The organism is Pseudomonas sp. GW821-FHT02H06 (genome assembly GCF_059421525.1).
This window is the reverse complement of sequence record NZ_JBWKVD010000003.1, coordinates 157749-213582: the sequence shown is the minus strand read 5'-3', so window position 1 is coordinate 213582 and position 55834 is coordinate 157749. Positions and strand designations below refer to the sequence as shown.

The window sequence follows — 55834 nt, the reverse complement described above, 5'->3', positions numbered from 1 at the left end:
GCAATTCACGTCCATCACTACCGCCACCCAGGAGCAGAGCAACACCGCAACGCTGCTCAGCGCCAACCTGCAAAGCATCGCCCTGGCGAACAGCGAGCAACGCGAAGTCGTGTCCAACCTGGCGATCACGGCTCAAGAGCTGAACGCTGTGGCGGCTGACTTGCAGAAGGAAGTGGATCGGTTTCGGTGAGGCTGGAGCGCTGCTGAGCCGCCAGAGCCAACCAGCGTAGGTGTGAGCAAGCCCAATCTCATCAAGCAACACCGCAGATGTATCTGGCAATACACGAGTTGTGGGAGCGAGCTTGCTCGCGAAGAGGCAAGAACATCCGCCAAATATTCAGCGGTTGAGATGCCGCCTTCGTGAGCAAGGTGGAGCGCCACCCCGGTCACTCCCACAGGTGTTGCACATTCTGCGCGACAGTGCGGTGCTGAACGAAGGGTTATCTCCCGCCGTGGCATGGTGTATGCGGTTTCAATTCGTCGAAGGCCGATACTGCAAAGCCTCGGCGATGTGGCATCGCGCGATGGCGTCCACCTTCTCCAGATCAGCGAGCGTGCGAGCCACTTTCAGCAGGCGGTGGGCAGCGCGTAGCGAGAGATTGAGGCGTTCACACGCATTCTCGAGCCAGGCTTCGTCTTCCGGCAGTAACGCGCAGTGTTGGCGCAGCGCGGGCAGGTCAAGAAATGCGTTGGCGCACCCTTGGCGTCGTTGTTGGCGCTGTCGGGCTTCGGAGACCACCTCCGCTGCGCTGGCGCTTTCACCCTTGCAGTCAGGCGTGGCAGCTAAAGACGTAGTTTCCCGAGCAACGGTCAGGTGCAAATCGATCCGGTCAAGCAATGGGCCCGACAGCTTGTTGCGGTAGCGCTGAATCTGATCGGTTGAGCAGCGGCAGCGCCCGGTCGGTTCGCCGTGATAACCGCACGGGCAGGGGTTCATCGCCGCGACCAGTTGAAAGCGCGCCGGAAAGCGCACCCGATCCCGCGCCCTGGAAATCACGATATGGCCCGATTCGAGGGGTTCGCGCAGCACCTCCAGCACGCGCCGGTCGAATTCCGGAAGCTCGTCCAGAAACAACACGCCGTGGTGCGCGAGGGTGATTTCGCCAGGTTGCGGGCGACTGCCACCTCCGACCAGCGCAGGGCCCGATGCCGAGTGATGGGGCTGGCGGAAGGGGCGCTGGGGCCAGCTCGTCAGCGGGGCGTGACTGGCGACCGACTGAATCGCCGCCACCTCCAGCGCTTCGAGTTCATCCAGTGGTGGCAACAGCCCAGGCAAACGGCTCGCGAGCAGCGTTTTGCCGGTGCCGGGAGGGCCACTGAACAGAAGATTGTGTGCACCGGCGGCGGCCACCAACAGAGCGCGTTTGGCCGCGGTCTGGCCCTGCACTTCACTCAAGTCGGGATAAGGCTGTGTCTGCAGAATCAGGCCATTGGATTTATAAGGCGCGATGACCGTGTGCCCATTCAGGTGGGACACCAGCTCCAGCAGATGACTGACCGCTATCACCTTCAGGCCTGACGCCAGACACGCTTCCTCGGCATTCACCGCCGGCACGATCAACGTGTGGCCCGCCTCCCGCGCAGCAAGTGCCGCCGGGAGCACGCCCTGTACGGGCCGAATCGCACCGGACAGCGCCAACTCCCCCAGACATTCGATACCCTCCAGCGCAAGCGTTGGCACCTGCGCGCTGGCAGCCAGCAAGCCAAGTGCAATGGCGACATCGAAGCGACGTACCACCGGTGAGTGGAGGGGGTATGGACATTTCTTCTGCGCCTTGAAATTCGGGCCTTTGAGGAAGATTTGCCAGTGTCCATACTGGAGCGGTTTATTTTTGCCCTAAGGCGGCATATGTCCTCGGCTCAGCGGATCCTTTTTACATTCGGAGGCAGCTCGGTGCTTCTAAGGCTGTTTAATTCTAGGGTCAGCTCCAAGATTTTCGCGTCTGCCTCCACTAAGCGTGAAGCCACCGCATCTCGCTGTTTAGTGACATCGTTGAGCTGTTCTTTGTAGGTGCGGTTCTTCTTCCTCTCTCTTCGCATGGATTGCCGTTCTGAGAGTGCAGTAGGCGCACTTCTTTGCGATATCCAATGTTGGATTTCAGCGACGAGGGAAGGAAAACGAGCTTTCTTTAGAGCCGTTGGATCAAGCCCGGCCTCCTTCGCTACATTGTTCTGGCTCACGGTACTCCCTTTGGGCAGGACCACCGTAGTTTCCGTCTTAAGTCTTTCGAAAGCCTCTCTGAAAGCCTGCTCTGCGCGCCCCATGTTTACTCTCCGATGGTCTGAAGAACATTGTTTACGGCTCTTTCCTGCATTTTTAGCGAGGAATAATATGGTGAGTCGATAGGTGCATCTTCTAAACGATCAAGTATGATTTCACGCAACTCTATAAGCTGTGGTCTTCGCTCTTGATCGTAGAGTGCGTCTGTGCAAGGTCCCTTCCCGTCACCTCCAGCGCAATGCACAAGTGTGTCTGCACCCCCATACTCGCACATTCCTCGCTTCGCACAGCCGCCCGCTAGGGTTTCGTGCCAATGGACCTGACCTGTAGCTGCTGCACGGGCAAGCTTTTTCGCATCGACAGATGTAACTATATTCAGTATCTGAGCCTTACGACTCTCACCATACGGGCTGATGTAGCGATCACTGAACAACCGGGATATTTCTTTTCCAAGCACTTCGTACATAGTTTTGACATAGGTAGTATAAGCCGCATCGTTGAGTTTTATCCGGGAATAACCGCGCCCGTAGTAAAGACTCATCGCTCTGGACGTATGTTTGAGCTGGAATTGGAGCGATGCATCCGACACTAGGGATGAGGCTTGCATATTCACAGCTCCAGTCCTTCGGAGCTGATGCCACGCAAACGGCCATGGTTTTCCGACCTGGACATCGTCTGATAGTGTTGGAGTTAACAGGCGAGCATATTCTAGATCATGCTCAGTTACCACTAGTTCGGCAGGATCCAATAGATACTTATAACTCTTCAAAATTCCACTATAGCTGGGGTAGGAGGGTCGCACAGAGAAGTCTTCATCTAGACCATGCCCCCTGGCCCAAGGCTCATATTGTCGGATGTTGAACCACGGATCATTTAATTGGTTTTCTGGGACTCTTCCGCCGATTGCGTTTATGGCCGTGCTTATGCGCAGTCTGACAACGTGCGTCATCACATTTACAGCGATTTCCGCTGAATGAGATGTTACCCACCTAGCATCCGCGTCATGCATCTTTTTAGTAGTAATGCCGCCCAGCGTATAGATTTTACCAAACTGAGGGTCGTTTTCTACCATTAGGCAATTTGTACGAAGTTTCCAAACCTCGTCCACTCGCATTAACGATATATTGAGCATGTACGCATTCCCAACTTTGGTGGCTAGCGACATGAAACTACCCAACGTGGAGATTTTAAGATTACGATCAGTTGCATTCGGGCCCAGTATCCACTTCTTCAAAGCCTTATCAATGCCATGCTTCTTCGCATACAGTGAAAAGTGGCCAAAAACCTTTCCGAAGCTACGTTCTTCAAATATGCCTAGCCTAGAATCTTTGGCTGGGATTTGGAACATATTATCGCCAAATTTTGCTTTGTAGAGCGCCATGCATTCATTGTAGCAAGCTGCAATCCCATTTTTACACTGCATGAAATCATCAAGAAATTCCCGTAATCGACGGATTTGGTATAACCAGATTCTGGGTGGAATATATGCGGTTTGAGAGCCCTCATGCTTGGTAATTGCCGAACTCAATCGTCGCAATGCCTCTCTATCCAAGATTACGTGCCCAAATTCGCGCCTGTGTTCAAATAGACTGTGAAAAAGAATGAGGGCAGGTTCGGCGTGGGACGATGAGAAACAGTTCGAGACTTCATCTAATAGTTCAGGTTTGTCGTGAAGCTTTGTGGGATCTACACCTCTTGACGAGCAAAGCTTTAACAGCGGAGTTATATGAGTGAATCTGGATTTCAGGGTGCCTGCATTCGTAACCGCTCTTGGTCCCCAGAGCCACCAAGCGCATATCAGTTTGGCGATGCTGGAGCATTCATCAGAGAGCGTAGTAAAGTCTAAACGGAGCCTACGCGCAGCCCAGACATCTAAGATCCAGATTGAATCGCCGAACCTTGAAATGACCTTGCCAATTTGGTCGATCACAACCGGGAATTCTTGAGTTGGAGGCCAGGTAGGTGGTTTGTAATTTTCAGCTTTTGACGTTACATACGGCAACTCTATGCCTAGGGCAAGACGATTCAAGCTGTTGATACTCACAGACGGAACTCCATAAGTTTGATAAAACCATCCCATTTAGGGTGAAACTTTCCTTCCTCGACTCTGGTAGCTGATTCACTAAGCCAAGGCTTAAAGATTTCTATCTTGGAAAATGCTTCAAGTTTTTCCGTTATGACGTCAACTACGGCTTTTGCAGGGTGGTCCCCCTTTTCGTCGGCCGGCGGTCTGTGGATAGCCAGTTCCACAGACTTAAGGTAGCGATAGCTGTACAAAGACCAAACATGATCCAATTCAGCAATATCACGTTGGTGCTGGCAAAATAGGCACCCGGCTGGATTTATGCAGTCCGGCCGAGGCATACCCTTCGGCATAGGCTTAATCAGGATCGGCTGCGGAGTCACGCAGAGTCCCGGACCTGGCGATGAAAGTGCTGCTTCCTGAGCCTGATGAAAACGGGATATTTCCGAAAGAGCAGCCTGATGATTGGGCTTCTCATACATCATAAGCAATGTGGCTTCAGCGTGCTGCGCCATTTCAGCCGTAAGACTAGGATCCCTAGTCTTTCGCAACAGCCAGTTCACCTTTGATAATCGCAGCATCCGTGGCGGAATATATTCTATGTCTAATTTCGTTAGAATTTTCCGTACTGCGCCAAATGTTGGGCCGTTACCGATGGTCCTGGTGTTATGAGACTTCAGTGGGAACAAGAGCGGATCGTCTGGAAATAGCTGGTTCCTCCATTTCAAATAGCTTTCGAAATGCTGACGATACTCACTATATATGTCAAAAGTCACGGTTCCACCGCGCCTGCCCTTGAATAGGTTTGACACCCTATAACCACTATTAGTGCTCTGGTATGTGACCTTGCTATTTTCAAGATCTAGTGCCTGTGTAAGATTTATTTGTGTCTGCGCGATAAAAATAAGAATTTCAGCTTCGATTCTCAAATTCATGATTGAGTGGCGGCTTTTCCAACTGCGGTCGTCCATGCGCAGTTGTCTTCGCAAAAGTGGCTTTCCGTCTAGGGCTGATAGCCCATTCCACTTGAGGTTTTCGGACGGAATTAAGCCGCACCAATGGTCAAGTGCTCTTCCGCCGGCTGAGATCTTTATTGGCAACTCGCCTTGGATTTTCTCAATAGTCAGTGAATTGCAAATATCATGCAAGACACCGCCCATCTTAAACAACTTTTCGAAATTGACTTTATCGCTATCTCTTTTCCAATCTCTCGGTTTTGTTCTTTTTCGCAGACGGGTAAGTGAAATTATGGTGCTACTTCTGTGGAAGGCGCTGTCGATCACACTCCCAACCCTTACACACCTACTAAATGCAGATTGGGCAGCAGTTGGATTTCCTCTTGAGTTATCAAACTGCCAATCGCACCAGTCAAGGAACGCCTGTTCCGCGCTTTTCATATCCATAGGAATGCTGTTAGCGTCGGCCCATCCGAAAAATGACCTTATATTTTGATAGGTTCCTTTGACCGTCGCTGGGCTTCTTCCTAAAGTGATCTCGCCCTGAAGGGCCTCGTACAATCTAACACACAGCTCAGCACGAGAGGCATCAGGCTCTGTAGATGTTTTGTCGCCGATGATGCTGGTAGCGAATGATATTTTGATTGAACTGAGCCCGACATAATATAGCGAGTTGAAGCTCCATGGCGTTTCTCTGTTGCCATATTCTATTTGCTTAAAAGTCAGATCAGGAAGATGTGTGTTCATTATTCGTGTTACACGACAGATGCGGCATTGAAGAAAGATCGTGTGAATTCGTTGGCTAATGCGATTTTTATAGGGTTTTTCTCAATGAACTTTATGTATTTTATTGCCGTGCTTTCATCCTTATGAAGCAAGGCATCCTTTACAATTGCAATTGCGTGAATTGCTCCTCCAGCCTGTACTGCCAATCTAGCGAGTTCAGTCGCAAATGTGCATCTTGTTTGGTGAAACTTAAATCTATGAAGTGCAGCTACACCGTGCTTAGCGCCATGCTTGCGGAGATCACCCATTGCAACATTGATAGCAGGAGAGCTATCCCCACCCCTGCTTCCGTAAGGATTGCCGTGTTTGGTGAGGAAGACTACCGACTTGTTACGTGTCTCTGCCTTAGCTTCCCGAATTAGTCTGGGAGTGCTATAGCAGTACACGAGTAGTTCGCTCAATAGCTGTCTCGTGATCCAAACATGTCCTGTAACCCCTTTTTTGGTTGGAACCGCAGGCTTAGCACCTGGTCCTAACGCTATACGAAAAAGATCCTCTGACGCTGGGTCTTGCACAGCATTTTCAAGAGTTTCAACGCGTAATCCAGAGATTGACTGGATTCTCATTCCGGTGAAGAATCCGATCATAATGATGAGATAAATTTCGTAGGGACTATGATTGAAAGCCAGCTCTAGGATTTTGTCTCGATCTTTATTGGAAACTGGATAAAGGCCATCCTCTAGACCTTCCGGATGATTCTTTCTGTTGGGTATAGAGAGATTGGTTGATGAAACAGTAAGGGTTCGCTCAAGCCCGAACGCGTTATTCACCCTAATGCTTACAAACTTATCTTTCCACATTGGCCAGCTCGGGGATATTAGGCCCTGTGCTCGCAACCATCGGTAGAATTGAATTACTACTTGCATGCGGTGAGAACATGTGGAGTTCGACTTCGTTCCCGATCTTAAGTGGCGCTTTAAGTGTCCCCTAAATTTTACCAAGCATCTGTCGCTTTCGATGGCGGGGAAGTCCCACCAGTTAGTATCAGTCTTCTCAAGCCATTTACAATATTCGAGAAGAGCGTATGCCTTGGATTTGATCGTCTCAATTGGCTTATTCCCAGCGGTGGCCTCTAACATAAGCCACAGGTTTGCTTCTCTCCAGGGTTCACCGTTAGACCAAAAAAGCTGGGGAAGATCAGGTATCGGCTGCCTGTTTTTCACTAGCTCCCAGCTAATTTCACCATCGCTGATGCTCGCCCTTGTCGGTGTGAAATGGACAGATTCTTTTATGCTCAACTCTATTCCCCACGCAGTGAGTTCCGGCAGATAGAACGCCATGTCCATAGGGTGCATCGTCTACTGTGGTATGTCCATGCCACGTACTTACCTGTGTCCGCCGTCTTTGGGCAAATCGGCAGGGGCCAGATTCAGGGTGATCCGCCGCGCCGGGAATTCCAGCCGACAGTTGAGGATCGCACTGCGCACCCGATCCTTACTCTCCTTGACCGCGCCCTCCGGCAGACCCACCAGCGTCAGGCTCGGCAGCCCGTTGGCGAGATGGGTTTCGACGGTCACGGCAGGGGCTTCAACACCAACTTGGGCACGGCTCAGAACGATCGCGAGGGACATGGCTTTCCTTGTAGGCAGCACCGCTTCCTGCGGCGAGCTGAAGGATAGTCATTGGCCCGGCGTGTGGGCGGGGCATGTTTTTCGGGGTGTGTATCGAAGGGCAGGGGCACGGGAGGATACGTCGATGGCCACGTTGGAGGCGATCAAGGCCCAGGTTCAGCGCATTGCGCACTGCGCCTGAGCACCCGCAGGGTTAAACGCTCAACCCTGTGGCTCAGCCCCTGACGCTTTCGGCTGCGTCGCCAACTGCGCTTCCATCTCCGCCATCTTCGCTTCCAGTGCCTCAAGTCGGGCGCGGGTGCGGGCGAGGACGATCATCTGGCTGTCGAATTCTTCCCGGCTGACCAGGTCCAGCTTGCTGAAGCCGCTCTGCAGCAGCGCCTTGAACTGGGTTTCGAATTCGCTGCGTGGAACCGGTGTTTCGCCGTTGAATAGGCGGGAAGCGTGGCCGCTCAGGGCGTCGAGAAAAGCTTTGGGGGCGAGCATGATGAAACTCCAGAATCAGAGGGCGCGAGTGTAGCACGCAGCTTTTGACCTTCCGCCGGACGCGATGCGCTGCACGCTTTTCGCGCATGGCCCCGGGCACGTGCGCACCGTTGTTGTGCGGTGATCGCAATCGACGACTACGCTAAGGCGTGAATTAACAGTCGAAGGGCCGAAATTCATGCCGATTCATGAGATGGCAAGCTTTCTGCTTAGTGGCTTGTAACCCATGCACTGATGCAGTCGCTGTGACGAATGCAGTGCGGCAGGCGGAGCGGGGAATGTTTCGTCAGAAGCGGTTTTCTGGAGTTGGTCAGGTCTGTTACGGACACGACGCGTTACAAAGCCAGACACTGCGCTTAGACTTGAGTCGGGTTTGTTTTCCTGGGGCAAGTCCACCAATTCGGGAGAAAGTTTCATGAAGCTAGTCACTGCCATCATCAAGCCGTTCAAGCTGGACGACGTACGCGAGTCGCTGTCCGAAATCGGCGTGCAGGGCATCACGGTCACTGAAGTCAAAGGCTTCGGACGTCAGAAAGGCCACACCGAGCTGTATCGCGGTGCGGAGTATGTAGTCGACTTCCTCCCCAAGGTGAAGATCGATGTTGCGATCGACGACAAGGATCTGGACCGCGTTATCGAAGCGATAACCAAAGCGGCCAACACCGGCAAGATCGGTGACGGCAAGATCTTCGTGGTCAATCTGGAACAGGCCATCCGCATCCGTACCGGCGAAACCGATACCGACGCAATCTAAGCCGCCAAACCCCAACGCCCCAGGAGAAAACAATATGACTCTGCGTCAATTCGCAGGGCTAGGAGCCCTGTTGTCCCTCGTAACCCCTGGCTTGGCCATGGCGGCAGACGAAGTGGCAGCCCCCGTACTCAATTCCGGCGACACCGCGTGGATGCTGACCTCCACCGCGCTGGTGCTGTTCATGACCATCCCCGGTCTGGCGCTGTTCTACGGCGGCATGGTCCGCTCGAAAAACATTCTTTCCGTGATGATGCAGTGCTTCGCCATTACCGGCCTGATCAGCATCCTGTGGGTCGTCTACGGCTACAGCATGGCGTTCGACACCACCGGGATGGAAGTCAACGTCGTCAACTTCAACTCCTTCGTCGGCGGTCTTTCGAAGGCGTTCCTGGCAGGCATTACCCCTGCAAGCATCACTGGCCCTGCGGCACTGTTCCCGGAAGCCGTCTTCGTGACCTTCCAGATGACCTTCGCCATCATCACCCCGGCCCTGATCGTCGGCGCGTTCGCAGAACGCATGAAGTTCTCCGCGATGCTGATCTTCATGGGGATCTGGTTCACCCTGGTTTATGCGCCGATTGCGCACATGGTCTGGAGCGGCGTCGGTGGTCTGTTGTGGGACTGGGGCGTTCTCGACTTCGCGGGCGGCACCGTTGTTCACATCAACGCCGGTGTGGCTGGCCTGGTAGCGTGCCTGGTGCTCGGCAAGCGTAAAGGTTTCCCGACCACTCCGATGGCGCCGCACAACCTGGGTTACACCCTGGTCGGCGCGGCCATGCTCTGGGTGGGCTGGTTCGGTTTCAACGCAGGTTCCGCGGCTGCGGCCAACGGCACTGCCGGTATGGCCATGCTGGTTACTCAGATCGCCACTGCTGCTGCAGCGCTGGGCTGGATGTTCGCCGAATGGCTGACTCACGGTAAACCAAGCGCTCTGGGCATCGCTTCGGGTGTGGTTGCCGGTCTGGTTGCAGTCACTCCGGCCGCCGGTACTGTCGGCCCGATGGGCGGCCTGATCATTGGTCTGGCGGCAGGCGTGGTCTGCTTCTTCTGCGCCACCAGCCTGAAACGCAAAATGGGCTACGACGACTCCCTGGATGCCTTCGGCGTTCACGGTATCGGCGGTATCCTTGGCGCGATCCTGACCGGCGTGTTTGCAGCCCCTTCGCTGGGCGGCTTCGGCACCGTGACCGACATCGCCGCACAAGTCTGGATTCAATGCAAAGGCGTCGGCTTCACGGTCATCTACACCGCGATCGTGACCTTCATCATCCTCAAGGTACTCGACATGGTCATGGGCCTGCGTGTCACCGAGGAAGAAGAAGCGGTCGGCCTGGATCTGGCGCAACACAACGAACGTGGCTACAACTTGTAATCCACGCGTGAAAAAATGCCCGGGTCTCCGGGCATTTTTTTGTCTGAGGTTTGTCGATAGGGATGTCCGCACAGCGGGTGGGCGTTCCCGGCAGGAACATCCGCTGCAATGTTCGGCCTAACCTGACGATTCTCGATGCTTGAGAGGGCATAAATGCCCTTGTTCAGCGCTCCTGAAAATCGTCGCTCATTACGCACTTTGTTTTTTTTTCCAGCGCGTTAGAATGCGCGCCGAAGGGCGGAGAACGGTATGTGGCAACAGACCTTGGTCACGCTGCGGGCAAGGCCTCGTGGTTTCCATCTGGTGACTGACGAGATCGTCGCGGGCCTTCGCGAATTACGCGAATGCCGCATCGGCCTGCTGCATGTCTGGTTGCAACACACCTCGGCCTCGTTGACCGTCAACGAGAACGCCGACCCTGCGGTACGTCGCGATTTCGAGCGTTTCTTCAACCGTCTGGTGCCTCAGGGGCGCGACGGCTACGAGCATGACGACGAAGGGCCCGATGATCTGCCGGCGCACTTCAAAGCCAGTCTGCTTGGCTGCCAGCTTACATTGCCGGTTACAAATGGACGGCTGGCGTTGGGCACATGGCAAGGTATTTATCTGGGCGAGCACCGCGATGCAGGCGGTGCCCGTAAAGTCCTCGTCACGCTTCAGGGTGAGGGGCACGACCGCTGAACGTATGCGGTAGTTGAATTTTTCCGGCTGTCCAAGAAATCAAGCCCGGCTGGGCTATAACTAATCTGCTTTCGCAAGTCATGAGGTAGAACATGAGCGACGACGACATCGAAGAAGGTCTGGAAGACGATCTGGAAGAAGGGGAGGACGGTGAGGGGCTTGCAGCGGCGTCCGATGAAGATGTAGTGGAAGTCGACGACAGCGCTGAAGTCTCGGCGACTCCGGCCAAAGGCAAGGCCAAGGCCGCCGTCTCGGTTGATGAATTGCCGAGCGTGGAAGCCAAGAACAAGGAGCGTGATGCTCTGGCTCGCGCGATGGAAGAATTCCTCGCTCGTGGTGGCAAGGTCGTGGAAGTGGAGGCCAACGTGGTCGCCGATCCGCCCAAGAAGCCTGACAACAAGTACGGCAGCCGTCCCATCTAAGGGACCTGCTGCGCGCTTGATGAAAAACCCGCTGTCGCTGCGGGTTTTTTATTGCCTGCGATTCGAGTTGCAGACGCAAAGGCCGGCGTTCACGCAGCGGGAAGCGCAGATCAAGCCCAGCGCGCCAGCACCTCGGGCAATTGCGTCAGGCTGTTGATTACGGCATCCGGCGCTTTTTCAGCCTCCCAGACCTTGCCGCCGGGGTTGTACCAGATCGCCCGCAGGCCGGCTTGTTGGGCGCCGGCGATGTCGTCACCCGGGTGATCGCCGACATGCACGGCCTGACTGGCATCGGCATTGCCGCGTTTCAGCGCCTCGACGAAGGGCGCAGGGTCCGGTTTGCCAATGCCCAGGTCCTCGGCGCATAGCGCGAAGGCGAAATAATCGGCCAGGCCCAGACGGCGGACGTCGGCATTGCCGTTGGTCACGACACCCAGCGTGTAAGACTTGGTCAGGATCTCAAGCGTCGGCACCACTTCAGGGAAGATGTCCAGCTGGTGCCGCCCCTGAAGGAACACTTCAAAGCTCTGGTCCGCCAGCTCATGGGCTTCGGCGTGACCATACCCCGCATCCTCCAGCGCATGAAACAGCACCTTGCGGCGCAGCGCACTGATCCGGTGCTTGAACGTCGGATCCGCTTCGATGAGTCGCGAGCGGATTTCCCACAGATGCTCGACCGGGACCGGCCCGAGTTTTGGCGCGTTGGCAGCCAGCCACTCGCGCAGCTTGGCTTCAGCGCTGACAATCGCTGGTGCGGTTTCCCACAGCGTGTCGTCCAGGTCGAAGGTGATCAGCTTAATGCTCATTGTCGGCGTTACCTTTGCGCTTGGCCCGTGGATGGGCACTGTCGTACACCGTGGCCAGATGCTGGAAATCCAGATGGGTGTAGATCTGAGTGGTGGCGATGTCGGCGTGACCCAGCAGTTCCTGCACGGCGCGCAGGTCCTGGGACGACTCCAGCAAGTGACTGGCAAATGAATGGCGCAGCATGTGCGGGTGCAGGTTCTGGCCCAACTCACGTTCGCCGGCAGCCTTGACCCGCAGCTGGATCGAGCGCGGCCCCAAACGGCGGCCTTGCTGGCTGACAAACACGGCATCGTCCTTAGGATTGGCCAGCGCTCGTTGCTTGAGCCATTCCTCCAGTGCTTCCCGTGCCTTTCTGCCAACCGGTAAAACGCGGCTTTTGCTGCCTTTGCCGAGGACCTGCACAAGACCGTCCGCCAGATCCAGGTCTTCGCAGTTCAACCCGGTCAGTTCGGACAGCCGCAGGCCTGACGAGTAGAACAGTTCGAGAATCGCCTGATCACGCCGGGCCAGAAAATCGTCCTCGACGCCGCCTTCAAGCAGTTGCAGGGCGCGGTCGGCATCCAGGGTTTTGGGCAAGCGACGCTCGCCCTTGGGCGGTGACAGGCCATTGGCCGGATCGTGATCGCAAAGGTCTTCGCGGTTGAGGTAGTGATAAAAGCCGCGCACGGCTGACAGCAGTCTGGCCAGGCTGCGCGAGGATTGACCCTGCTGGTGAAGGCGAGCGACAAGGCTGCGCATGGCCTGAATATCCAGCGCTTTCCAGCTGTCGATGTGCTGCTTTTCGCAGAACGCCAGGACCTTGTTCAGGTCGCGACGATAGGCTTCAAGCGTATGGCTCGACACCTGGCGCTCACTGCGCAGGTGCGTGCAGTAGGCGTCCAGTTGCCGCTCCATGACTAGCGAACCGAACGCAGCGAGTTGGTGAAGCGTGGCAGCAGGCGGCTGAGCACGTCGGCGATGTAGCTGAGAAACAGCGTCCCGACCGAGCTTTTGTAATGCTGCGGATCACGGCTGCCGATGGCCAGAACGCCGTGCAGGCCCTGGTGGCTGAGGGCAGCCAGGGCGGTTGAGCCCACTTCCTTGCTTTGCTCGCTGCCGAACAGGAACTCGAGTTCATGCTCACGCAGCGCGCCACACAGGGTCTTGCCGCCGGACATCAGCCCGCCGATGGCTTTCTGCGCGTCAGCGGCGCTCACCCAGCGGCCGACGGTCATCGGGTTGTCGCTGAACAGGATAAGGCTGACGAAGGGCACCTGAAATTCCTGGCGCAAGCTGTCTTCCACGCAGATGACGATCTCTTCCAGACTGGTCGCGTCCATCAGATCAAGATTCAGCCGGCGGGTTTTTTCGAACAGCCGGTCGTTGTCTCGCGCCACGTCCATCAGCTGCGACAACCGGTGACGCATCTCGATGTTGCGCTCGCGCAGCAGCTTGAGCTGGCGCTCGACCAGCGAGACGGTGTCGCCCCGTTGGTGCGGGACGCGCATCATCGCCAGCAGTTCGTCGTGCTCGGCGAAGAAATCAGGGTGTTGTTGCAGCCAGGCCGCGACTGCCTCGGCTTCAAGGGCAGGCACTGCGGTCTCGGCAGGGGGCTGGCCGGGCGTGTCGTTTGAAGTCTGAGGCTGGTCGGTCATCGGATACTCTCACTCATAGACGTACTTGGCCTTCGTAAACCCGGACAGCCGGGCCAGTCATCACCACTGAATGGCCGGGGCCGGCCCACTCGATGGACAGGCGTCCGCCCGGCAGGTCGATCAGCATCGGGGAATCCATCCAGCCCTGAGTAATGGCCGCGACCGCTGCCGCGCAGGCACCGGTGCCACAGGCCTGGGTTTCCCCGGCGCCACGCTCCCACACCCGCAATTGCGCGCGCTGACGGTCGACGACATGGAGAAAGCCCACGTTCACCCGGGCCGGAAAACGCGGATGGTTTTCAATCTTCGGCCCAAGCACATGCACGGGCGCATTGTTGATGTCGTAGACGCGCAGCACGGCATGGGGGTTGCCTATGGACACGGCGGCAAGCTCGACAGACTCGCCATCGACATCGAGCGAATAACTGGCGGCCTGTTCCGGTGCGTCGAACGGGATGTCCGCCGGCACCAGACGCGGCGCGCCCATATCAACGCTGATCTGGCCGTCGTTGCGGATGTCCAGCTCGATGATGCCGCCCTTGGTCTCGACGCGAATCTGCTTCTTGGCCGTCAGCCGCTTGTCCAGCACGAAACGGGCGAAGCAGCGCGCGCCATTGCCGCACTGCTCGACCTCGGAGCCGTCGGAATTGAAAATCCGGTAGCGAAAATCCACGTCCGGATTGTTCGGCGCCTCCACCAGCAGCAGCTGATCGAAACCGATACCCGTGTGGCGATCGCCCCATTGCTTGGCGTGCTTGGGCAAAATGTGGGCGTGTTGGCTCACAAGGTCCAGCACCATGAAGTCATTGCCCAGGCCATGCATCTTGGTAAAACGCAGCAGCATGGGATTACTCCGGCAGAAGGCTTTCGCCGGCAAACAGCTCAGTCACGGTTTCACGGCGACGCACTTCGAAGGCTTGCTCGCCATCCACAAGCACCTCGGCCGTACGTCCGCGGGTGTTGTAGTTGGAGCTCATCACGAAGCCATAGGCGCCCGCCGAATGCACCGCCAGCAGATCGCCTTCAGCCAGCGCGAGTTCACGCTCCTTGGCCAGGAAATCCCCGGTTTCGCAAATCGGGCCGACGATGTCGTAGGTGCGTTTGGCGCCGTCGCGGGGTTTGACGGCCGTCACGTCCATCCAGGCCTGATACAGCGCTGGACGAATCAGGTCGTTCATGGCGGCGTCGACGATGGCGAAGTCTTTGTGCTCGGTGTGCTTGAGGTACTCGACGCGGGTCAGCAGCACGCCGGCATTGGCGACGATGAAGCGGCCGGGCTCGAACATCAGCGCCAGATCGCGGCCATCAAGGCGTTCACGCACGGCCTTGATGTAATCGCCCGCGAGGGGCGGCTCTTCGTCGCGATAACGCACGCCCAGACCGCCGCCCAGATCGATATGCTTCAGCAGAATGCCGCAATCGCCCAGTCGGTCGACAAGATCGAGCAGGCGATCCAGCGCATCCACGAAAGGCGAAAGGGTGGTCAGTTGAGAGCCGATGTGGCAGTCGACGCCGATGACGTCGAGATTCGGCAGCTGCGCGGCGCGGATGTAAACGTCTTCGGCGTCCGCGATGGCGATGCCAAATTTGTTTTCCTTGAGGCCGGTGGAGATATAAGGGTGGGTGCCGGCGTCGACATCCGGGTTGACGCGCAACGAAACCGGAGCACGCACGCCCATTTCGGCGGCGACGACTTGCAGTCGTTCAAGCTCGTCGGTGGACTCGACGTTGAAGCAATGCACGCCGACTTCCAGCGCTCGGCGCATGTCATCGCGGGTCTTGCCGACGCCGGAGAAAACGATTTTGTCAGCCTGACCGCCTGCCGCCAGCACGCGCTCCAGCTCGCCACGGGACACGATGTCAAAACCGGCGCCCAGACGCGCGAGGACATTGAGAACGCCCAGGTTCGAGTTGGCTTTGACCGCAAAGCAGACCAGATGCGGCATGCCGCTCAAGGCGTCGGCGTAGGCGCGGTACTGCGCCTCGATGTGCGCGCGGGAATAGACGTATGTCGGCGTGCCGAAGCGTTCGGCGATGGCAGACAACGCCACTCCTTCCGCGAACAGCTCGCCGTCGCGGTAGTTGAAGGCGTCCATGACTGATTCCTAGTAGGTCGAAGTCTGATGCTTGTGCGAGTGCGATTTGGTCTGGCTGGTGCCGTCGGCGGACGAATCGTCGTCGGGCAGATACAGTGGACCTTTCTGACCGCAGGCAGAGACCAGACACGCAACTGCAAGCAGCGCGGCCAGGGAGGAAATCAGGCGCTTCATGGCGAAATCCTTTGTATAAGCATTAATTGCGCCCGAGTATACCGACCACCCGACAGATTGCCTATGCGCTGGAGTTCCCGTCCGGCGGGGGTTTGACGCCGCCGCGCAATTAGACTGCGCAGCACGTGCGGATTTCTGACGCGGTCTGTGGTGCAGGGTGATGCTCGATGCCTTCCCGACCAAAGCCGGTCCCACATTTGCACTTGGGCGGGTAGGCTTTGCATTTGCCGTGGAGCGACCGTATCGTGCGTCGCTGCGCCGTCCGCTGACACTTTTGAGGTTCATGCAATGAGTTTGACCGAAGCCCGTTTTCACGATCTGGTCGATGCCACCCAGGAAAAGCTCCAGGATATCTTCGACGAGAGCGGTCTGGATCTGGACCTTGAGGAGTCGGCCGGTGTGCTGACCGTGAAATTCGAAAACGGCTCGCAGTTCATTTTCAGCCGTCAGGAGCCTTTGCGTCAGCTGTGGCTGGCGGCTGCGTCGGGTGGTTTTCACTTTGATTACGACGAAGAAGCGAAGCACTGGATCTGCGACAAGAGCGAAGAGCTGTTGAGCGAAATGCTCTATCGTCTGGCGAAGGAGCAGGCGGGCGAAGAAATCGACTTCGACGCCCTCGACGGCAGCGATGGCAACCGCCAGTGACCGTTAGCGCAACCCCGGTCAAGCCGCCAAAGCCGCTGTTCAGCAACGTCAGCCCGGCTGTGCCGTCGCCCTGCATCAGCATCTGCCGGCTCGACGAAGACAAAGTCTGCACGGGCTGCCAGCGCCACGTCGAGGACATCCGCGAGTGGCGGGCGGCGACCGATGAGCGCCGACGGGAGATCGTGCGGCAGGCAGATTTGCGTCGCAGTGCGACTTCCGATCACGTGTAGGTCATGCCTCGTCCATCGCGGCATTCAGTGACTGTTCCAGCTGGGCTTTGTAGCGCAGGAACAGAATAGTCTGCCCGCGCGTGTCCCCCAGTATCCCGGACAGGTCCAGGTCGGTGATGTAGCAGCGATAACGTTGCGTCTCGCGGCGCTGGTCGAGGATCCGCCGCGCCACGACGCTGAACAACTGATCGCCAAACTCCAGCTCGGAAAACTCCATCCCGTCGCAATACAGCGTCACGCTGACCTGGCCGGGGGATGCTTCCTCGATAATCGCCTGCACGTCAAAGAACGATTTGTCGATGAGCATGGCCGGGCTCGGCCGATGCTCAACGCGGCGGGCCCGCCCTGAGCCATCGGGGGTTATGCGGTAATACAAAGCCTCCAGCGACGTTGATTCCAACGGGTTATCCAGCGGCAGCAACGTCACGCGCCGGTACGTCAACGATTGAAAAAAGCGCTGCAGCGGAACCAGCAGGCTGGGCTCACTGTGATAAGGCACCTGCTGATGCCATAACGCATTGCGCTCATCGAGCACGTACAGGTCGGCATTGGGTTCGTTGATCCGGTAAAACACCTGAATGCATTCGGGCTGACCGTACGGGATGAACAGCGACAGGTCCGAGTCGTCCAGTGCCTGCGGGTCCAGATGAAGCGGGCTGTAGGCGGAAAGCTCTTCTCCGAGATAGCTGAAGAGCGCCGGCACGTGTTCGAGCGTGACGTGGCTGACCTGGCCGGGGATCATTTCCAGAACGTGGTAACGCTGCTCGACCTGAATGAGATAGCGATGATTCAGGCGCCGGTCCAGCAGCAGTTGCGCAGTGCCGATGAGCTCCTCCACGCGCTGAGCGATGGCCTGCGCACGGTTGTGGCAAAAACAACGCACGCGGATGACGGGCCTGGCGGACTTTTCCGGTAGGCCGTTGAGCAATTCTGTCAGGCAGTCCAGCAGCGCTTGGGCGCCGTCGAAGCGATTGACCAGCACCTCGTTCCAGCTGTTGAGGGTGATCTGGTCGAAGGTCAGCACCAGATTTTCACGGACGCCGGCGTAGCTCAGCGAGTCGGTTCGCTCGGTCGTCATCAGGATGTTCAGGTCTTTATGGTGCCGGAGCGGATCGACGCCGACGTTGACCAACAGCAGAATCTCGCGGGGCACGCTCGGGCTTAGAAGTACGTCTTCATCGACCATGGCCAGCGGCAGCGCGATGCTCTGCTGCAACGCGCCTTGTAGATTAAACAGTTCAAATTCGGTCAGATCGCTGATGCCAGGGTGGAGCGCCAGGCGCGTGCTGCTGTCGATGACGTTGTTGCGATGGCACCACGTGAGCAGTTCCAGCAACTCGCGGCTGCGCTTGATCGGCGCAAACGTCTCCAGCTCGTGGGCACTCAGGCTGCCGTTGTAGAGGCACCACTGATACCTGCCGGGCTCGCGCTTGTTCGGCAGTTGCGCCAGCGTCAGCGTGTCCTCGGCCAGATCCGGCGCAATGCCCGGGTTGAGAAATTCCACTTTGCCGGCTTTGCGTTCGAAGGCTGCATACAGACGACGCCCGAGCACATTCATGTCGCGCTTGGTGATCGAATTGACCGCTTTTTGCGCGCGAGCGAACTGGGTCAGGAAGCGATAACTGTAGTTGAGCTCGCCGACCAGTGCGCGGCGTTCGCTGGCGACTTGACGCACTTTCCATTGGCTGCGGCTGTCGAGCAACGCCAGCTGACGCTCGTCCCAGTTCCACTCATTGACCAGCCGCTCCAGCAGCAGCCGTTGCCAGCCGTTACTGCGGTGACGGGTGGAGCCGGTGAGTTTCTTGTTCACCTTCAGGTACAAACTGCGGCGTACCAGTTCCAGTCGCTCGGGTTCACCCCGCGCCAACAGGTATTCCTCGATGCGCCGGTACACCATCACGTACGGGTCCAGCTCATCAAGGTCGGCGCGGTTGGCGAACACGGCCTTTTTGAAGCGCATGCTCAAGCACTGCACATGGGGGTGCTCGCTGGCATAAACCTCGGTCAACAGCAGCTTGAGCACCGATTTGTAAGGCGATTCGATGCCTTTGAACAGCTGCCAGAGCCCGGCGCCGATGAATTCCCCCGGCGGGATATGCGACATGTTGCCGAGGTCCAGCACCTCGTCGGCGCGAATAAAGCGTTTCGACAGCAGGGTGTGGGTGTATTCGGCGTAGCGCGCTTCTTCATAGACCGGTACCAGCCACCACATCGGGGTGCGCCCGGCGAGCCAGATGGCGGTGCGATAAAACTCGTCCAGCAGCAAATAGTGCTGGGTTGTGCCGCAGTCCTCGCCACTCAGCTGCGCGTCACGTTCGCCGACGACAAAACGCTCAGGATCAACGAGAAAGAAGTGTGCCTCGGCGCCCATGCTGGCTGCCCAGCTTTCGAGGGACTGGCACTTCCTGCGCAACTCCTGGATTTCGTCGGCCGACAGCAGCGGGTCGTGGCAGATCCACACGTCCATGTCGCTCTGGTCGGCCTGGGCGAGGGTGCCAAGGCTGCCCATCAGGAAGATGCCGTGAATCGGCTGTGGCGGATTCACCCGCCGTGGTTTGTATGAAAACGACCGGGTCAGGCGTTGCGCTTCAGCGAGGGCCTGGGCGTCTGGCTCGTAATGGGACACGCCAGCGGGGGTCGAGCCCGACACATAGCCTGGCAGCAGCGGATGATTGACGTGGAAAAACAGCGGAAGCAGCGTGAGCACGCTTTGCTGACGGGTCGACAGGCCTTCGTACGCACGCGCCAAGCGACTCTGACTCAGGGCCAGAAAGCGGCTGCGCAACTGAGCGAGGACCTTGCGATCAATGCCCTCATCCAGATCCGGGCGAATTTCGGAACTACGCGTCATCGCGACTCGAAGCCGGCGGGCGGCACTGCATGAGGTGAGGGTATAGCGATAATAAAGACAGCTGGACGTCAGGCCAGTACGGCTCGATCACGGGTCTTTTTTATGGCGCCATTATTTTATCGGCGCAGCATCGTCGAAATGGAGGATTCGCGAAACCTTTATTTTATGCGTCCAGGCAAAGGTTTCGCGAGGGACGAAATCAGGCAGCTTCCTGGCTGGTAGCAAGAATAATCAGCAGCGATTGAGCGTGGTCAGCGGCATCCAGCCCCAGGCTGGTCAAATAGCCTCCGTCGTGTTGCGTGGTGAGGCCTTTGTCGAAAAGTCGTTGGGCAGCCGCGATGGCCGTGGGGGCCGCAGAGTGGTGGTGGACCTTCAGTCCCTCTTTGGTATTGCTCAGATTGAACAGCGACAGGATTTCCAGCTCGGCAACCAATTCAGGGGTAAACGACATGGGTGCTCCAGACTTTTTCCAGTGGATACACCGCGATCAGAATCGCAGGCGTGACGGCCCCGTCGCTATACGGCAGCGAGGCTGTTGGAGTGTAGTCAGGTCTGGGGATTTTGCAGGAAGTATCTGGCCGGTCGTCAGGTCAGTTGAGCGACCGGCATGTGTGGCGGGTTTACTCGTCTTCCGCCAGTCGCACGCCCGGTGGCATGTCGGGCAGTGCACGCAGGGCCGCTTCGTACCAGACGGTATTGAACGGGCGATCTTCGGCCAGGATCCCGTCGATCTCCAGCGCCAGAATGTGGGCCATCATCTGCAGAATCTCTTCACGCTCGATGCCCACCAGGGTCAGCTTGTTGTAAGTGGCTTTGGCCGCTGGCGGGTTGTCGCTTTCGATCTGATTTTCGATGGCTTCAATCAGCGTGGCTTCGGCAAACTCTTCGTCGTCGTTCTCGATGTTGTCGCTCATGTCGTTCTCGATGTCTTGCCAATTGATTGGAATCGCCCGTAACGGGCGACCCCTCTGATGCGTTTAGCGGGTGGCGAGCAAATGCTGTCCACGCACAACCGCGGCCTTGACCTGCTCCGGCGCCGTGCCGCCGATGTGATTACGCGCGTTGACCGAACCTTCGAGCGTCAGCACCTCGAAGACATCCTGTTCGATCTGATCACTGAACTGACGCAGCTCGTCCAGCGTCATCTCGGCCAAGTCCTTGCCGGTCTCAACGCCATGCTTCACCGCGTGACCGACGATCTCGTGGCAATCACGGAATGGCAGGCCACGACGCACCAGGTAATCGGCAAGGTCGGTCGCGGTAGAGAAGCCGCGCAGCGCGGCTTCGCGCATGATGGCGTGCTTGGGCTTGATCGCCGGGATCATGTCAGCGAAGGCACGCAGCGAATCGCGCAGGGTGTCGGCGGCGTCGAACAGCGGTTCCTTGTCTTCCTGATTGTCCTTGTTGTAGGCCAGCGGCTGGCCTTTCATCAAGGTCAGCAGGCCCATCAAGGCGCCGAACACGCGGCCGCTTTTGCCACGGACCAGCTCAGGGACATCAGGATTTTTCTTTTGCGGCATGATCGAACTGCCGGTGCAGAAGCGATCAGGCAGGTCAATGAACTGGAATTGCGCGCTGGTCCATAGCACCAGCTCTTCGGAGAAACGCGACAGGTGCATCATCGCGATGCTCGCGGCGGAGCAGAATTCGATGGCGAAGTCGCGATCGGAGACGCTGTCCAGCGAGTTGCCGCCGACGGCTTCGAAGCCCAGCAGTTGGCAGGTCAGCTCGCGGTCGATCGGGTAGGTGGTCCCGGCCAGCGCGGCGCTGCCCAAGGGCATGCGATTGGTGCGCTTGCGGCAATCGACCAGACGCTCGTAATCGCGGCTGAGCATTTCGAACCACGCCAGCATGTGGTGGCCGAAGGTCACAGGCTGCGCGGTCTGCAGGTGAGTGAAGCCCGGCATGATGGTGTCGGCTTCGCGCTCGGCCAGCCCTAGCAGGCCTTCTTGCAGGCGAGTGATCTCAGCCAGAATCAGGTCGATCTCATCACGCAGCCACAGGCGGATGTCGGTGGCGACCTGATCGTTGCGGCTACGACCGGTGTGCAGCTTTTTACCGGTGACGCCGATGCGATCGGTCAGGCGCGCTTCGATGTTCATGTGCACGTCTTCGAGGTCCACGCGCCAGTCGAACGTGCCGGCCTCGATCTCGCCCTGAATGCTCTTCAGCCCGTCGATGATGGTGTCGCGCTCGGCGTCGGTCAGCACGCCGACCTTGGCCAGCATCGTGGCGTGGGCGACGGAGCCCATGATGTCGTGGCGATAAAGGCGCTGATCGAAGGTGACGGAGGCGGTGAAGCGTGCGACGAAGGCGTCGACGGGTTCACTGAAGCGGCCGCCCCAGGACTGGTTGGTCTTGTCGGTGCTCATGATTCGCTCGCTGCTTTGCTGGTGGCTGAAACTGATGAAAAACCGGCGCCGGCCGATTCTAAAGACGCGGGCGATGATAACAGCATTGCCGTTTATTTATCCCCGGCGGCTTGCCTGCACCGGTATGAGCGAAGAGACTGGCGGCCATGCAAAACGAGCGCAAACACCCGGGGCAGAGCAGTGCGCCCGGCAAAGAGTTTTTCCTCCCGGAACTGTGTCTGCCCCAGGCGCTGCTGATGCTGGTCGTGCTGGCGGAGTTGCTGGTCTTCGTGCTCGTGCTCATCGAACCCATGCAGCCGGATTTCGACTGGGTGCGGTTGGCGCTGATTTCTCTTTTCGTGCAGTGGATCGTGCTGTTGTCCGCTGCGCTGCTGTGTGGCTTGCGCCCCTGGCTGGCACGGCTGCGTGCCGGGGTGGCCGGCTGCATCGGTTGTCTGCTGGTGGTGGCGGTGACGCTGATGTGCACCGCCGTGACGGACTACTACCAGGTGAATCCCCCGACCTCGTTCGATGGCGTCGTCGAGCGATACCTGCGCTATGCCTTGATCGCCTTGATCATGTCCGCACTGATGCTGCGCTACTTTTACCTGCAGAGTCAGTGGCGCAAGCAGCAGCAGGCCGAACTCCAGGCCAGGATCGAGTCCTTGCAGGCACGTATCCGCCCGCATTTTCTGTTCAACACGCTCAACAGCATTGCCAGTCTGGTCACCAGCGATCCGGTCAAGGCGGAGCAGGCAGTGCTTGATCTGTCCGACCTGTTCCGGGCCAGTCTGGGCAAGCCCGGCAGCCTGACGACATGGCGTGAAGAACTTGATTTGGCGAAACGCTATTTATCGATTGAGCAATATCGACTTGGCGAGCGTCTACAGTTGGACTGGGCCGTTAGTGCAATTCCCGACGACTTGCCAATTCCCCAGCTAACCTTGCAGCCATTATTGGAAAACGCGTTGATTTACGGCATCGCGCCCCGTGTTGAAGGCGGCGTGGTCAGAGTTGAGGCGGACTACGAACGGGGAGTATTTATATTGCGCGTCAGTAATCCTTACGATGAGGTCGTCTTACAGCAAAATCCAGGCGGCACTCAGCAGGCCTTGGCAAACATCGGCGCTCGACTCACGGCACTTTTCGGCCCTCTCGCCAGTCTGAGCGTGGAGCGCCGAGACGGTCGTCACTTCACCTGTCTACGCTATCCTTGTGCGAGACTCACGCAGGAAGCCAGAGCAATATGAATGTCCTGATCGTTGATGACGAACCCCTAGCCCGAGACCGCCTGAGCCGTATGGTAAGTGAGCTCGAGGGTTACAAGGTTCTTGAACCCAGCGCCACCAATGGCGAAGAAGCATTGCAGCTGATTGAAAATTTGAAACCCGACGTGGTGTTGCTGGATATCCGCATGCCGGGCCTGGATGGACTTCAGGTCGCGGCTAAATTGTGCGAGCGCGACACCCCGCCTGCCGTCGTGTTTTGCACGGCCCACGATGAATTTGCGCTGGAGGCCTTTCAGGTCAGCGCCGTGGGTTATCTGGTCAAACCGGTTCGTCCCGAGCACCTGCTTGAGGCGTTGCGCAAGGCCGAGCGGCCGAATCGCGTGCAACTGGCGGCGATGACCCGACCTGCTGCCGAAAGCGGCACCGGCCCGCGCAGCCACATCAGCGCGCGTACCCGAAAGGGCATTGAGCTGATTCCGCTGGCTGAGGTGATCTATTTCATCGCCGATCACAAGTACGTGACCCTGCGCCATGAAGGCGGCGAAGTGCTGCTGGATGAACCGCTTAAAGCCCTGGAAGACGAATTCGGCGACCGCTTCGTGCGTATTCACCGCAACGCGCTGGTCGCCCGGGAACGTATCGAACGCCTGCAACGCACGCCGCTGGGCCATTTCCAGTTGTTCCTCAAGGGGCTCAACGGTGATGCGCTGATCGTCAGCCGCCGGCACGTTGCCGGTGTGCGCAAGATGATGCAGCAGTTGTAAGCGAGTGCCGCGAGGGCCATGCCGTGCGATGCGGGCGACACGCCGTCGCATGGCGTGCGCAGGTTGATTGAGATCATGATGCGCAACGATTGAATACAGTCATTCGGCCCGATCCGGCCGAGCTGTTATTATTCGCCGCATTCACTCAGTACGGACCGGTTCATGTCTTCTCGCGAAATCCGCATCGCCACCCGCAAAAGCGCCCTGGCCCTCTGGCAAGCCGAGTACGTCAAGGCGCGTCTGGAGCAGGCGCATCCCGGTCTGATCGTGACGCTGGTGCCAATGGTCAGTCGCGGCGACAAGCTGCTGGATTCACCGCTGTCGAAAATCGGTGGCAAGGGTCTGTTCGTCAAGGAGCTGGAAACAGCCCTGATGGAGCACACCGCCGACATCGCCGTCCACTCGATGAAAGACGTGCCGATGGACTTCCCTCAGGGGCTTGGCCTGTTCTGCATCTGCGAGCGCGAAGACCCGCGCGATGCCTTCGTGTCCAACACCTACGCCAGTCTCGATGAACTGCCCGCCGGCGCCGTGGTGGGAACGTCGAGCCTGCGTCGGCAGGCTCAGTTGCTGGCGCGCCGGCCTGATCTGCAAATCCGGTTTCTGCGTGGCAACGTCAATACGCGCCTCGCCAAGCTGGACGCCGGTGAGTACGACGCGATCATCCTTGCCGCGGCCGGCCTGATCCGTCTGGGTTTCGAAGACCGCATCACCGCCCCCATCAGCATCGACCATAGCTTGCCGGCTGGCGGGCAGGGCGCAGTGGGCATTGAATGCCGCAGCGTCGACATCGAACTTCATGCCTTGCTGGCACCGCTGCACCATGACGATACGGCCGTGCGGGTCACCGCTGAGCGCGCGCTCAACAAGCACCTCAATGGTGGGTGCCAGGTGCCGATTGCCTGCTACGCCGTGCTGGAAGGCGAACAACTGTGGTTGCGCGGTCTGGTAGGCGATCCTTCCGGCACAGTGCTGCTCCACGCCGAAGCGCGTGCGCCCCAAGTGGATGCTCAAACGCTGGGTGTACAAGTGGCCGAAGCGCTGCTGGCTCAAGGTGCGGCGAAGATTCTCAAAGCGGTGTACGGCGAGGCAGGCGACGAGTGAAGGCCTGGCGTTTGCTGCTCACGCGTCCTGCTGAAGAATCGCAGGCCCTTGCGCAGACCCTGGCTGAGGTTGGCGTGTACAGCGCCAGCCTGCCGTTGCTGGAGATCGAGCCATTGCCGGTTTCAGAAGCGAACCGTTCGATCATCTATGACCTTGCGGCGTACTGCGCCGTCATCGTCGTCAGCAAGCCGGCCGCGCGGCTGGGCCTGGCGATGCTCGATGAAGTCTGGCCGCAGCCGCCGATGCAGAAGTGGTTCACCGTTGGTGCTGCCACTGCGCAAATTCTCGATGACTACGGCCTGCCAGTTTTCTTCCCAGAGCACGGCGATGACAGCGAAGCATTGCTCGACCTGCCGCAGTTTCAACAAGCCCTCTCGGGCTATGACCCCAAAGTGCTGATCATGCGCGGCGAAGACGGCCGCGAGCTGCTCGCCGAGCGATTGCGCGAGCGCGGTGTGGTGGTGGATTACCTGCCGCTGTATCGTCGCCACCTGCCGCAATACCCGGCTTTCGCATTGCCCGATACGGTAAAAGCGGAACGCTTGAATGGGCTGGTGGTCAGCAGTGGACAGGGTTTCGAGCATCTGCGCAAGTTGGCGGGCGACGCCTGGCCTACGCTTGCGCAGATGCCTTTGTTTGTACCGAGCCCGCGGGTCGCCGAAATGGCGCGTGCTGCCGGAGCTCTTACCGTAGTGGACTGCCGTGGCGCCAGCGCCCCGGCCTTGCTGGCAGCATTGCGCGGATATACCGCGCCTGCCTCACAGGCGTAATGCTCGATCAGTCGGATTACGCGACGCCCAAAATGCAAAGGATGGACACGTGAGCGAAACAGTCTTGCCAAAAGATGACGTTGAACCGGTACTGGCCAAATCCGAGCCGCTGCCGGATCCAGCGTACAAAGAACCGTCGACTCGCCGGAGCAGCAACGGGCTCGCCATACTGGCCCTGTTGCTGGGCGCTGCGGGCGTTGCCGTTGGCGGCTGGAGCGTTTGGCAACTGCGCGCCATGCAGGCTGGTCATCAGGAGCAGTCGGGCCAGTTGCAGGACATCGGTTCCCAGACCCAGGCCCTCAAGCAGAGCGAGCAGCAGATCGCCGCGCGTCTGGCGCAATTGCCTCCGGCCCAGGAGCTTGAAGATCGCCGCCGCCTCGTCACGCAGTTGCAGGGTGATCAGCAGCGCCTGAGCCAGCGTGTAGAAACCGTGCTCGGCGCCAGCCGCAAGGATTGGCGTCTCGCCGAAGCGGAGCATTTGCTGCGCCTGGCGAGCCTGAGGCTGTCTGCGCTGCAAGACATCAATAGCGCTGCAGCGCTGGTGCAGGGCGCCGACGAGATCCTGCGCGAGCAGGACGATCCCGGCGCATTTGCAGCCCGTGAGCAATTGGCCAAGAGCCTGACTGCGCTGCGCAGCGTCGATCAACCGGATCGCACGGGTCTGTTTCTGCAACTGGCAGCTGTGCGTGATCAAGTCGCGCAATTGAACGAGCTGGCGCCGGAATACCAAGACAAGGTCGACTCGCTGTTCGGTTTGACCGATGGCAGCGAGGACAGCTACTGGGCCAAGTGGTGGGACAAGATCTCCCAGTTCGTGCGAATCGACTTCCATGCAGATAAGAATATTCGTCCATTGCTGGCTGGCCAGAGCCTGACCCAGGTTCGTCTGGCGCTGAGCTTGGCGATCGAGCAGGCGCAATGGGCAGCGCTCAACGGCCAGGCCCCGGTCTACGAAAAAGCCATGGCTGAGGCGCGCAGCGTCCTGGACGACAATTTCAATCGCGATAACCAGCAGAGCAAAGCCCTCGGCCAGCGTCTGGATGAGTTGGGCAAACAGCCGGTTTCCGTGGCGACCCCTGACCTGACACAAAGCTTGGCGGCGGTTCAGGCGTATCTCGAGCAGCGTCATACGCCTGTTGGCGGTGCGCTGGAGAAGCGCACTGACGAGGCCCAGCCTGGGAAACAGCCATGAAGCGCGCTTACGTCGTCCTCTTTGTGCTTGTGGTGGCCGCGGCGCTGATCGGTGTCGCGATCTCTCGCCATGCGGGTTACGTGCTGATCTCCTACGACACTTTCCGCTACGAATCGAGCATCTGGGCAGCACTGGCGATACTGGTCGCCGTCCTGTTTATTCTTTGGCTGGTGCGGGTGCTGATCTCATTGCTGACGACCTCCGGCGGGGTGGTCAATCCCTGGTCGCGTCGCAACCGAAGCCGTCGTGTGCAAAACGCGATCGAGCAGGGCCAGTTTGACCTCGCCGAAGGGCGCTGGGCCAGCGCGCAACGCAACTTGCATCGCGCTGCCGAGGCGGAACGTCAGCCACTGCTTTACTACCTCGGCGCGGCCCGGGCCGCGAACGAGCAGGGCCGTTATGAGGAAAGCGACAATCTCCTCGAGCGCGCGCTGGAGCGTCAGCCTTACGCCGAACTGGCCATTGCGCTGAGCCACGCTCAGTTGCAGGTGGACCGCAGCGATCTCGACGGCGCGCTGGTGACCCTGCAGGCCATGCAGGAACGCCATCCGCATAACCCGCAGGTGTTGCGCCAGTTGCAGCGCCTGTACCGCGAGCGCGGCGAGTGGGCGGAGTTGATTCGCTTGATGCCTGAGCTGCGCAAGGACAAAGTGCTCCCGGCGCAAGAGCTGGCTGAGCTTGAGAGCCGCGCGTGGGGCGAGAATCTCTCGTTGGCCGCCCATCGTGAATCCGACAGCGATACCGTAGCCACGGGCCTCCCGTCGCTGGAGAACGCCTGGCAGCAATTGACCTCGGCCCAGCGCCAGGAGCCTGCGCTGGTACTGGCGTACGCCGAACAGCTGCGACGTCTGGGCGCCGATGTGCAGGCCGAAGAGGTTTTGCGCACCGCCATGAAGCGCGATTACAACACCCACCTTGCGCGTTTGTATGGACTGGTGCGCGGCGCTGATCCTGCCAAACAGCTGCAGACCGCCGAAGGTTGGCTGAAAAATCATACCGATGATCCAGGCTTGCTGTTGACCCTGGGCCGTCTGTGTCTGCAGAGCAGCCTGTGGGGTAAAGCGCGTGATTATCTTGAGTCGAGCTTGAGGTTGCAGCGCAACCCGGAAGCGTGTGCCGAACTGGCTCGCTTGCTCGCGCAGCTGGGCGAAACTGATCGCAGCAATCAGCTGTTTCAGGAAGGCCTGGGCCTGCTGGATGAGCGTTTGCTTGCACGTCCGTTGCCAGCGCTGACACGCGTTTAGACTGGGGCAAGGCGTCAACTCGAAGAGGCCCGATTGCGGGCCTTTTCAGTGTCTGCTTCCCCGATTCGTGTAGGACCTTTCCGTGCTTGGTGTGGCTTGTTGAGAAGATCTTCAAGCTACCGGTACAACGTCTTAAACACGGCGTCGGGATTTACCTACAGCAACAAAGAAATATCCTCCGTTGGGTGCCTTGAAAGCGACTCGCGCTTTCCTCTACCGTAGCCGCCTTCGTCTTTTGTTACGGATCTTCCATGCAGCTGGCTCGTACGCGCTCCTTGTTCTCTCTGGCGTTTGTGGCCTGCGCATCGATTGTGGGAGCGACGGTTTATCTCGGCCCTGTGGTTGATGCGGCGCCATGTCCGATGTGTCTGCTTCAGCGTGTGCTCATGGCGTTATCGGCGGGTGTTTGCCTGCTCGCCGCGCTGCACGCGCCTGGCAAATCCGGCTGGCGTGTCTACGCAGGCTTTCTTTTACTGTTTTCCGCTTTGGGGGCGAGCGTCGCGGCACGTCAGGTCTGGTTGCAGGCTTCGCCGCCCGAGAACATGGCGGCGTGCATTGAAAATCTTCACTACCTGTTGGAAACGCAAACCTACGTGAAGGTCATGCTGATGGTGTTGGCGGGAAGTGCGGGGTGCTCCGAGATCAACTGGTCGCTGTTCGGCATCAGCTTGCCGGAGTGGAGCCTGCTGGCATTTTCGGGGCTTTGCCTGTTCGCGCTGTACTACCTCTTTATCGAGTTTCGGCGATTCAGATCAATAGATGTAGGGCCTTCGGATTAAACACTTGTATGAACTTTGTGTCCTGCGTACCTTGATGGGCTAGTCATGCGGGCATAATCTGGGCCGCACGCATCATCGGATCAATGCTACTGTCGACGCTTGTCCAGGCCGGTACCGACCAATCTCGGACCGAACCGGAATGCGCTTGAAGCAGCATGCCCTGAAGGGAAGAGAGAACATCATGCTGGAAAGTTGTCAGAACGCTCAGGAACGCTGGGGTGGGGTTCACAAGCTGATTGACCGCTGGTTGCTGGAGCGCAACGAGCTGATCAAGGCTTACGATGCCATCGGTGCAGAGCCGGGAGCGTTCTCTGAAAAGCGCGTGCCCCTGCAGGACTTCTGCGGCACGCTGGTCGATTACGTTTCGGCCGGTCATTTCGAAATCTACGAGCAACTCACCAGCGAGGCCAAGGCATTCAACGATCAGCGTGGCCTCGAGCTGGCTGACACGATCTATCCTCGAATCGACGTCATCACTGAGAAGCTGCTGGCCTTCAACGATCTCTGCGACGAAGGCAAATGCGTCACCGAGACATTCAAGGAATTGGGCGGCCTGCTGCACGAGCGCTTTGAACTGGAAGACTGCCTGATCGAAGTGCTGCATAACGCGCACAAGGAACAGATTGAGGCAGAGGTCTGAGCAGACCGCTGATGAAAAAAAGGGTGCCTTGGGCACCCTTTTTTATGGTCTGTCTTTAGGGCTGCCGCCGACGAGCCGGAGCCACTGCCAGCGTTACTGCGACACCCCGAGCAGCTCGATTTCGAACACCAGCGGCGTGTAGGGATCGATCAGATCGCCTGCGCCTTCTGCGCCGTACGCTTGGGCCGAGGGGATGACCAGCCGCCATTTGGCACCCACCGGCATGTCGGCGAGGGCTGTGGTCCAGCCAGCGATGACGCTGTCCAGGCGGAACCATTGTGGCTGCTGGCTCTGATCGAAGATCGTGCCATCAGGAAGACGGCCTACATACTTCACCTGCACACGGCCATTGATGTCGGGTTTGGCACCGTTGCCCGGTGTCAGCTCGGTCATCAGGATGCCGTCCGCGAGCTGGCGAACGCCCGGTTTGGCCTTCTCGGCGTCCATGAACTTGCGCTCATCCTTCAACGCCGCTTCAGTCTGCGGTTCGGTCTGGCCGGAGTTTTCAGCCTGGGCAAGGGCGGCGTCGTGGTCGCTGAGGATCTGCTCCATGCGTTCCTGTTTGATCGCCAGCGGCTTGCCTTGATACGCCGACTGCAGACCTTCAAGCAGCGCGGGCAACTGCAGGTCGGGTGCTTCCTGACGCAGGCGCTCACCCAGGCTCGCACCGAGGCTATAGGAAAGATCGTGGGTGTTGTCGGACGCCGGAGCATCGGTCGCGTGAGCAAGGGGTACCAAGAGGAACAACGACATAAACAGGTAGCGCGACATGAATGCTCTCCGGCCTGGGAAGTGAGCGATTATGCCAGCGCTGAGGCCCGAGCGTGACGGGTATTGCCGCGTTTTTCGGCGTCCTGCAACAGAGCGGGGGTTGTAGTGTCAAGATGCCCTAGCGGCGGTGCGGGCGGAGGTCTAGTATGGCCGCACTCAAATCAGCCAGGAGGTAAGTCATGTCGGCCACCAAGAAGCCAGTAAACACTCCGTTGCATTTGCTCCAACAGCTCTCGAGCAGCCTGCTCGAACATCTCGAAGACGCTTGCTCTCAAGCATTGGCTGACGCTGAAAAACTGCTCGCCAAACTCGAGAAACAACGTGGCAAGGCGCAGGAAAAGCTGCACAAGTCGCGCACCAAATTGCACGACGCTGCTGCCGCCGGTAAAGCCAAGGCGCAAGGCAAGGCCAAAGACAGCGTGTCCGAGCTCGAGTCGTTGCTCGACGCGTTGAAAGATCGTCAGACCGAAACCCGCAGCTATATCCTCAACCTCAAGCGTGATGCTCAGGAAAGCCTGAAGCTGGCCCAAGGCATTGGCCGCGTGAAGGAAGCCGTTGGCAAAGCGCTGAACGATCGCGCTGCAAACGCCCCGGTGCAAGCGGCTGCCAAGCCTGCCGCCAAGCCTGTTCCTGCAAAAACACCTGCAAAACCTGCTGCTAAAGCGGCCCCGGCCAAGCCTGCCGCTAAAACTGCAGTCAAAGCCGTCGCTGAAAAAACCGTTGCCAAAGTGACTGCGAAAACCGTCGCCGCCAAGCCAGCTGCGAGCAAGGCGCCCGCTGCCAAGCCAGCTGTCAGCGCCGCAAGCAAGCCAGTCGCTAAAACTTCGACTGCCGCGAAGCCGGTCGCCAAGCCAGCCGCCAAGACTACCGCTGCCAAGCCGGCTGCCGTAAAGGCCGCTGCCAAACCTGCTCCGGCTGCTGCAAAGCCGGCCGCCAGTGCCGCTGCCAAGCCTGCTGCGAGCAAAGTAGCCGCCAAGCCTGCCGCGAAAGCGAGCCCGGTTGCCAAGCCAGCAGCGTCGAAACCTGCCGCTGCCAAGCCAGTCGCAGCGAAGGCTGCGGCAAAACCGGCCGTCAAGCCTGCTGTCTCCGCAACCGCCAAGCCAGCACCTGCTGCTCCGGCAGCGTCTCCTGCGCCAGCCGCCCCGGCCGCGCCAGCTGCTGATTCGACCTCGAACAGCGCGTCCTAAGCGATATCGGTCCCGGCGCGAAGCAGAATCTGCAACGCGTCGGGACTGGCTTGAGCAGCACCTCCCGCCAGCGCTCCCAGCCAAACACCCGTAGGTTGAGAATCTCGCTCAGGCCAGTCTTTGGTCAGCCGTTGCAGACGCACCAGCAGCTCACGCTCGGCATCGAGCTCCAGGGTTTTCAGTCTGTCGCGTAACGCCTTCAGCTCTTCGTCTTCAGCCGCGTCGGCCTTCCAGCGTGTCCGAACATCCCTCAATGGCCCCACCACCTTCTCGTGCCACGGGTCGGCCAATTGTCCGATTTCTCGCGCCCGCTCTGAGTCGAACTGCACACCACGCCGGTCCATCCAGACGCCGCACAGCAGCGCGCAGACATTGGCGCCACTGGCCTGCAGGGTGAGACATGCCTGCTCAACGCCTGGGCGAGCATAGAAATCGAGGGTGAAACTCCATAGGTCCGAAAGCATCGTCATCTACCTGTTTTGGGCGAAGCTGGTAGACTCCGCCGCCATTATGATCAGACTTCAAAGCCTTACCTTACAGCGTGGTCCGCAACGTCTGCTAGAAGACGCCGAGTTGACCCTGCACGCCGGCCAGAAAGCTGGCCTGATCGGCGCCAACGGCGCCGGTAAATCCAGCCTGTTCGCACTGTTGCGGGGTGAATTGACCCCCGACAACGGCGACTGTCTGCTGCCCGCCGATTGGCGCATCGCCCACATGCGTCAGGAGGTCGATACCCTCGATCGTGTGGCGGTGGATTATGTGCTCGACGGCGACCTGCGTCTGCGTCAGGTGCAGCATGACCTCGCGGCTGCCGAGGCCGCTCAGGACGGCGCCGCGCAAGCACGTCTGCATTCGGAGCTCGACAGTGCCGATGGCTACACGGCCGACGCGCGGGCGCGCAAGTTGCTGGCAGGTTTGGGTTTTACCAACGAGCAGATGGAGCGCCAGGTCAGCGATTTTTCCGGTGGCTGGCGGATGCGTCTCAACCTGGCGCAGGCTTTGATGTGTCCTTCGGACCTGTTGCTGCTCGATGAACCGACCAACCACCTGGATCTCGATGCCATTCTCTGGCTCGAAGACTGGCTCAAGAGCTACCAGGGCACGCTGCTGCTGATCTCCCACGACCGCGATTTTCTGGATGCGGTCGTCGATCATGTTGCCCACGTCGAGCAGAAAAAGATCACGCTTTATCGCGGCGGTTACAGCGCGTTCGAGCGCGCCCGTGCCGAACGTCTGGCCCAGCAACAACAGGCCTACGACAAGCAACAGGCCCAGCGCGCGCACATGGAGAAATTCATCACGCGCTTCAAGGCCCAGGCTACCAAGGCCAAGCAGGCCCAGAGCCGGATCAAGGCGCTTGAGCGAATGGAAGAGCTGTCGGCGGCCCACGTCGATTCTCCGTTCGACTTCACCTTCCGCGAATCGACCAAGATCTCCAGCCCGCTGATGGATCTGTCTGACGCGCGACTGGGCTACGGCGACAAAGCCATCCTGCAGAAGGTCAAACTGCAACTGACGCCGGGCGCACGCATCGGCTTGCTGGGCCCGAACGGGGCCGGTAAATCCACGCTGATCAAAAACCTCGCAGGCGAACTTGAGCCATTGAGCGGGCGCATGGTGCGTGGCGAAAACACGGTGGTCGGCTATTTCGCCCAGCATCAGCTTGACTCGCTGGACGCCAAGGCCAGTCCACTGCTGCACCTGCAACGCATTGCGCCCACCGAACGCGAGCAGGCGCTGCGGGATTTCCTCGGCGGTTTCGACTTCCGTGGTGCGCGCCTCGACGAGCCGGTGCTGAATTTCTCCGGCGGCGAAAAAGCGCGGCTGGCATTGGCCCTGATTGCCTGGGACAAACCCAACCTGCTGCTGCTCGACGAACCGACCAACCACCTGGATCTGGAAATGCGCCTGGCCCTGACCATGGCGCTTCAGGAGTTCAGTGGCGCGGTGCTGGTGGTGTCTCACGACCGGCATTTGCTCAAGAGCACGACGGACAACTTCCTCCTCGTCGCCGATGGCCTGGTTCAGGAGTTCGATGGCGACCTGGATGACTATGCCCGTTGGCTGGTGGACTATCGCCTGCGCAATGCACCGGCCAGCAATACGCCGGTCAATGTCGACAAGACTGACAAGAAAGCCCAGCGACAGCAGGCCGCCGCATTGCGCCAGCAACTCGCGCCGCACAAGCGCGAAGCCGACAAGCTCGAGAAAGACCTCGGCACGCTGCACGAAAAGCTGGCGAAGATCGAAGCGGCCCTGGGCGACAGCGGTATCTACGAAGCGGCCAACAAAGACAAATTGCGCGACCTGCTGGCCGATCAGGCCAAGCTGAAATCCCTTGAGTCCGAGCTTGAAGAAGCGTGGATGGAAGCACTGGAATTGCTGGAGTCGATGCAGGCCGAGCTGGAAGCGTTGTCCTGATGGCGTCACCTGCGTTGGCCGTATAACGCAGGCGACCGGAACAGCTGTCTGGCAAGTCGCCGCAACAGTCAGAAATGACTGGCGTTTAAAGGCCTGGAAACACTAGCTTAGGCGCAGGTATTCGTTGGCTGAGGTGTGTGATGTCGCTCGAAACATGGTTGGGGTTCTTCGCCGCTTGCTGGGTTATCAGCCTGTCTCCTGGCGCGGGCGCTATTGCCTCGATGTCCAGCGGACTGCAATACGGCTTCTGGCGTGGATACTGGAACGCGCTCGGCCTGCAGATCGCCCTTGTCGTGCAGATTGCCGTGGTCGCCGTAGGGCTTGGCGCGGTTCTGGCCACTTCGGCGCTGGCATTCACTCTGATCAAGTGGTTTGGCGTCGCCTACCTGGTGTATCTGGGCATCAAGCAGTGGCGTGCGCTGCCAAGCGATCTGGCGGATGAGTCAGCTGTACGCCCGGTGGGCAAGCCGTTGGTGCTCATGGCCCGCGGCTTTCTGGTGAACATCAGCAACCCGAAGGCGCTGGTGTTCATCCTGGCGATCCTGCCGCAGTTCATCGACACGCACCTGCCGCTGCTGCCGCAATACCTGATCATCGCCGCAACCATGGTCTGCGTGGATCTGATCGTCATGGCGGGCTACACCGGCCTGGCCTCGAAAGTGCTCCGCGCCCTTAAAACCCCCAAGCAGCAACGCCGGATGAACCGCACCTTTGCCGGATTGTTCGTCAGTGCAGCGGCGTTTCTCGCCACCTTGCATCGGGCCTGATTCGGCAACAGCCCGTCTCACAGTTAGTCACGGCCGGTCTCACTGGCTGTGCTGGGCTGGGAAACCGGCTTACACCCTCAATCGTAGGACTGGCTTCAGCCGGGAAGCGGCCAGACACTTTTGCGGCGTGACACCTGACGCCTTCCCGGCTAAAGCCGGTCCCACTAAAAGCATCGCGTTCGTCCATTGGAAATGACAAGGCTTGCTCGCGAAAGCGGTGTGTCAGCCACCGTTGACGTCACAGGCCCACCGTGTTCGCGACCGTCGCAACCTTCGATTGCTCCTACAGGGGATTTGCGTCCAGCGCGGAAGTCGGGCGCGCACACGAAATTGTAGGAGTGAGCTTGCTCGCGAAGGCGGTGTGTCAGACAACATGGTTAAAAGGGAACTGACGTCTTCCCGGCTAAAGCCGGTCCTGCAATTGAGTCAAAGCCATCAACGCAGCGCTTGAGTCCTCAGCGCCTAACATGAACAATGGCAACCCTTCGCATTCCTATTTGAGATCCACCCCCATGTTTCGCTCCCGCTTATTGACCTGCCTGAGCCTCGTGCTGTTGAGCGTGTTCAGCGTCGGGGCCTGCGCAGCGCCTGCCGAGGACGCGGCTCAGGCTTTGCATCTGCTCGATTACGTCGGGGCGGATTACCCGGCGACGGTCGCGGATGGCAAGGTCGTGGATGACGCGGAGTACCGCGAGCAGGTGGAGTTTCTCGCGGCGCTGCAGGGCACGATCGCAACGCTGCCGGCAAAGCTGGAGCGCGCAGAGCTGGAGCAGGGCGTCACGGCGCTGTTGAATGCGGTCAACCTGAAGCAGGACGGCGCGCAGGTGGCTCGTCAGGCGCGTCAGCTCGGCGCGAAGCTGGCCGTGGCATACGAAGTCAGTCAGGCGCCGGTGATCACCCCGGATCCCGCACGTGGCGCGCCCTTGTACGCGCAGTATTGTTCGGTGTGCCACGGCGACGCGGGCGCAGGCGATGGCCCCGCCGGGATTGGCCTTTCACCACCGCCATCCAACCTGCGTGACGCAGCGCGACTGGACCGCCTGAGTCTCTACGACCTCTACAATACCCTCGGTCTGGGCATTGAAGGCACTGAAATGCCTGCCTTCGCGGACCAGCTGGATGACCGTCAGCGTTGGGACGTCGCGACTTACATCGCAGGCTTCAGTGCGGATTCCGTTGCGAAGCAGGAAAAACCCTACAACCTCGCCGATCTGGCGCGGCAGACACCGGCTGAAGTCGGTGCCAGCGATGGGCCGCAAGCCGCTGCCAGCTTCCGTGCCCAGCGCGCGCAGCCGCCTCAGGTTCTGCGCGGCCCGGCTCAGTTGCTCGATTACACCAGCGCAACTCTGGACAAAAGTTTGGCCGCTTACCAATCCGGTGATCGCGAGCAGGCATATGACCTATCCGTCGCGGCGTATCTGGAGGGTTTCGAGCTGGTCGAAAGCTCACTCGACAACGTCGATGCCACCGTGCGCAAGGACACCGAAAAAGCGCTCATGGCCTACCGGCAGTCGCTTCAGGATGGCCTGCCCGCAGCCCAAGCGGCGCAGAAACTCGCTGATGCCAAGGTCAAGCTCAAGGAATCGGCCGATCTGCTTGGCAGCGATGGCCTGAGCACCTCATTGAGCTTCATCTCCGGTCTGCTGATCCTGCTGCGCGAAGGACTGGAAGCGATTCTCGTGCTCGCCGCCATTCTCGCGTTCCTGCGCAACACCGGTCAGCAATCGGCGGTGCGCAGCGTCAACGTCGGTTGGGGGCTGGCGTTGCTGGCAGGCTTGGGTACGTGGGCGCTGGCAGCGTACGTCATCGATGTCAGTGGTTCGCAGCGCGAACTGCTGGAAGGCGCGACCGCGCTGTGCGCGAGCGTCATGGTGCTGTGGCTGGGCGTTTGGATGCACGATCGACGTCATGCCGCCGCCTGGCAGGACTACATCAAGAGCAGTCTGGTCGGCGGCGGTGGCCGTTTCGGTTTTGCAGTGCTGGCGTTCTTCTCGGTCTACCGCGAGCTGTTCGAAGTCATTCTGTTCTACGAGACCCTGTGGCTGCAGGCAGGCCCCGCCGGCCACAATGCCGTGTTGGCCGGAGGCGCCACGGCGCTGGTGCTGCTTGTCGGCCTGGCGTGGGTGATCCTGCGGGGGTCGGCGAAACTGCCGCTGACGCTGTTTTTCGGCATCAATGCCGCGCTGCTGTGTGCGCTGTCGGTGGTGTTCGCCGGCCATGGCGTCAAGGCATTGCAGGAAGCCGGGATTTTCGGGACGCGTCCGGTGCCGTTCTTCGAATTCGACTGGCTGGGCATTCACGCCGACGCCTATTCCCTCGGCGCGCAAGCCATCGCGCTGTTGGCGATTGTGGTGCTGTATGGCCGCAGCCGGATAGCCGAGAAGCGCCGGGCGGTCGCCGCATAAATTCATTTTCTGGAATTGGAGTCGCTTATGCGCGTCTGGATCGATGCCGACGCCTGTCCCAAGGCTGCCAAGGACCTCGTCATCAAGTTCGCCCTCAAGCGCAAGTATGAGGTGGTGCTGGTGGCGGGGCAGAGCCAGATCAAGCCGAGCCTCACCCTGGTGAAGTTGATCGTGGTACCCAGCGGGCCGGATGCGGCTGACGACTATCTGGTGGAGCACGCCGTGCCGGGCGAGCTGGTGATCTGCAGCGATGTGCCGTTGGCTGATCGGCTGGTCAAGAAGGGCGTTGCAGCGCTCGATCCCCGGGGCAAGGAATTCGATGCGCAGAACATGGGTCAGCGCCTGGCGATGCGTAACCTCTTCACGGATCTGCGGGAGCAAGGCCAGGCCAGTGGCGGGCAGGGCGCCTATGGCGAGCGGGAGAAACAGGCCTTCGCCAATTGCCTCGACCGGATCCTGACGCGGCTGGCTCGCGAGTATCCCTCGGCGCCTGCAGGCGAGAACCCGTAGGGCTGGCGAGCGATCAATCCGCTTCCAGCCCCTTTTCCAGCATCAGTCCGGGAGGCGATCCTCGTTTTCCTGCACCAGCTCCAGCACCCGATCCACCAGCTTGTTGATTCCGGACGCTGCCTCGCCGATGGACGTTGCGACCATATAAGCCGGCGTGCTCACCAACTTGCGGTCCTTGTCCTCGACGATTTCCGTCACCTCGCATTCCTGGTGAGTGCCACCCATTCGGGTGATCGCTGCAGCGGTATCCGCGTCGTTGCCGATCGTGCAGGTCACGCCCGGCCCATAGATTTTGGCGGCCAGCGCAGGCGAAACACAGATAAGCCCGATAGGTTTGCCGGCGGCGGCGAACGCTTCGGCCATCGCCAGCACTTCTGCCTGGACCTTGCAGCCAGCGCCTTGGGTAGAGAAGTTCGACAGGTTTTTCGCTGCACCGAAGCCGCCGGGGATGATCAGCGCATCGAACTCAGTGACGTCGGCTTCGCGAATGTCTTCGATGGCGCCACGGGCGATGCGGGCTGATTCGATCAGCACGTTGCGCGACTCGGGCATCTCTTCGCCGGTCAGGTGATTGATGACGTGGTGCTGAGGGATATTCGGTGCGAAGCACTTCACTGAGGCGCCGCGTTGATCGAGGCGCAGTAGCGTCAGCACGCTTTCGTGGATTTCCGCGCCGTCGTAAACGCCACAGCCAGAAAGAATAACGGCCACTTTTTTGGTCATTCGCGTGTTCCTCTCTCGGGCGCTCCGGTCAGTCACCGGTTACGCAGGTCAGCCTTGCGCTGATTGTCGCAAGCCATGAACCTAGGACAACGCCGTCAGCGAATGTCTCCGGATTCATCGGCATGGGCCGAGGATTTACTCGTCAGGGGTGTTTCTGGCTTCTACATTGGCTTCGGCATTGGCCGCGACGGCCAGCTTCTCTTCTCGAGCGATGCGTGCGTTTTTGATGCGGCGGCGAATCCACAGCAGCACGCCAATTACCAGCAGGGCCCCAAGCACCCACAGCTCGTATTTCTTGACGTTGCCCAGCAGGCCTTCGAGCACCGAGCCGAACTTGTACGCCGCTGCCCCCAACGCCGCCGCCCATACCGCCGCGCCGATGCCGTTGAGCAACAGGTAGCGCCCCGGTGGATAACCGGACAGGCCGATGGCAACCGGCATGACCGTGCGCAAGCCATACACAAAGCGGAAGCTCAGCACCCAGATGTCGGGGTGGCGGCGGATATGCTCCAGCGCACGGTCGCCCATCAACTGCCAGCGTGGCTTGCGCGCCAGGAGCTTGCGGCCATGCTTGCGCCCCATGAAATACCAGAGCTGGTCGCCTGCGTAGCTGCCGAAGAAGGCAACCACCACGACCAGATTGATATCCATGTATCCGCGGAACGCAAGAAAGCCGGCGAGCACCAGAATGGTCTCGCCTTCAAAAAAGGTCCCGAGGAAAAGGGCGAAGTAGCCAAATTCTTGTAAAAAATGCTGGAGCATTATTTAGGTGCTGGCGAAATGAACGCGCAGCCTAACGCGCCCAAGTCATTCAGGAAAGTATGCAAATGTGTCACCGCGTTAAAGTTTCCTACATCCGGGAGCGATTATTCGCTTGGAGAGGGGGTTTGTATCGCACACGTTACGTCGCAATTACACCTGTCACGCGAGTGTCATAATCGCCGCTTATAAATGTCACGCTTGCCCGTCTGGATGGGCTCGGAGCCCCTTCTTGCACGTGCCTTCTACCTGGCACCACCCGAATGTTTGCAGGTCAGGGCTTGCACCGTACGGAGAAATCCGTAGCGTGGAGAGTCAAACCGCTCACAGCGTCGAGCCTGACGCCGGTCGCCTCGCCGCACGACATCGAGTCAGGCTGCAAACATCTTCAGAACCGCCACGCCTTGGGCGTGACCGTTGTCCCACGCTGTACGTCACCACTGTTGTGGCGCAAGCGGCATTCCGACATCGGCCGTATGCGCGGCCCAACTGTTACAAGGCCAATTGCCTTACAGGATTATTCATGAGCACCGAAGGATCTACCGAAGCCGCAGTCGAGCTTGACCCTCAGCCTGTCAATCAGCCGCCCGTCAACCAAGAGGTCACTGCCGTGGTCGAGCCGACCATTGAAGTGGTCCCCGCGCTGGAACCGCATCATCCAGCCCCGCATGTCATCGCGGTGCCCAATCTGGATGACAGCAGTCTCTACATCCATCGGGAGCTGTCGCAGCTGCAGTTCAACATCCGCGTGTTGGAACAGGCGCTCGACGAGTCCTATCCGTTGCTTGAGCGGCTCAAGTTTCTGCTGATCTTCTCCAGCAACCTCGACGAATTCTTCGAAATCCGCGTTGCCGGGCTCAAGAAGCAAATCACTTTTGCTCGCGAACAGGCCGGCGCTGATGGTCTCCAGCCTCACCAGGCGCTGGCGCGCATCAGCGAGCTGGTCCACGGCCACGTGGATCGCCAGTACGCCATTCTCAACGACATCCTGTTGCCGGAGCTGGAGAAGCATCAGGTGCGCTTCATTCGCCGTCGCAACTGGAACGCCAAGATCAAGGCCTGGGTGCGCCGTTATTTCCGTGACGAGATCGCACCGATCATCACGCCGATCGGTCTGGACCCGACGCACCCGTTCCCGTTGCTGGTGAACAAATCGCTGAACTTCATCGTTGAGCTGGAAGGCATTGACGCCTTCGGCCGTGACTCGGGTCTGGCGATCATCCCGGCACCGCGCCTGTTGCCGCGCATCATCAAGGTGCCGGAAGACGTGGGCGGCCCGGGTGACAACTATGTGTTCCTGTCGTCGATGATCCACGCCCACGCCGATGACCTGTTCCAGGGCATGAAGGTCAAGGGCTGCTATCAGTTCCGCCTGACCCGTAACGCTGACCTGGCCCTCGACTCCGAAGACGTGGAAGACCTTGCCCGCGCGCTGCGTGGCGAGCTGTTCTCCCGTCGCTACGGCGATGCAGTGCGTCTGGAAGTGGCAGACACCTGCCCGAAACTGCTGTCGGACTATCTGCTCAAGCAGTTCAACCTGAGCGAGACCGAGCTGTATCAGGTCAATGGCCCGGTGAACCTGACGCGTTTGTTCAGCATCACGGGTCTGGACAGTCACCCCGAGCTGCAGTACATGCCGTTCACCCCGGCGATTCCGAAGCTGCTGCAGAACAGCGAAAACATTTTCAACGTCATCAGCAAGCAGGACATCCTGCTGCTGCACCCGTTCGAGTCCTTCACCCCGGTCGTCGATCTGCTGCGCCAGGCCGCGAAAGACCCTCACGTGCTGGCCGTGCGGCAGACGCTGTACCGCAGCGGCGCCAACTCTGAAATCGTCGATGCGCTGGTGGATGCCGCGCGCAACGGCAAGGAAGTCACTGCGGTTATCGAGCTGCGTGCGCGTTTTGACGAAGAGTCGAACCTGCAACTGGCGAGCCGCCTGCAAGCGGCCGGCGCCGTCGTGATCTACGGCGTGGTCGGCTACAAGACCCACGCCAAGATGATGCTGATCCTGCGCCGTGAAGCTGGTGAGATTGTGCGCTACGCGCATTTGGGCACCGGCAACTATCACGCCGGTAACGCGCGTCTCTATACCGACTACAGCCTGCTGACCTCGGACGATGCGTTGTGCGAAGACGTCGGCAAGCTGTTCAGCCAGTTGATCGGCATGGGTAAGACGCTGCGCATGAAGAAGCTGCTGCACGCGCCGTTCACCCTGAAGAAAGGCATGCTGGACATGATTGGCCGGGAGACGCAGTTCGCGTCCGAGGGCAAGCCTGCGCACATCATCGCCAAGTTCAACTCGTTGACCGATCCGAAGATCATTCGCGCGCTATACAAGGCCAGCCAGACGGGGGTCAAGATCGACCTCGTCGTGCGCGGCATGTGCTGCCTGCGTCCTGGCGTGCCGGGCGTGTCCCACAACATTCAGGTGCGCTCGATCATCGGGCGCTTCCTTGAGCACACACGGGTGTTCTACTTCTTGAATGGCGGGGACGAGCAGATGTTTCTGTCCAGTGCCGACTGGATGGAGCGCAACCTCGACAAACGCGTCGAGACTTGCTTCCCGGTGGAAGGCAAGAAGCTGATCTTGCGAGTGAAGAAAGAGCTGGAAGGGTACCTGACCGACAACACCCATAGCTGGCTGCTGCAGCCGGACGGGCGCTACATTCGCAGCACCCCGACCGGCAACCAGAACGCCCGCAATGTGCAGGCGAGTCTGTTGGAAAAACTCAGCAACCCGGTCCTTAGCGTACGTTGAGGATGATGCCGACTCGGGTCAGCCACTCCGCTTCGAGCGCGAAGTCGGCCTGAGTCAGCTGGTTGTTTTCCAGCCAGCCATCCGGGAACACGATGTCCAGATGGTTATCGTTGGCAGTCAGCACAGGCTGCGGCATCTCTTGGGTGCCGCGAATGTGGTGGAACAGGATCGCGAAACGCAGCAACACGCACAGACGAATCAGCTTCACGCCTTCGTTGCCGAACTCGGCAAACTTGTCCTTGGGAATATTACGGCGGTGACCGCGCACGAGCAGGCCAAGCATTTGCTGGTCCTCGCGGGAAAAGCCGGCCAGGTCCGAGTGCTCGATCAGGTACGCGCCATGCTTGTGGTAGTGGTAGTGGGCGATGTCCAGGCCCACTTCATGCACTTTGGCGGCCCAGCTCAGTAACTCGCGGTACGAATTGTCCTCAAGCTCCCACGCCTTCGCTACTTGCTCCAGCGCCGACAGCGCCTTGCGCTCGACACGGTTGGCTTGCTCGAGATCAACGTGATAGCGCTCCATCAGCGAGCTGAGGGTGCGTTCGCGCACGTCTTCGTGATGATGACGGCCGAGCAGATCGTAGAGCACGCCTTCCCGCAAGGCGCCTTCGCAGTGGTCCATGCGCTTGAGGTCGAGGGCGTCGAAGATGGCTTCGAGGATTGCGAGGCCCGCCGGGAAGATTGCCCGACGATCAGGCTTGAGGCCTTCGAAATCGATCTTGTCCACTTCGCCCAGCTTCATCAGCTTGCGCTTGAGCCAGGCCAAGCCTTCCGCGTTGACCTCGCCATTACCGTGGCCGCCGGCTTTCAGCGCCAGGCCGATGGCGCGAATGGTCCCGGACGAGCCGATGGCCTCATCCCAGGTCAGGCGATGCAGTGCGTGCTCGATGCTCATGATTTCCAGCCGCGCCGCGGTGTAAGCCTGGGCATAGCGCGCCGGGGTGATCTTGCCGTCCTTGAAATAACGCTGAGTGAAGCTGACGCAGCCCATCTGCAGGCTTTCGCGCAGCAGCGGCTCGAAGCGCTGGCCGATGATGAACTCGGTGCTGCCGCCGCCAATGTCGGCGACCAGGCGTTTGCCGGGCGTGTCGGCCAGGGTGTGGGAGACGCCCAGGTAGATCAGGCGCGCTTCTTCACGACCGGAGATGACCTCGACCGGATGGCCGAGGATTTCTTCGGCGCGGTGAATGAATTCGTTGCGATTGCGGGCTTCGCGCAGGGCGTTGGTGCCGACGATGCGCACGGCGCCGGGCGGCATACCGTTGATCAGCTGGGCGAAACGCTTGAGGCAGTCGAGCCCGCGCTGCATGGATTCTTCGCTGAGGCGGCGGTCGTCATCGATCCCCGCGGCCAGCTGCACTTTCTCACCGAGCCGCTCGAGGATGCGAATTTCGCCCTGATTGGCTTTGGCGACAACCATATGGAAGCTGTTGGAGCCCAGGTCGATCGCGGCGATCAGCGAGAGGTTTTTGGCTGTGGATAGCGGCATGGTCAAAAGATCTCGGTCGATAACTCCGACATCGTGCCACGATCCATCACCGTCGCCAAACCGGCAACGTATTTGCGCGGTATTAGCAGGACCGGCTTCAGCCGGGAAGGGGCCGTTATGTACGCCATCAGTTTTACGGTATGGCAACTGACGCCTTCCCGGCTAAAGCCGGTCCTACAATTTGAGCCGAAGCCAGCCCCCACAGGATGCACGCGGTGTTTTAGTGGGACCGGCTTCAGCCGGGAAGAGGCCGGTGTGTACACCATCAGTTGTACGGTATGGCAGCTGACGCCTTCCCGGCTAAAGCCGGTCCTACGATTTGAGCGAAAGCCGGTGCTGCACTCGGGCTCAAGCCTGCTCGACTGACCCAATGAAATTAGCCAGTTCGGGCGTTTTCGGGTTGGCCATCAACTCTTTCGGGTCGCCCACCTCATGCACCTTACCCTGGTGCATGAACACCAGCTTGTCGCCCACCTCCCGGGCGAAGCGCATTTCGTGGGTGACCATGATCAGCGTCATGCCGTCCTTGGCCAGCTCGCGAACGACCGCGAGTACCTCGTTGACCAGTTCCGGGTCGAGCGCCGAGGTGATTTCGTCGCACAGCAGCACTTTGGGCGACATCGCCAGCGCACGCGCAATCGCCACGCGCTGCTGCTGACCACCGGACAGCCGGTCAGGGAAGGCGTCGAATTTCTCGCCCAGGCCCACGCGATTGAGCATTTCCTTCGCCAGCCTGGTCGCTTCGGCTTTGGAAACCTTCTTCACCACCTGCGGCGCAAGCATCACGTTCTCGCCCACCGTCAGGTGAGGAAACAGGTTGAATTGCTGAAAGACCATGCCGACTTTCTGTCTCAGACTGCGCAGGTCAGCCCGCGCTGCATCGAGGTATTCGCCGTCGACTTCGATCACGCCGTCATTGATCGACTCCAGCCCGTTGAGCGTGCGCAGCAGTGTGCTTTTGCCCGAACCGCTGCGCCCGATGATCGCCACGACCTGGCCTTCCTCGACGCTGAGGTCGATGCCCTTGAGCACATGGTGGTCGCCGTAATACTTGTGCAGGGCGGAAATTCTAAGCAGAGGCATGAAGTCTCCTTTCCAGGTAGCGCGCGCTGAGCGACAACGGATAGCAAAGCAGGAAGTAGCCCAAGGCAACGAAGCCGTAGACCATGAAAGGCTGGAACGTGGCATTGGCGAGCATGCCGCCGGTTTTGGTCAGCTCCGTGAAGCCAATGATCGACGTAACGGCCGTGCCTTTGACCACTTGCACGGAGAACCCTACCGTCGGCGCCACCGCGATGCGCAATGCCTGGGGCAGAATCACGTAGCGCAGTTGCTCGAAGGGCGTCAGCGCCAGGCTCGCCGAAGCTTCCCATTGGCCGTTGGAAATCGACTCCACGCAGCCCCGCCAGATCTCAGCCAGGTACGCGCTGGTGAACAGCGTCAACGCCAGCGCCGCCGCGAACCAGGGCGAAATGTCGATGCCCATCAGCGCGACGCCGAAGAACACCAGAAACAGCTGCATCAACAACGGCGTGCCTTGAAACAGCTCGATATAGCAGCGCGCGAGCCGGCGGGGCATTGCCTTCTCGGAGATGCGCAGGGTCATCACCAGCAACCCGATCACGCCGCCGCCGATGAATGCCACCAGCGACAACACCAGTGTCCATTGCAGCCCGGTCAGCAAGTTGCGCACGACGTCCCAGAGGGTGAAATCCATCAGCGGCTCCTCGCGATGTAACGTCGGCCGATCCACGCCAGCAATTGACGCACCAGCAGCGCCATGCACAGGTAGATCAGCGTGGTAATGATGTACGTCTCAAACGCGCGGAAGTTGCGCGACTGAATGAAGTTCGCCGCAAAACTCAGCTCCTCCGTTGCGATCTGCGAACAGACTGCCGAGCCGAGCATCACGATGATGATCTGGCTGCTCAACGCCGGCCAGACCTTGCCCAGTGCCGGGACCAGCACGACGTGGCGGAAGGTCTCGAAGCGGGTCATTGCCAGCGCGGCCGACGCTTCGATCTGGCCGCGCGGAATGGCCTGCACACCCGCGCGGATGATCTCCGTCGAATAGGCGCCGAGGTTGATGACCATCGCCAGCACGGCGGCCTGCCACTCGGATATCTGCAGCCCCAGGGACGGCAGCCCGAAGAAAATGAAAAACAGCTGCACCAGAAACGGCGTGTTGCGGATCAGCTCGACGTAGACACCGAAAATGGCCGAGAACGGCTGAATTTTCCACGCCCTGACAATCGCCCCGACGATGCCGACGCTGACGCCGAGCAGGGTGCCGATGGCGGTCAGTTCCAGGGTGAACAGCGCGCCGCGCAGGAGCAGGTCAGTGTTTTGCAGGACCGGGATAAAGTCGAACTGATAAGCCATTTAAGCGCCTCGGCAGTCGATGATCAGAGGTCGGCAGGCAATGGCTGCTTGAGCCAGGTCTGCGCGTTCTTCTCCAGCGCGCCGTCTTTCTTCGCCGCTTCGAGGATCTCGTTCACTTTGGCGAGCAACTCAGGCTGACCTTTGTTCACGCCCACGTAGACCGGCGAGTCCTTGAGCTTCACTTTCAGCTCCGGAATGCGCTTGGGGTTTTTCTCGCTGATGGCAACCATGACCACGTTGCCGCTGGCGATCAGGTCGGTCTGCTTGGCCAGATAAGCCGCGATGGTCGAGTTGTTGTCTTCGAAGCGTTTGATCGTGGCTTCCTTCGGTGCGACGGCGGTCAGTTCGATGTCCTCGATGGCGCCACGGGTCACGCTGATGGTTTTGCCTTTCAGGTCGTCCACGGTTTTGATCGCGTCTTCAGGTGGGCCGAATACCGCGAGGTAGAACGGTGCGTAAGCGCGGGAGAAATCGATGACCTTTTCGCGATCCGGGTTTTTGCCAAGGCTGGAGATGACCAGGTCAACCTTGCCAGTGGTCAGGTAAGGGATGCGATTGGTGCTGTTGACCGGCGTCAGCTCAAGCTTAACCTTCAGTTGGTTGGCGATCAGTTGGGCGGTATCGATGTCCAGGCCGCGCGGCTTCATGTCGGGGCCGACCGAGCCGAAGGGCGGGAAATCTTGCGGCACAGCGACTTTCAACGTGCCGCGGGCGGTTACATCATCCAGACCATTAGCGTGGGCGGGGGCCTGGCCGAGCATGAGGCTGGCAAACAGGGCGGCGAGCAGGGCGCTGTAACGCTGGGTCATGGGGTGTCTCCGAATCGATCAATGTGTAGGCGAAGCCCGGGTGATGGCCCAGCATCAGTGCACAGCCCATGCCAGCCGTTTGTTTGCAACCGTGGAATGCGGGCCCCAGGCCTGATCCGGTCTAACTGGTCTGAACAGTGAGTTGACGAGGCGCCCTGCTTTGGCGCGCCTGAAAGGCCCGGCGCCCCTCGCTTGGGCGTCACTTGCCGGATACCTCCGATGGCGATACAAGGGATTTTTCCTACGGTTTCCACACCTTGATCGCTATGCATCCGAGCCCTGTCGCAGTGCCTGAAGCCGCCTTCCAGGCGATCCGCAAATTGATCGCCGAGCAGGGCTATGTGCCCGGCGACAGCCTGCCATCCCAGCGGGATCTGGCGATTCGTCTGGGCGTCAGTCGCGCTTCGTTGCGCGAAGCATTGTCATCGTTGAGCGCTCTGGGACTGGTCAGTGTGCAGCCCGGCAAGGGCGTCTTCGTGCAGGCGATTTCTGAACCACAACGGAGCACGAGTGGATTTTCCTGGCCGTATGCAGCGCACGCCTCGCCCGCAGAGACGTTTCAGTTGCGCTACGCCCTGGAGGGTTTTGCAGCCGGGCTTGCGGCAGTGACGTTGACGGCCGACGAGCGCGATGTACTGGAAGACAACGTCGAGGCGATGCGGCTTGAGCTCAAGGCCGGGGACTTTGAGTGCGCAGCCCGGCTCGACTTCGATTTTCATCGACGCATCCTTGTCGCCAGTGGCAATCAGGCGATTCTGGGGATCATCACCAGCAGCGCCGATATTTTTCTGGAAAGCCAGAAGCTGCCATTTATCCGGGCGGGCAGGGCGATGGAGACCTGGCAGGAGCACCGCAAGATCCTCCGGGCGTTGGCGCGAAACGCGTCTGGCCCGGCGCAGAAAGCCATGCAGGAGCACATCCGCGGCGCGGCGTTACGCACCGGCATTGTGTTCGTCGCACCCTCCGGCTGAGCTCCGTCGATTGAGGCAACCCTGTCGAGTCATAGCAAGAGACAATCAACCTCGGCTTCCTGTCACCGCGTGACACAGTTATGATGGCCCACGTTTTTTTGCCTATGACCTCGGAGAAATCTCATGAGTAACGACCTGATCAAGCATGTCAGCGATGCGAGCTTCGAAGCCGATGTCCTGAAGGCCAGCGGCCCTGTACTGGTCGATTACTGGGCTGAATGGTGTGGCCCGTGCAAGATGATTGCCCCGGTTCTGGATGACATCGCTACTCATTACGATGGCAAGCTGACCATCGCCAAGCTGAACATCGACGACAACCAGGAAACACCGGCCAAGCACGGCGTCCGTGGTATTCCGACTCTGATGCTGTTCAAGGACGGCGAAGTCGCCGCGACCAAGGTCGGCGCACTGTCCAAGTCCCAGCTGCAAGCGTTCCTCGACGCCAATATCTGATGACGTTAAAGCCCCGCAAATCGCGGGGTTTTTTTCTGGCGTCGTACTAGACGCTTAGAAAATCAAGTGGTACATTCGGCCCCGCAACGGCTTCTCCGTTGCCCCCTGCTAGCCGTCGCCGACCGTCTCCTTTCGATTTGCACGCGATCCTGTCGCCTTCTCTGCGGCGCGGCCTCATTAAGCCAAAAGCTTAATTTCCCCCTCCATACATGATTACGTCATTCCTATATGAACCTGACTGAACTCAAGCAAAAGCCTATTACCGATCTGCTCGAAATGGCCGAACAGATGGGCATAGAAAATATGGCCCGTTCGCGCAAGCAGGACGTGATTTTCTCCCTGCTGAAGAAGCACGCGAAGAGCGGCGAGGAAATCTCGGGTGACGGCGTGCTGGAGATCCTCCAGGATGGCTTCGGCTTCCTTCGTTCTGCAGACGCCTCCTACCTCGCCGGCCCAGACGACATTTACGTCTCGCCGAGCCAGATCCGCCGCTTCAACCTGCGCACGGGCGACACCATTGTCGGCAAGATCCGTCCGCCAAAGGAAGGCGAGCGTTACTTCGCACTGCTCAAGGTCGACACCATCAACTTCGACCGTCCAGAAAACGCGAAGAACAAGATTCTGTTCGAAAACCTGACGCCGCTGTTCCCGACCATTCGCATGAAGATGGAAGCCGGTAACGGTTCCACCGAAGACCTCACCGGTCGCGTCATCGATCTGTGTGCCCCGATCGGTAAAGGTCAGCGCGGCCTGATCGTTGCTCCGCCAAAGGCGGGCAAGACCATCATGCTGCAGAACATCGCGTCGAACATCACGCGTAACAACCCTGAAGTCCATCTGATCGTTCTGCTGATCGATGAGCGTCCTGAAGAAGTAACCGAAATGCAGCGCACCGTGCGCGGCGAAGTGGTTGCTTCCACTTTTGATGAGCCACCGACCCGTCACGTGCAGGTCGCCGAAATGGTGATCGAAAAGGCCAAGCGCCTGGTCGAGCACAAGAAAGACGTGGTCATCCTGCTTGACTCCATCACCCGTCTGGCTCGCGCCTACAACACCGTCATTCCGAGCTCCGGCAAGGTCCTGACCGGTGGTGTCGATGCGCACGCCCTCGAGAAGCCAAAGCGTTTCTTCGGTGCGGCACGTAACATCGAAGAAGGCGGCTCGCTGACCATCATCGCCACCGCGCTGGTTGAAACCGGCTCGAAGATGGATGAAGTGATCTACGAAGAATTCAAGGGTACCGGCAACATGGAGCTGCCTCTGGATCGCAAGATCGCAGAGAAGCGCGTCTTCCCGGCCATCAACATCAACCGCTCCGGCACACGCCGCGAAGAGTTGCTGACGGCCGACGACGAGTTGCAGCGCATGTGGATCCTGCGCAAGCTGCTGCATCCTATGGATGAAGTCGCCGCCATCGAGTTCTTGATCGACAAGCTGAAACAGACCAAGACCAACGATGAGTTCTTCCTGTCGATGAAGCGCAAGTAACACCCTGCGCTGAACCGACCGTAGAAAAATGGTGTCCTTCCGGACACCATTTTTTTTGCCCTTTTCCGTAGACCTCTCCCGTAGACAAGGAGCGTCATGCACACGTTTGGCAATCGCCGTGATATCGATGGGCTGCGGGCCCTGGCCGTGGTCCCGGTGCTGTTGTTTCACTTCGGTCTTGGACTGAGCGGCGGCTTCGTCGGCGTCGATGTGTTCTTCGTCATCTCCGGGTACCTGATCACGTCCATCATTTTCCGTGAGATCAGCGCAGGACGATTCAGCTTCGTTGATTTCTGGGTCCGTCGCGCGCGGCGTATCGTCCCCGCCGTGACCGTTGTCGTGCTGGCCACTTTGGCGTTTGGCTGGATATTGCTGACGCCCAAGGACTACGCCGAGCTGGGCCGGGAAGTGCGGTATCAGTCGATGTTCATGTCCAATCTGCTGTTCATGCGGCAGGACGGCTACTTCGATTCCGCGTCAGATTTCAAACCGCTGCTTCACACCTGGTCGCTGGCGGTGGAGGAGCAGTACTACATTTTCTTCCCGCTGCTGATGGTGCTGGCGACGCGTTACGTGCGGCACTGGCGCTGGTTGCTGCTCGGCCTGTTGGTGCTGTCGTTCGGGCTGAACATCTGGGCGATCAAGCACAAACCCGAGGCTGCGTTTTTTCTGCTGCCGATGCGTGCATGGGAACTGCTCTGTGGTGCGATGCTGGCCGTCGCGCCTGCGCCTAAACGCCCGCTGCCGAGCTGGGTGTACCAGACGATCAGCCTGAGCGGCTTTGCGGCGGTCGTACTGGCGATGCTGAGCTTTGACAAAACCACTCAATTCCCCGGCTGGGCGGCGCTGCTGCCGGTGCTGGGCACGACTGCGATGATCTGGGCCAACGGTCATCCCGCGTCATGGGTCGGGCGTTTGCTGAGCATCAAACCGCTGGTGGCGATCGGTCTCATCTCCTACTCGCTGTACCTGTGGCATTGGCCTATCCATGTCTACGCCAATGCGATTTCCGCCGACGGCATTTCCGACCTGGAAGCGGTCGGCTGGATTCTTCTGGCCGGCGCGCTGGCCTGGCTGAGCTGGCGCTTCGTCGAGCTCCCGTTCCGTGAGCGCCGCTTACTGGCCGGCCGCAAGCCGGTGCTGATTGGCGGCCTGCTGACCCTGGCCGTGCTGGCGCTGGTAGGACAGGCGGTGCGCTCCAGTGATGGCGTGCCGCAACGGATGTCGGGTCAGGCGCGTGCCTATGCGCTGTCTCAGGAATGGAACGCCGGTCAGATGGACTGTTTCCTGCTCGGATCAAAGCACAGCAAGGGTCTGGACAAGCTCTGTCGAGCGGGTGGCAATGCCGACGCCGCGCCGTCCCATCTGATCTGGGGCGACAGTCATGCAGCGGCTTTGTGGCCTGGCGTCAGGATCGCGGCCGAGCAAGCGCACATGCCTGTCTGGCTGGCGAGCATGAGTGGATGCCCGCCCCTTGTCAGCACCGCAACCAGTAAGCGCTGTCAGGATTTCAATGCGCTGAACGTCGAGCGCGTTCGAATGCAGCAAATTCCCGATGTCACCTTGGCCGCGCGCTGGAGCCTGTACATCTACGGGCTGGAAGACGGCAACAAGAGCAACGTGCTGCTGAAACGGGAATCCATTGCTCAAAACGAAGCGTATTTTGCCGATGCGTTGAAAGCGCAGATCGCCGAATTGCGTGCAGCCGGCGCCCAGGTCTGGTTGTTCAAGGAAGTGCCGCAGCAGCGCAAGGGCACCATCGAGAGATTGAGCAGCCTGGCGCGGGTCGGGCGTTCGGCGGCAGAGGTTGGGCGGCCGGCGACGGAGCTTGATGCGCGACAGGCGTTCATCAATCAGCTGTTCGCCACCCTCAGCCAAGCGGATGCGGGCGTTCACCTGATTGACCCGAAACCACTGCTGTGTGAGGGCGGCCTGTGCCGTGCCGAAGTTGACGGGCGTTCGCTGTACAAGGACGAGGATCACCTGTCGGATCTGGGCGGCGAGAAGATGCAGCCGCTGTTCGCGCCGGTATTCCGCGCAACACCGCGCATTTGAGTTGGACACAGGCTGCCGTCTGCGGTCAGAGCAGGTAGGATGTGCATCTATTTGGTGAGTGGCCGGGTTAATGAAATTCAAGGATCTACGGGATTTCGTGCAGCAGCTTGAGCAGCGCGGAGAGTTGAAACGCATTCAGGTGCCTATTTCCCCTGTACTGGAAATGACCGAAATCTGCGACCGGACCCTGCGCGCCAAGGGGCCAGCGCTGCTGTTCGAAAAGCCGACGGGTTTCGACATTCCGGTGCTCGGCAATCTGTTTGGCACGCCTGAGCGGGTGGCCATGGGCATGGGCGCCGAATCGGTGTCCGAGCTGCGGGAAATTGGCAAGCTGCTGGCCTTTCTTAAGGAGCCCGAGCCGCCCAAGGGCCTGAAAGACGCCTGGTCCAAGCTGCCCATCTTCAGAAAAGTCATCGCCATGGCGCCGAAAGTCGTCAAGGACGCCCCGTGTCAGGAGATCGTGATCGAAGGCGACGACGTCGACCTCGGCATGCTGCCGGTACAGACCTGCTGGCCCGGCGATGTGGGCCCGCTGATCACATGGGGCCTGACGGTCACTCGCGGGCCTAACAAGGAACGGCAGAATCTGGGCATCTACCGCCAGCAGGTGATCGGCCGCAACAAGGTGATCATGCGCTGGCTTAGCCACCGCGGCGGCGCGCTGGATTTCAAGGACTGGTGCGACAAACACCCGGGTCAACCATTCCCGGTCTCGGTGGCCTTGGGCGCAGATCCCGCTACTATCCTCGGCGCCGTGACGCCGGTGCCTGACAGCCTGTCCGAATACGCATTCGCCGGCCTGCTGCGTGGCAACCGTACCGAATTGATCAAGTGCCGTGGCAACGACCTCCAGGTCCCGGCCAGTGCAGAGATTGTCCTCGAAGGCGTGATTCATCCCGGCGAAATGGCCGATGAGGGTCCGTACGGCGACCACACCGGCTACTACAACGAGGTCGACAGCTTCCCCGTCTTCACGGTCGAGCGCATCACCCACCGCATCAAGCCGATTTACCACAGCACCTACACGGGTCGGCCGCCTGACGAGCCCGCCATTCTGGGCGTCGCGCTGAATGAAGTGTTCGTGCCGATCCTGCAGAAGCAGTTCCCCGAGATCGTCGACTTCTACCTGCCGCCCGAGGGTTGCTCGTACCGCATGGCGGTTGTGACGATCAAGAAACAGTATCCCGGCCATGCCAAGCGCGTGATGTTGGGCGTCTGGTCGTTTCTGCGACAGTTTATGTACACCAAGTTCGTTATCGTCACCGACGACGACATCAATGCCCGTGACTGGAATGACGTCATCTGGGCGATCACCACGCGCATGGACCCCAAGCGCGACACGGTGATGATCGACAACACGCCAATCGACTACCTCGATTTCGCCTCGCCGGTCTCCGGCCTGGGTTCGAAAATGGGGCTCGATGCCACGCATAAATGGCCGGGCGAAACCACCCGTGAATGGGGTCGCGCTATCGTCAAGGACGAAGCGGTGACCCGCCGGATCGATGAAATCTGGACTCAGCTGGGAATTGATTGATGCGTGTAACCTTGCAGCCATCGGGCGCAGTCATCGAGACATTGCCGGGCGAGCGGATCCTCGACGCCGCTCAGCGTCTGGGCTACGAATGCCCTCAGAGCTGTCGTAACGGCAATTGCCACATCTGTTCCGCGCTGCTGGTTGAAGGCAGCGTCGAGCAGGCCGGAGAAATCCGCAACCACGGCGAAATCTATACGTGCCTGGCGGTGCCGCAGGAAGACTGCGTCGTGCTGTGGGACAGTGTGCTGGCGCTCGGCGAGTTGCCGGTGCGCACGTTCGCCTGCCAGGTCAGCGAATGTGTGGAAGTCGGCGGCGATGTCTGGCGCGTGATGCTCCGTGCGCCTGCGGGCAAACCGCCGCGTTATCACGCTGGTCAGTACCTGATGATCCATCGGGACGATGGCGAGAAATCGGCATTTTCCATGGCCTCGGCGCCGGAGAGCGGGCGAGATCTGGAATTTCACGTGCTCGCCCGCGAGGCCAGTGCGCAAAATCTGATCAAACAGTTGCAGCGCGATGGCATGGCGCGAGTTGACCTGCCCTTCGGTGATACTCACTTGGGCGAACTGCCCGATGGCCCGCTGGTATTGATCGCGGCAGGCACCGGTATGGGGCAGATGCACAGCCTGATCGAGCATTGCCGCTCAAAAGGCTTTCCGTATCCGGTGCATGTGTATTGGGGAATGCGCCGTCCGGAAGATTTCTATCAGCTCAGGCATTGGGATGAATGGCAGACGCTGCCCAACCTTTTCCTGCACAGGGTCGTCAGTGATCTGTGCGGTTGGGAAGGGCGCTGCGGCATGCTGCACGAGGCGGTCTGCGAGGACTTCAGCGATCTGAAGTCGCTTTATGTGTACGCCAGCGGTTCACCGGCGATGGTCTATTCGACCCTTGATGCGCTGGTGCTGGCTGGCATGGATGCGCATCAGATGCGTGCCGATGTTTTCGCTTACGCGCCGAGGCCCTGAAGCGCAGCCACTCGCCGAGCTGGATGTGGACAGCGTATTGCATGGCTGTTTGTCAGATATCGGTTTTTCCGGCGTGACCCATGCGCCGGTGGCCGAGTCACAACGTCACACTGCCTGCGATGCCGTCTGATTGTTCATTCGTTGTTGCCAGACCCGTTTCATGAGTGTTCAGCGTTGCACCGGAGTCAGCCTTGCCGGTGGGGGGAACCAGATGGGGAATCAAATCAATATCCTGGCGGGAGCTGTCCATGACGGCCTGGGGTTGTCCTACCCGCCGGTCATCGATCTTGGGCCGAAGCTCACCCGAGAACAGCTGCTTGCCTCCATCCACGCCACGATGAGCCGTCACCAGGGCGGCCCGATCTGGTTGTTCGCGTACGGGTCATTGATCTGGCGGCCCGAGTGCAGCGCCGTCGAGCGTCAGCGCGGTCGGGTCCACGGTTATCATCGCGGCCTCTATCTCTGGTCCCATGAACATCGCGGCACCCCCGAGCAGCCGGGGCTGGTCTTCGGTCTGGATCGAGGCGGCTCCTGCAGCGGATTCGCGTACCGATTGCCCGAAGACAATATCGACGAATCGCTGCTGGCGTTGTGGCAGAGAGAAATGCCGTTCCCGTCCTACCGCCCACGCTGGCTCAACTGCCGACTTGAAGACGGCACCAAGGTGCAGGCTTTGGGATTTGTGCTGGAGCGGCATTTGCCCAGTTACGCCGGCAACCTGCCCGACAGCGTGCTCACCCAAGTGCTGGCCAACGCCAGCGGGCGATACGGGACCACGTGGGAATACGTCGAACAAACCATCCACGCACTGCGCACCCACGCCATGCCGGACCTGAGCCTGGAGGCGCGGTTCAAGCGGTGTAAGCCAGTGTTGTTGGCGATATAGCATCTGGTCACGATCTTCCGGTCAGGCTTGCGCGCAAGACGCTAGGCTGCATCGAAACCCCCTGAGGAGTTAATCATGAGTGCTCGGCTTTCTCCGCTTGTGTCGGAGTTCGAATCAGAAGAGCAGGCTGCGCGTTATGACGCGTGGCTCCGTGCAAAGGTGCAGGCTTCGGTAGACGATCCAAGACCTAACGTCGCGCATGATGAAGTCATGGCAAAACTGAAAGCGAGACTGGCCGCCAAGCGCGACAAGCGTAGCGATGATCGTTGAGTGGCGCCCGGAGGCAGTCGCCGATCTGTGGGAGATACTTGAGTATATTGATGAGCGAAATCCACAAGCGGCGGAAGAGCTTTATGCTGAAATTGAGAGAGCTACTTCAGCACTGCCCGAGCATCCTTACCTCTACCGCTTAGGTCGGGTGCTCAATACCCGCGAAATCATTGTCCATCCGAATTACGTGGCTATTCACCGACTAACGGATCGTATCGAGATACTGAGCGTCCTTCACGCTCGCCAGCAATACCCTTGAACAGACGTGGCTTGATCAGCGCACTGACCAAGCCTTTTCCGTTTGAGACTTAAGCCATTTCCTCTCGCGACTGGCTCGCCACCCGCGTATGGCGCAGCGTCGGCACCAGGAACGCTATCGCGAGGATGCAAGCGGACACCAGCAGCACGAAGCCGCCGTCCCAGCCGAAGTGGTCGACTGT

55 protein-coding genes and 2 pseudogenes (2 of these 57 only partly in view) are annotated in these 55834 nt (G+C 59.5%); 30 read left to right on the top strand and 27 right to left on the bottom strand.

What is annotated here, in order from left to right; translation table 11 throughout:
• Positions 1–190, top strand: the 3' portion of a protein-coding gene (locus AC07VF_RS06995) for a methyl-accepting chemotaxis protein (RefSeq protein ID WP_407073215.1). It extends 671 nt beyond the left edge of the window; only the last 190 of its 861 coding nucleotides appear in the window; the start codon falls outside the window, past its left edge; the stop codon is at positions 188–190.
• 282 nt (positions 191–472) lie between these two features.
• Here AC07VF_RS06995 and AC07VF_RS06990 read toward each other — a convergent pair.
• The 7 genes and pseudogenes from AC07VF_RS06990 to AC07VF_RS06960 form a co-directional block, all read right to left on the bottom strand.
• Positions 473–1729: pseudogene (locus tag AC07VF_RS06990) on the bottom strand (YifB family Mg chelatase-like AAA ATPase); the annotation flags it as partial.
• A 131-nt stretch (positions 1730–1860) separates the two neighbouring features.
• Positions 1861–2181: a hypothetical protein gene (locus AC07VF_RS06985; RefSeq protein WP_495008370.1), complete on the bottom strand. Its 321-nt coding sequence runs from the start codon at positions 2179–2181 to the stop codon at positions 1861–1863.
• Positions 2182–2267: 86 nt separating this feature from the next.
• Positions 2268–4265: a hypothetical protein gene (locus AC07VF_RS06980; RefSeq protein ID WP_495008371.1), complete on the bottom strand. Its 1998-nt coding sequence runs from the start codon at positions 4263–4265 to the stop codon at positions 2268–2270.
• Entirely contained in the window at positions 4262–5947 is a 1686-nt protein-coding gene (locus tag AC07VF_RS06975; RefSeq protein ID WP_495008372.1) for a hypothetical protein, read from the bottom strand. The genes AC07VF_RS06980 and AC07VF_RS06975 overlap by 4 nt, the downstream gene beginning before the upstream one ends.
• A gap of 8 nt (positions 5948–5955) precedes the next feature.
• Entirely contained in the window at positions 5956–7272 is a 1317-nt protein-coding gene (locus AC07VF_RS06970; protein WP_495008373.1) for a site-specific integrase, read from the bottom strand.
• Between the two features lie 48 nt (positions 7273–7320).
• Positions 7321–7557: pseudogene (locus tag AC07VF_RS06965) on the bottom strand (magnesium chelatase domain-containing protein); the annotation flags it as partial.
• A 201-nt stretch (positions 7558–7758) separates the two neighbouring features.
• Positions 7759–8043 (bottom strand): accessory factor UbiK family protein, encoded by a 285-nt coding sequence (locus AC07VF_RS06960; RefSeq protein WP_192171412.1) that lies wholly within the window; start codon positions 8041–8043, stop codon positions 7759–7761.
• Positions 8044–8458: 415 nt separating this feature from the next.
• Here AC07VF_RS06960 and glnK point away from each other — a divergent pair, with 415 nt between their 5' ends.
• The 4 genes from glnK to AC07VF_RS06940 all read left to right on the top strand — a co-directional run bounded on the left by glnK (position 8459) and on the right by AC07VF_RS06940 (position 11272).
• Positions 8459–8797, top strand: a complete 339-nt coding sequence (gene glnK / locus AC07VF_RS06955; protein WP_002555808.1) for a P-II family nitrogen regulator — start codon at positions 8459–8461, stop codon at positions 8795–8797.
• A gap of 34 nt (positions 8798–8831) precedes the next feature.
• The gene (locus tag AC07VF_RS06950) at positions 8832–10169 is read left to right on the top strand and encodes an ammonium transporter (RefSeq protein WP_346627428.1); all 1338 of its coding nucleotides are present in this window, start codon (positions 8832–8834) and stop codon (positions 10167–10169) included.
• Between the two features lie 249 nt (positions 10170–10418).
• Positions 10419–10850, top strand: coding sequence for a secondary thiamine-phosphate synthase enzyme YjbQ (locus AC07VF_RS06945; protein WP_346627429.1), 432 nt, complete (start codon positions 10419–10421; stop codon positions 10848–10850).
• 92 nt (positions 10851–10942) lie between these two features.
• On the top strand, positions 10943–11272 hold the full coding sequence (locus AC07VF_RS06940) for a hypothetical protein (protein ID WP_192171409.1): 330 nt from the start codon (positions 10943–10945) through the stop codon (positions 11270–11272).
• A gap of 110 nt (positions 11273–11382) precedes the next feature.
• Here AC07VF_RS06940 and AC07VF_RS06935 read toward each other — a convergent pair whose 3' ends face one another.
• Genes AC07VF_RS06935 through lptM form a run of 6 tightly spaced genes read right to left on the bottom strand, consistent with a single transcriptional unit; the run spans position 11383 to position 15983 of the window.
• The gene (locus tag AC07VF_RS06935; protein WP_423571936.1) at positions 11383–12078 is read right to left on the bottom strand and encodes an HAD family hydrolase; all 696 of its coding nucleotides are present in this window, start codon (positions 12076–12078) and stop codon (positions 11383–11385) included.
• The gene (xerC, locus tag AC07VF_RS06930; RefSeq protein ID WP_282365894.1) at positions 12068–12973 is read right to left on the bottom strand and encodes a tyrosine recombinase XerC; all 906 of its coding nucleotides are present in this window, start codon (positions 12971–12973) and stop codon (positions 12068–12070) included. Before xerC ends, AC07VF_RS06935 begins: the two co-directional genes overlap by 11 nt.
• Before the next feature lie 2 nt (positions 12974–12975).
• Positions 12976–13713 (bottom strand): DUF484 family protein, encoded by a 738-nt coding sequence (locus AC07VF_RS06925; RefSeq protein WP_495008374.1) that lies wholly within the window; start codon positions 13711–13713, stop codon positions 12976–12978.
• Between the two features lie 13 nt (positions 13714–13726).
• Complete coding sequence (dapF, locus tag AC07VF_RS06920; RefSeq protein ID WP_495008375.1) at positions 13727–14557, bottom strand: diaminopimelate epimerase; 831 nt, start codon at positions 14555–14557, stop codon at positions 13727–13729.
• A 4-nt stretch (positions 14558–14561) separates the two neighbouring features.
• Entirely contained in the window at positions 14562–15809 is a 1248-nt protein-coding gene (gene lysA, locus AC07VF_RS06915; RefSeq protein ID WP_282365888.1) for a diaminopimelate decarboxylase, read from the bottom strand.
• A gap of 9 nt (positions 15810–15818) precedes the next feature.
• Positions 15819–15983: an LPS translocon maturation chaperone LptM gene (gene lptM, locus AC07VF_RS06910; protein WP_192171403.1), complete on the bottom strand. Its 165-nt coding sequence runs from the start codon at positions 15981–15983 to the stop codon at positions 15819–15821.
• A gap of 288 nt (positions 15984–16271) precedes the next feature.
• Between lptM and cyaY the strand changes: the two genes are divergently transcribed.
• Together cyaY and AC07VF_RS06900 are read left to right on the top strand one after the other, a co-directional pair.
• On the top strand, positions 16272–16628 hold the full coding sequence (gene cyaY / locus AC07VF_RS06905; protein ID WP_192171402.1) for an iron donor protein CyaY: 357 nt from the start codon (positions 16272–16274) through the stop codon (positions 16626–16628).
• Entirely contained in the window at positions 16625–16858 is a 234-nt protein-coding gene (locus AC07VF_RS06900; RefSeq protein ID WP_282365883.1) for a DUF1289 domain-containing protein, read from the top strand. Before cyaY ends, AC07VF_RS06900 begins: the two co-directional genes overlap by 4 nt.
• A 1-nt stretch (position 16859) precedes the next feature.
• On the opposite strand, the gene AC07VF_RS06895 is transcribed toward AC07VF_RS06900, so the two are convergent.
• The 4 genes from AC07VF_RS06895 to argH all read right to left on the bottom strand — a co-directional run bounded on the left by AC07VF_RS06895 (position 16860) and on the right by argH (position 22081).
• The gene (locus AC07VF_RS06895; protein WP_495008376.1) at positions 16860–19709 is read right to left on the bottom strand and encodes a class I adenylate cyclase; all 2850 of its coding nucleotides are present in this window, start codon (positions 19707–19709) and stop codon (positions 16860–16862) included.
• A gap of 199 nt (positions 19710–19908) precedes the next feature.
• A complete protein-coding gene (locus tag AC07VF_RS06890) occupies positions 19909–20160 on the bottom strand; it encodes a TIGR02647 family protein (protein ID WP_074892677.1) in 252 nt (83 codons plus the stop codon).
• Between the two features lie 169 nt (positions 20161–20329).
• Complete coding sequence (locus AC07VF_RS06885; RefSeq protein WP_282365877.1) at positions 20330–20623, bottom strand: hypothetical protein; 294 nt, start codon at positions 20621–20623, stop codon at positions 20330–20332.
• 63 nt (positions 20624–20686) lie between these two features.
• On the bottom strand, positions 20687–22081 hold the full coding sequence (argH, locus tag AC07VF_RS06880; RefSeq protein ID WP_282365873.1) for an argininosuccinate lyase: 1395 nt from the start codon (positions 22079–22081) through the stop codon (positions 20687–20689).
• A 146-nt stretch (positions 22082–22227) separates the two neighbouring features.
• On the opposite strand from argH, the gene AC07VF_RS06875 reads away from it, so the two are divergent.
• The 8 genes from AC07VF_RS06875 (at position 22228) to rsd (ending at position 29782) form a co-directional block, all read left to right on the top strand.
• On the top strand, positions 22228–23310 hold the full coding sequence (locus tag AC07VF_RS06875) for a sensor histidine kinase (protein ID WP_192171397.1): 1083 nt from the start codon (positions 22228–22230) through the stop codon (positions 23308–23310).
• Positions 23307–24053 carry a LytR/AlgR family response regulator transcription factor gene (locus AC07VF_RS06870; protein ID WP_074892681.1) on the top strand — a complete coding sequence of 249 codons (747 nt, stop codon included), beginning with the start codon at positions 23307–23309 and terminating at the stop codon, positions 24051–24053. Before AC07VF_RS06875 ends, AC07VF_RS06870 begins: the two co-directional genes overlap by 4 nt.
• 162 nt (positions 24054–24215) lie before the next feature.
• A complete protein-coding gene (gene hemC, locus AC07VF_RS06865; RefSeq protein WP_192171396.1) occupies positions 24216–25157 on the top strand; it encodes a hydroxymethylbilane synthase in 942 nt (313 codons plus the stop codon).
• Positions 25154–25927, top strand: coding sequence for a uroporphyrinogen-III synthase (locus tag AC07VF_RS06860; RefSeq protein ID WP_423571931.1), 774 nt, complete (start codon positions 25154–25156; stop codon positions 25925–25927). The genes hemC and AC07VF_RS06860 overlap by 4 nt, the downstream gene beginning before the upstream one ends.
• A 49-nt stretch (positions 25928–25976) precedes the next feature.
• Positions 25977–27119, top strand: a complete 1143-nt coding sequence (locus tag AC07VF_RS06855) for a uroporphyrinogen-III C-methyltransferase (protein ID WP_495008377.1) — start codon at positions 25977–25979, stop codon at positions 27117–27119.
• Entirely contained in the window at positions 27116–28363 is a 1248-nt protein-coding gene (locus AC07VF_RS06850) for a heme biosynthesis protein HemY (RefSeq protein ID WP_495008378.1), read from the top strand. Before AC07VF_RS06855 ends, AC07VF_RS06850 begins: the two co-directional genes overlap by 4 nt.
• Positions 28364–28614: 251 nt before the next feature.
• Positions 28615–29142: a disulfide bond formation protein B gene (locus AC07VF_RS06845; protein WP_346629503.1), complete on the top strand. Its 528-nt coding sequence runs from the start codon at positions 28615–28617 to the stop codon at positions 29140–29142.
• A gap of 181 nt (positions 29143–29323) precedes the next feature.
• Complete coding sequence (gene rsd / locus AC07VF_RS06840; RefSeq protein WP_346627441.1) at positions 29324–29782, top strand: sigma D regulator; 459 nt, start codon at positions 29324–29326, stop codon at positions 29780–29782.
• A 93-nt stretch (positions 29783–29875) separates the two neighbouring features.
• Here the strand turns inward: rsd and AC07VF_RS06835 are convergent, their stop codons facing one another.
• Positions 29876–30553, bottom strand: a complete 678-nt coding sequence (locus tag AC07VF_RS06835) for an FKBP-type peptidyl-prolyl cis-trans isomerase (protein WP_192171390.1) — start codon at positions 30551–30553, stop codon at positions 29876–29878.
• Positions 30554–30732: 179 nt separating this feature from the next.
• On the opposite strand from AC07VF_RS06835, the gene AC07VF_RS06830 reads away from it, so the two are divergent.
• On the top strand, positions 30733–31740 hold the full coding sequence (locus AC07VF_RS06830) for an AlgP family protein (protein WP_495008379.1): 1008 nt from the start codon (positions 30733–30735) through the stop codon (positions 31738–31740).
• Here AC07VF_RS06830 and AC07VF_RS06825 read toward each other — a convergent pair.
• Complete coding sequence (locus tag AC07VF_RS06825) at positions 31737–32204, bottom strand: TIGR02444 family protein (RefSeq protein ID WP_463582406.1); 468 nt, start codon at positions 32202–32204, stop codon at positions 31737–31739. The genes AC07VF_RS06830 and AC07VF_RS06825 overlap by 4 nt on opposite strands.
• Before the next feature lie 46 nt (positions 32205–32250).
• On the opposite strand from AC07VF_RS06825, the gene AC07VF_RS06820 reads away from it, so the two are divergent.
• The 4 genes from AC07VF_RS06820 (at position 32251) to AC07VF_RS06805 (ending at position 37843) form a co-directional block, all read left to right on the top strand.
• Positions 32251–34161 (top strand): ATP-binding cassette domain-containing protein, encoded by a 1911-nt coding sequence (locus AC07VF_RS06820; protein ID WP_495008380.1) that lies wholly within the window; start codon positions 32251–32253, stop codon positions 34159–34161.
• Between the two features lie 140 nt (positions 34162–34301).
• Positions 34302–34928 carry a LysE family transporter gene (locus AC07VF_RS06815; RefSeq protein WP_192171386.1) on the top strand — a complete coding sequence of 209 codons (627 nt, stop codon included), beginning with the start codon at positions 34302–34304 and terminating at the stop codon, positions 34926–34928.
• Positions 34929–35440: 512 nt separating this feature from the next.
• Positions 35441–37333 (top strand): FTR1 family protein, encoded by a 1893-nt coding sequence (locus AC07VF_RS06810; RefSeq protein ID WP_495008381.1) that lies wholly within the window; start codon positions 35441–35443, stop codon positions 37331–37333.
• Positions 37334–37360: 27 nt separating this feature from the next.
• Positions 37361–37843: a YaiI/YqxD family protein gene (locus AC07VF_RS06805; RefSeq protein ID WP_495008382.1), complete on the top strand. Its 483-nt coding sequence runs from the start codon at positions 37361–37363 to the stop codon at positions 37841–37843.
• Between the two features lie 42 nt (positions 37844–37885).
• Here the strand turns inward: AC07VF_RS06805 and elbB are convergent, their stop codons facing one another.
• Both elbB and AC07VF_RS06795 read right to left on the bottom strand, forming a co-directional pair.
• On the bottom strand, positions 37886–38566 hold the full coding sequence (gene elbB, locus AC07VF_RS06800) for an isoprenoid biosynthesis glyoxalase ElbB (RefSeq protein ID WP_192171383.1): 681 nt from the start codon (positions 38564–38566) through the stop codon (positions 37886–37888).
• Between the two features lie 135 nt (positions 38567–38701).
• Positions 38702–39331, bottom strand: coding sequence for a DedA family protein (locus AC07VF_RS06795; RefSeq protein WP_346627456.1), 630 nt, complete (start codon positions 39329–39331; stop codon positions 38702–38704).
• A 517-nt stretch (positions 39332–39848) separates the two neighbouring features.
• Here AC07VF_RS06795 and ppk1 point away from each other — a divergent pair.
• Positions 39849–42086: a polyphosphate kinase 1 gene (gene ppk1, locus AC07VF_RS06790; protein WP_192171381.1), complete on the top strand. Its 2238-nt coding sequence runs from the start codon at positions 39849–39851 to the stop codon at positions 42084–42086.
• Here ppk1 and ppx read toward each other — a convergent pair.
• The 5 genes from ppx to AC07VF_RS06765 all read right to left on the bottom strand — a co-directional run bounded on the left by ppx (position 42073) and on the right by AC07VF_RS06765 (position 46766).
• The gene (gene ppx, locus AC07VF_RS06785; RefSeq protein WP_495008383.1) at positions 42073–43575 is read right to left on the bottom strand and encodes an exopolyphosphatase; all 1503 of its coding nucleotides are present in this window, start codon (positions 43573–43575) and stop codon (positions 42073–42075) included. The genes ppk1 and ppx overlap by 14 nt on opposite strands.
• Before the next feature lie 348 nt (positions 43576–43923).
• On the bottom strand, positions 43924–44658 hold the full coding sequence (locus tag AC07VF_RS06780; RefSeq protein ID WP_122534109.1) for an amino acid ABC transporter ATP-binding protein: 735 nt from the start codon (positions 44656–44658) through the stop codon (positions 43924–43926).
• Complete coding sequence (locus AC07VF_RS06775; RefSeq protein ID WP_192171485.1) at positions 44645–45295, bottom strand: amino acid ABC transporter permease; 651 nt, start codon at positions 45293–45295, stop codon at positions 44645–44647. The genes AC07VF_RS06780 and AC07VF_RS06775 overlap by 14 nt, the downstream gene beginning before the upstream one ends.
• Complete coding sequence (locus tag AC07VF_RS06770; protein ID WP_122623513.1) at positions 45292–45957, bottom strand: amino acid ABC transporter permease; 666 nt, start codon at positions 45955–45957, stop codon at positions 45292–45294. The genes AC07VF_RS06775 and AC07VF_RS06770 overlap by 4 nt, the downstream gene beginning before the upstream one ends.
• A 23-nt stretch (positions 45958–45980) precedes the next feature.
• Complete coding sequence (locus tag AC07VF_RS06765; RefSeq protein ID WP_192171378.1) at positions 45981–46766, bottom strand: transporter substrate-binding domain-containing protein; 786 nt, start codon at positions 46764–46766, stop codon at positions 45981–45983.
• A 266-nt stretch (positions 46767–47032) separates the two neighbouring features.
• Here AC07VF_RS06765 and AC07VF_RS06760 point away from each other — a divergent pair, with 266 nt between their 5' ends.
• The 9 genes from AC07VF_RS06760 (at position 47033) to AC07VF_RS06720 (ending at position 55653) form a co-directional block, all read left to right on the top strand.
• Positions 47033–47737, top strand: coding sequence for a FadR/GntR family transcriptional regulator (locus AC07VF_RS06760; RefSeq protein WP_192171484.1), 705 nt, complete (start codon positions 47033–47035; stop codon positions 47735–47737).
• A 123-nt stretch (positions 47738–47860) separates the two neighbouring features.
• Positions 47861–48190 (top strand): thioredoxin TrxA, encoded by a 330-nt coding sequence (gene trxA, locus AC07VF_RS06755; protein ID WP_192171377.1) that lies wholly within the window; start codon positions 47861–47863, stop codon positions 48188–48190.
• Positions 48191–48418: 228 nt separating this feature from the next.
• Positions 48419–49678, top strand: coding sequence for a transcription termination factor Rho (gene rho / locus AC07VF_RS06750; RefSeq protein WP_037016529.1), 1260 nt, complete (start codon positions 48419–48421; stop codon positions 49676–49678).
• A gap of 96 nt (positions 49679–49774) precedes the next feature.
• Positions 49775–51733, top strand: coding sequence for an acyltransferase family protein (locus tag AC07VF_RS06745; protein WP_495008384.1), 1959 nt, complete (start codon positions 49775–49777; stop codon positions 51731–51733).
• A gap of 70 nt (positions 51734–51803) precedes the next feature.
• Complete coding sequence (gene ubiD / locus AC07VF_RS06740) at positions 51804–53270, top strand: 4-hydroxy-3-polyprenylbenzoate decarboxylase (RefSeq protein WP_122534102.1); 1467 nt, start codon at positions 51804–51806, stop codon at positions 53268–53270.
• On the top strand, positions 53270–54238 hold the full coding sequence (locus AC07VF_RS06735) for a CDP-6-deoxy-delta-3,4-glucoseen reductase (RefSeq protein ID WP_346628103.1): 969 nt from the start codon (positions 53270–53272) through the stop codon (positions 54236–54238). Before ubiD ends, AC07VF_RS06735 begins: the two co-directional genes overlap by 1 nt.
• Before the next feature lie 211 nt (positions 54239–54449).
• Complete coding sequence (locus tag AC07VF_RS06730; RefSeq protein WP_495008385.1) at positions 54450–55124, top strand: gamma-glutamylcyclotransferase; 675 nt, start codon at positions 54450–54452, stop codon at positions 55122–55124.
• Positions 55125–55199: 75 nt separating this feature from the next.
• Positions 55200–55394 (top strand): type II toxin-antitoxin system RelB family antitoxin, encoded by a 195-nt coding sequence (relB, locus tag AC07VF_RS06725; protein WP_282365821.1) that lies wholly within the window; start codon positions 55200–55202, stop codon positions 55392–55394.
• Positions 55384–55653 carry a type II toxin-antitoxin system RelE/ParE family toxin gene (locus AC07VF_RS06720; RefSeq protein ID WP_495008386.1) on the top strand — a complete coding sequence of 90 codons (270 nt, stop codon included), beginning with the start codon at positions 55384–55386 and terminating at the stop codon, positions 55651–55653. Before relB ends, AC07VF_RS06720 begins: the two co-directional genes overlap by 11 nt.
• Positions 55654–55702: 49 nt before the next feature.
• On the opposite strand, the gene glpT is transcribed toward AC07VF_RS06720, so the two are convergent.
• Positions 55703–55834, bottom strand: the final stretch of a protein-coding gene (glpT, locus tag AC07VF_RS06715) for a glycerol-3-phosphate transporter (RefSeq protein WP_282365818.1). Its footprint extends 1218 nt past the window's final position; the window shows 132 of its 1350 coding nt (coding positions 1219–1350); its start codon lies off the right edge, out of view; the stop codon is at positions 55703–55705.

Excerpts from the sequence above, each read along its gene's own strand:
- relB (WP_282365821.1), top strand. The coding sequence starts at position 55,200 with ATGAGTGCTCGGCTTTCTCCGCTTGTGTCGGAGTTCGAATCAGAAGAG.
- AC07VF_RS06960 (WP_192171412.1), bottom strand. The coding sequence starts at position 8,043 with ATGCTCGCCCCCAAAGCTTTTCTCGACGCCCTGAGCGGCCACGCTTCC.
- ppx (WP_495008383.1), bottom strand. The coding sequence starts at position 43,575 with ATGCCGCTATCCACAGCCAAAAACCTCTCGCTGATCGCCGCGATCGAC.
- ubiD (WP_122534102.1), top strand. The coding sequence starts at position 51,804 with ATGAAATTCAAGGATCTACGGGATTTCGTGCAGCAGCTTGAGCAGCGC.
- AC07VF_RS06770 (WP_122623513.1), bottom strand. The coding sequence starts at position 45,957 with ATGGCTTATCAGTTCGACTTTATCCCGGTCCTGCAAAACACTGACCTG.
- AC07VF_RS06925 (WP_495008374.1), bottom strand. The coding sequence starts at position 13,713 with ATGACCGACCAGCCTCAGACTTCAAACGACACGCCCGGCCAGCCCCCT.
- ppk1 (WP_192171381.1), top strand. The coding sequence starts at position 39,849 with ATGAGCACCGAAGGATCTACCGAAGCCGCAGTCGAGCTTGACCCTCAG.
- rho (WP_037016529.1), top strand. The coding sequence starts at position 48,419 with ATGAACCTGACTGAACTCAAGCAAAAGCCTATTACCGATCTGCTCGAA.
- AC07VF_RS06940 (WP_192171409.1), top strand. The coding sequence starts at position 10,943 with ATGAGCGACGACGACATCGAAGAAGGTCTGGAAGACGATCTGGAAGAA.
- AC07VF_RS06845 (WP_346629503.1), top strand. The coding sequence starts at position 28,615 with ATGCAGCTGGCTCGTACGCGCTCCTTGTTCTCTCTGGCGTTTGTGGCC.
- AC07VF_RS06890 (WP_074892677.1), bottom strand. The coding sequence starts at position 20,160 with ATGTCGTTTACCCCTGAATTGGTTGCCGAGCTGGAAATCCTGTCGCTG.
- AC07VF_RS06850 (WP_495008378.1), top strand. The coding sequence starts at position 27,116 with ATGAAGCGCGCTTACGTCGTCCTCTTTGTGCTTGTGGTGGCCGCGGCG.
- AC07VF_RS06875 (WP_192171397.1), top strand. The coding sequence starts at position 22,228 with ATGCAAAACGAGCGCAAACACCCGGGGCAGAGCAGTGCGCCCGGCAAA.
- AC07VF_RS06975 (WP_495008372.1), bottom strand. The coding sequence starts at position 5,947 with ATGAACACACATCTTCCTGATCTGACTTTTAAGCAAATAGAATATGGC.
- rsd (WP_346627441.1), top strand. The coding sequence starts at position 29,324 with ATGCTGGAAAGTTGTCAGAACGCTCAGGAACGCTGGGGTGGGGTTCAC.
- AC07VF_RS06780 (WP_122534109.1), bottom strand. The coding sequence starts at position 44,658 with ATGCCTCTGCTTAGAATTTCCGCCCTGCACAAGTATTACGGCGACCAC.
- AC07VF_RS06805 (WP_495008382.1), top strand. The coding sequence starts at position 37,361 with ATGCGCGTCTGGATCGATGCCGACGCCTGTCCCAAGGCTGCCAAGGAC.
- AC07VF_RS06825 (WP_463582406.1), bottom strand. The coding sequence starts at position 32,204 with ATGCTTTCGGACCTATGGAGTTTCACCCTCGATTTCTATGCTCGCCCA.
- dapF (WP_495008375.1), bottom strand. The coding sequence starts at position 14,557 with ATGCTGCTGCGTTTTACCAAGATGCATGGCCTGGGCAATGACTTCATG.
- AC07VF_RS06760 (WP_192171484.1), top strand. The coding sequence starts at position 47,033 with ATGCATCCGAGCCCTGTCGCAGTGCCTGAAGCCGCCTTCCAGGCGATC.
- lysA (WP_282365888.1), bottom strand. The coding sequence starts at position 15,809 with ATGGACGCCTTCAACTACCGCGACGGCGAGCTGTTCGCGGAAGGAGTG.
- xerC (WP_282365894.1), bottom strand. The coding sequence starts at position 12,973 with ATGGAGCGGCAACTGGACGCCTACTGCACGCACCTGCGCAGTGAGCGC.
- AC07VF_RS06730 (WP_495008385.1), top strand. The coding sequence starts at position 54,450 with ATGGGGAATCAAATCAATATCCTGGCGGGAGCTGTCCATGACGGCCTG.
- AC07VF_RS06765 (WP_192171378.1), bottom strand. The coding sequence starts at position 46,766 with ATGACCCAGCGTTACAGCGCCCTGCTCGCCGCCCTGTTTGCCAGCCTC.
- AC07VF_RS06820 (WP_495008380.1), top strand. The coding sequence starts at position 32,251 with ATGATCAGACTTCAAAGCCTTACCTTACAGCGTGGTCCGCAACGTCTG.
- cyaY (WP_192171402.1), top strand. The coding sequence starts at position 16,272 with ATGAGTTTGACCGAAGCCCGTTTTCACGATCTGGTCGATGCCACCCAG.
- AC07VF_RS06885 (WP_282365877.1), bottom strand. The coding sequence starts at position 20,623 with ATGAGCGACAACATCGAGAACGACGACGAAGAGTTTGCCGAAGCCACG.
- AC07VF_RS06835 (WP_192171390.1), bottom strand. The coding sequence starts at position 30,553 with ATGTCGCGCTACCTGTTTATGTCGTTGTTCCTCTTGGTACCCCTTGCT.
- AC07VF_RS06970 (WP_495008373.1), bottom strand. The coding sequence starts at position 7,272 with ATGGACATGGCGTTCTATCTGCCGGAACTCACTGCGTGGGGAATAGAG.
- glnK (WP_002555808.1), top strand. The coding sequence starts at position 8,459 with ATGAAGCTAGTCACTGCCATCATCAAGCCGTTCAAGCTGGACGACGTA.
- AC07VF_RS06720 (WP_495008386.1), top strand. The coding sequence starts at position 55,384 with ATGATCGTTGAGTGGCGCCCGGAGGCAGTCGCCGATCTGTGGGAGATA.
- argH (WP_282365873.1), bottom strand. The coding sequence starts at position 22,081 with ATGAGCACCGACAAGACCAACCAGTCCTGGGGCGGCCGCTTCAGTGAA.
- AC07VF_RS06870 (WP_074892681.1), top strand. The coding sequence starts at position 23,307 with ATGAATGTCCTGATCGTTGATGACGAACCCCTAGCCCGAGACCGCCTG.
- AC07VF_RS06735 (WP_346628103.1), top strand. The coding sequence starts at position 53,270 with ATGCGTGTAACCTTGCAGCCATCGGGCGCAGTCATCGAGACATTGCCG.
- hemC (WP_192171396.1), top strand. The coding sequence starts at position 24,216 with ATGTCTTCTCGCGAAATCCGCATCGCCACCCGCAAAAGCGCCCTGGCC.
- trxA (WP_192171377.1), top strand. The coding sequence starts at position 47,861 with ATGAGTAACGACCTGATCAAGCATGTCAGCGATGCGAGCTTCGAAGCC.
- AC07VF_RS06950 (WP_346627428.1), top strand. The coding sequence starts at position 8,832 with ATGACTCTGCGTCAATTCGCAGGGCTAGGAGCCCTGTTGTCCCTCGTA.
- lptM (WP_192171403.1), bottom strand. The coding sequence starts at position 15,983 with ATGAAGCGCCTGATTTCCTCCCTGGCCGCGCTGCTTGCAGTTGCGTGT.
- AC07VF_RS06830 (WP_495008379.1), top strand. The coding sequence starts at position 30,733 with ATGTCGGCCACCAAGAAGCCAGTAAACACTCCGTTGCATTTGCTCCAA.
- AC07VF_RS06810 (WP_495008381.1), top strand. The coding sequence starts at position 35,441 with ATGTTTCGCTCCCGCTTATTGACCTGCCTGAGCCTCGTGCTGTTGAGC.
- AC07VF_RS06745 (WP_495008384.1), top strand. The coding sequence starts at position 49,775 with ATGCACACGTTTGGCAATCGCCGTGATATCGATGGGCTGCGGGCCCTG.
- AC07VF_RS06815 (WP_192171386.1), top strand. The coding sequence starts at position 34,302 with ATGTCGCTCGAAACATGGTTGGGGTTCTTCGCCGCTTGCTGGGTTATC.
- AC07VF_RS06945 (WP_346627429.1), top strand. The coding sequence starts at position 10,419 with ATGTGGCAACAGACCTTGGTCACGCTGCGGGCAAGGCCTCGTGGTTTC.
- AC07VF_RS06935 (WP_423571936.1), bottom strand. The coding sequence starts at position 12,078 with ATGAGCATTAAGCTGATCACCTTCGACCTGGACGACACGCTGTGGGAA.
- AC07VF_RS06895 (WP_495008376.1), bottom strand. The coding sequence starts at position 19,709 with ATGACGCGTAGTTCCGAAATTCGCCCGGATCTGGATGAGGGCATTGAT.
- elbB (WP_192171383.1), bottom strand. The coding sequence starts at position 38,566 with ATGACCAAAAAAGTGGCCGTTATTCTTTCTGGCTGTGGCGTTTACGAC.